A 57,671-nucleotide genomic window follows, 5' to 3' on the forward strand; every position below is an offset into this window, starting at 1 on the left:
AAAGCGAGATAGAATTCGGCTTCGTTCGAGCCACTGCCGGAAAAGATTCTGTATCCCATGATGTCCCCGGAGTCCGCACGATCGACTCATGCAGGATTGATCCTGGTGCCCGGAGCCGCCTGTTGAAGCACGCAGTGGACCAGCGGCCGCCTGTCATCTTCCTGATGGGCCCGACGGCGTCAGGCAAGACAGCGCTCGCGTGTGCACTGGCCGATCGCCACGCCATCGATCTGGTCAGTGTCGATTCCGCCCTGGTCTATCGCGGCATGGATATCGGAACGGCCAAACCCGACGCCGCTACCCTGGAGCGTTTTCCACATCGGCTTCTGGATATTCGAGATCCTGTCCAGCCCTATTCGGCAGCAGAGTTTCGCTCGGACGCCCTCGCCGAGATCGAAGCAATCCTCGCTGCCGGCAGAACTCCCTTGCTGGTTGGCGGAACCGGACTCTACTTCCGTGCGCTCGAACGCGGTCTGTCGCCATTGCCGCAAGCGAGCGGCCCGCTGCGCTCGGCGCTTTCGAACGAGGCCGAACGCATGGGCAAGGCGCACATGCACCAGCGTCTGGCCTTGCTGGACCCGGTCAGCGCGGCCCGATTGAACGTCAATGACACCCAGCGTATCCAGAGGGCGCTGGAAGTCATCGAACTCAGCGGCCAGCCGATGTCCGGCTTGCAGGGTGCGCCACGTCCGCGTCTGCCCTACCGGATCCTCAAGCTGGCCCTGTTCCCGGTGGATCGGGCACCCCTGCATCAGCGTATCGAGGACCGTTTCGACCAGATGCTGGCCCAGGGGCTGATCGCCGAACTGGAGCGATTGCGCGACTTGCCGGGGTGGTCGGAGGACCTGCCTGCCATGCGCGCGGTGGGCTACCGGCAGGGTTGGGCCTACCTGTCCGGTCAGGCGAGCATGCAGGACTTTCGCCTGTCGGCGATCCATGCGACCCGCCAGCTGGCCAAGCGCCAGATCACCTGGCTGCGCTCGGAACTGGATTGCAGGATGCTCGATTCCGAGGCTTCGGACGTTGCGGACTGCGCGGATGCGGCGGTTTGCAGCTTCCTCGAGCCCCGAGAGCCCTTTTAGCCCGACATATTATTCGGACGATCATTGGTTTAAGATCCCTCCCATGTACCGGGGCGTTTCGTTGCCAATCGGCGATATCGGCTGGCCGGCTTGGCTTGCCACGCGCATTTTTCCCGGTTCGGGGTGCCGCACAGGAGAATAATAATGTCCAAAGGACAATCGCTGCAGGATCCGTTCCTCAACGCGCTAAGGCGTGAACGCGTTCCGGTCTCGATCTATCTGGTCAACGGTATCAAGTTGCAGGGTACGGTCGAGTCTTTCGACCAGTTTGTCGTGCTCCTGCGCAACACGGTCAGCCAGATGGTCTACAAGCACGCCATTTCAACGGTGGTGCCGAGTCGCAATGTCCGCATCAGCGGACCCGATGACGCCATCGTGGGCGACGTCCAGGAAACAGAATAATCGAACTGTTTGATCGATCCAGAAAAGGCGAACGAGCCCTGCTCCTGCAAGCGCAGGCGCCAGGCCAGCATGACCCCGCCTTGCTCGAGGAGTTTGCCGAACTGGCAAGGTCAGCCGGTGCGACCGTGGTCGGAACGCTGAATGCGCGTCTGGAGCGCCCGAATCCGCGCTACTACGTAGGCACCGGCAAGGCGGAGGAGCTCAGGCAGCACAAGGCTGCCCTCGATGCCGACCTGATCCTGGTCAACCACGCCCTGAGCCCGGTCCAGGAACGAAACCTTGAAAAGCTGACCGAATGTCGCGTGGTCGACCGTACCGGTCTGATCCTCGATATCTTTGCCCAGCGCGCGCGCTCGCATGACGGCAAGTTGCAGGTCGAACTGGCCCAGCTCAAGCACCTGTCGACGCGCCTGGTGCGTGGCTGGACGCATCTGGAACGCCAGCGTGGCGGTGCAATCGGCCTGCGCGGACCTGGCGAGACCCAGCTCGAAATCGACCGTCGCCTGCTCAGCGTCCGCGTCAAGCAGCTGCAGAAGCGTCTGGACAAGGTGGAAGTGCAGCGCACCCAGGCGCGGCGGTCACGCGAACGCAGCGCCTTGCCGGTTGTGGCCCTGGTCGGCTACACGAATGCCGGAAAATCGACTCTCTTCAATGCGATGACCGGTGCCGCCGTATACGCGGCGGATCAGTTGTTCGCGACCCTGGATCCGACTTTGCGACGAATCGATGGTCTCGAATGCGGGCCCGTGGTGCTGGCCGATACGGTCGGATTCATCCGCGACCTGCCGCATGACCTCGTCGCCGCCTTCCGCTCCACCCTGGCAGAAGCCCGCGAAGCGGACCTGCTGCTCCACGTGATCGACGCTTCCGATCCTGAACGGGATGCCCGGGTCGCGGATGTGGAGAGCGTCCTGGCCGAAATCGGCGCTGCCGATCTGCCCCAGCTACTCGTATTCAACAAGATCGACCTGCTCGATTCCGATGTCGAGCGGGTCGAGCGCTACGAGCGTGACGGTCCGTCCAGGGTGTGGGTGTCGGCTCGTGACGGTACCGGCATTGAATCGCTGCTCCATGCGGTGGGTCACGCGCTGGCCAGCGAACGCGTTCGCCAGACCCTGCTGGTCCCGGCCGCATCCGGGCGCCTGCGCGCACGTTTGCACGAGCTGGGCATGGTGGCTTCCGAGCAGGCCATCGACGAAGGCTGGAAAATCGAGCTGGATGCGCCGCGCTCAAGGGTTGAACCCCTGTTCGGCATGCCGGATGGCCTCGGCGAGTGGTTGAAAGCGGCCCTGGTTGCCCCGACTACTGGGCCTACCTACAATCATTCGGGCAACCGATAAACTTGGAGCGCCTCCGCGGCACTATCGCTGCGGGAAACTGTTCAGAGGCAGGCGCCCTGCAACAACTCTCCGCCATCCACGCTTCCAGCAGGGAAACCGTGGTCATCCGGCGCGAGATAATCCAGACAGGAACGGCTAATGGCTTGGAATGAACCCGGTGGCGGCAAGCAGCGCGATCCGTGGAAGGACAACAGCGGTGGTGGCAAGAACGATCTTGATGACGCCGTAAACCGCATGAAGGAGACCTTTGGCCGCCTTTTCGGAAGCGGGGGCGGTGGCGGCAATGACTCGGGATCGGGTGGCGGCAATCGAGGCAACCTGCTGGTCGCGGTCCTCGGGCTGGCGATTGCATGGACGCTGTTCGATTCGTTCGAGCGGATCAAGGCCAACGAGGCCGGTGTCGTGCTGCGCTTTGGTGAGTATTCGCGGACGATGCCGCCGGGCTTCAACCTCAAGTGGCCGCGACCGATCGAGACCGTGGCCAAGGTTGATGCCACCCAGATCCGTGCCGTATCCGACACCGTGCGCATGCTGACCCGCGACGAAAATATCGTCCAGGTCGAGTTCAATGTGCAATACCAGGTCGCGGACCCGACCCTGTATCTGTATTCAACTCGCGACCCGGACGAAACCCTCAAGCAGGCCGCCGAGAGCGCAGTGCGCGAAGTGATTGGCACCAGCAAGCTCGACGCGATCATGCCGGACCAGCGCGTGGAGCTGGTCGAGGGCGACAAGCCGGTAGTCAATCCGAGTGCCGAACTGGCCAGCCAGTCGAAGAAGGTTGTTCAGCAGACTCTGGACCGCTACAACGCCGGCTTGCGAGTGACCGAGCTCAATTTCCAGAACGTGCGTCCGCCGCAAGAGGTCAAGGATGCCTTTGACGATGCGATCAGCGCGCGCGAGGACAGACAACGTGCCAGCAATATCGCCGACGCCTACGCCAAGCGGGTCGTGCCGGAGGCACGCGGCGAGGCGGCTCGAATCCTGGCTGAAGCAATGGGCTACAAGGCCGAGCGCATTGCCAAGTCGGAGGGCGACGCGCAGCGATTCAATCTCATTGCAAACGAATATCGGGCTGCTCCGGATGTGACGCGCAAGCGCCTGTACATTGAAACGGTGCAGCAGGTGGTCAGCAGCACGCCCAAGGTGGTCGATTTCACGGATGGCAAGAATCTGCTGCAGATTCCGGTTCCCGGCGCGACCGCGGCTACGCCGATGCCCGCCACGACAGCGGCGGCCGCAACCGTCTCTGAACCAGAAAAGGGAGGCAACTGACATGCGCTCGCTGTCCGCTATCGTGATTGCTGCAGTCTTCTTGCTGGCGATCAATTGTGTCTTCATTGTCAACGAAGGCCAGACGGCCATCCTCCTGCAATTCGGCCGCATAGCCGAATCCGGCCTCAAGCCCGGCTTGCACTTCAAGCTTCCGTATCCGATGCAGGAAGCGCTGCGTTTCGATGCAAGGCTGCAGACGCTGGATGCCGCTGCCGAACGCTATCTGACCTCGGAGAAGAAAGACGTCAATGTCGACTTCGTGGTCAAGTGGAAGATTTCCGATTCCTCCAAGTTCTATACGTCCGTGGCCGGGGAACAGGAGCGCGCGCAGTTGCGCCTGGCGCCCATCGTCAAGGATGGCATGCGCACTGCAATCAATTCGCGCACCTTGCAGGAAGTGGTTTCGAGCGCACGCTCCGATCTGACCGACTCACTGGTCGAGACCGCGAACATCGCCGCTACCAATCTCGGTATCGAGATCATTGATGTCCGCATCAAGCGTGTCGACCTGCCCGAGGCCAGTTCGGTGTTGCGTTCGGTGTATGAGCGCATGCGTTCGGAGCGCAAGCAGGTCGCCGATGCCCTGCGCGCCGAGGGCAACGAGGCCGCCGAGCGCATTCGTGCCGATGCCGATCGCCAGGTTCAGGTGATCAAGGCAGAAGCGTATCGCGAAGCGCAGACCGGTCGCGGCGAGGGTGACGCCCAGGCAGCAAGAATCTATGCCGACTCCTATGGAAAGGATGCCGAGTTCTACGCGTTCTACCGGAGTCTCGAGGCCTATCGCGAATCGTTTCAGGCGCCAAACGGAGTGCTCGTGCTCGATCCGAAATCGGAGTTCCTGAAGTACCTGCAGAACAGCAAGTAGGCAGGGCATGCCAGCCGAGCTGACTGCGGCGCTGTGCCTGGTGCTGGTCATCGAAGGCCTGATCCTGTTTGCCGCACCAGGCGCATGGAAGCGCATGGCCCTGCGCCTGCAGGAGATCGACGAGCGAACGTTGCGCATCGTTGGGGCCGCAATGATCGTGTGCGGATTGGTCGCATTGAGGCTGGTGCATTGAAGGCCGGGATGGGGACTCGGGATTGGGCATTCGGGACTAGGCAACAGGGATTCGCAGGAGCAGGCTTCAGCAGTCCCGAGAGGGGAGTCCCTTTGGTCGCGATGCTTTTTTCGCCACCCTGAATGAGAAATTCGCCCCATAGCGGGGGCGTTCAACGAACAAAAGAGAACATCATGGGCAATTCTGTAGTAATTCTGGGTGCGCAGTGGGGCGATGAAGGCAAGGGCAAGATCGTCGATCTGCTCACCGAGCGGGTCGGCATCGTTGCGCGTTTCCAGGGCGGCCACAACGCCGGTCATACGCTGGTCATCAACGGCAAGAAGACGGTCCTGCACCTGATTCCATCCGGCATCCTGCGCGAAGGCGTGCAGTGCCTGATCGGCAACGGCGTCGTGCTGTCGCCGGCCGCATTGCGCCAGGAAATCGCGGAGCTTGAGGCCGAGGGCGTGGAGGTTCGGTCACGCCTGAAGATCAGTCCGGCCACGCCGTTGATCATGCCCTACCACATCGCCGTGGATCAGGCTCGCGAGAAGGCCTCCGGTGCCAAGGCAATCGGCACGACCGGCCGCGGTATCGGCCCGGCCTACGAAGACAAGGTGGCCCGCCGCAGCATCCGTGTCGCCGACCTCATGTATCCGTCCGAGTTGCCGGAAAAGGTCCGTACGGCAGTGGACTATCACAATTTCATCCTGACCCAGTGGCTGAAGGCCGACGGCGTCGACTATCAGACCGTGCTCGATGAGGCGCTGGAATACAGCGAATATCTGCGCCCGATGATCGATGACGTATCAACGATCCTGCACGACGCGCGCCGGCGCGGCGACCATATTCTTTACGAAGGCGCACAGGGCGCACTGCTGGATATCGATCACGGCACCTATCCTTACGTGACCTCATCGAATACGACCGTTGGTGGCGCCCTGGCAGGTACCGGTGTCGGCGCCAGCGATATCGATTATGTGCTCGGCATCTGCAAGGCCTACGCGACACGTGTCGGTGGTGGACCGTTCCCGACGGAACTGGACGACGAGATGGGCGAGGCGCTGCGCAAGCGTGGAAACGAATTCGGGGCGAGCACCGGGCGGCCGCGCCGCTGCGGCTGGATCGATCTTGTCGCCTTGAAGCGCGCGACCCAGATCAATGCGATCAATGGCCTGGCCATCACCAAGCTCGATGTGCTCGACGGGTTGCCAACCATCAAGGTTTGCGTTGCCTATGAGTACCGCGGCAAGCGTCGCGATCTGGCGCCACTGGATGCGGACGGCTGGGACGAGTGCAAGCCGGTCTATCTTGAATTCCCCGGGTGGGAAGAGCCGACCTCAGGCGTTCGCGAGTGGAACCAGTTGCCGGCGGCCGCGCGAGCCTACCTGCGCGCCGTGGAGGAGCTCTCCGGCTGCCACCTGGCCCTGGTGGCGACCGGAGCCGATCGCGACGATACCATCGTGCTGCGCGATCCGTTCGCCTGATTGGCCGGGATTCGGGATTCGGGATTGGAGATTCGTAGCGGCTGGTGCTGCTCGAATGGGCCGCTCTCTCCCGAACTCTGGCGAAAAAAAACCGCCTTGCGGCGGTTTTTTTCGATTTGGTGCCCAGAAGAGGACTCGAACCTCCACGGGTCGCCCCGCTAGCACCTGAAGCTAGTGCGTCTACCAATTCCGCCACCTGGGCTTGTGCCTCGGTGCGCTGTCGCCACCGGGGGCGCGAAAGATACGTTGGCCGTTGCACACTGTCAATGATTGAGCGCGCACAATGTGGCCCTACCCATCTTTGCCGGGTGAGTTTTCCCCGGCATCAACGGCCTGTCAGGCAGGCCGACAACCCTACCGGGAGTAAATATCGGTGAGAAAAAAAACAAAAGGACCGAGCAAATCCGGGACAGGCAAGCCGCCTTCCCGAAAATCGGCGCCAGCGAAGGGGGGGGCGAAGAAGAGTGCCCGCCCGAAACTGCCACCCTGGATGCCGGAAACCGCTTCGGCGCCGGCCACGGGCAGCAAGCGTACAAAGACAGTGCCCTCGCCAATGCGTGGCAAAAGTCGACCGGGTCGAACCGAAGATCCGTTCGCCCGCCGCGAAGCACAACGCTACGAGAATCCGATTCCGAGCCGTGAGGCCATCCTGGCCCTGCTCAGCGAGCAGGCCGCAATGATGAAGACCGAGGCCGTGGCAGCCGCGCTTGGACTGCGCAGCGAGCAGGATGTCGACGCCCTGACCAAGCGGCTGGCCGCCATGGTGCGCGATGGCCAACTGCTGCAGAACCGTCGCGGTGGTTATGGCGTGGCCGAAAAGCTCGACCTGATTCCAGGTGTCGTACTGGCCAATGCCGAGGGTTATGGATTCCTGCGTCCGGACGAGGGCGGTGAGGACTTGTACCTCTCGCCTGCGCAAATGCGAACCGTGCTGCACGGCGATCGCGTGCTCGGCAGCGTGGTCGGCGTCGACCGGCGCGGGCGTCGCCAGGGTGCCATCGTGGAAGTGCTGGAACGCCGGGCCTCGCGCCTGGTCGGTCGCGTCATCGTGGAGGATGGCCTGGTACTGGTATCTCCTGATGATCGCAGGGTGCATCAGGACATTCTGATTCGACCCGGCAACGAGCTGGGTGCGCGTGCCGGCCAGATCGTGATTGCCGAAATCAGCGATCCGCCAACCCAGCATCGCGGACCGATGGGCCGCATCCTTGCCGTACTCGGCGAACGCCTGACCCCGTCGATCATCGTGGAGATGGCGATCGCCAGCCACAATCTTCCGCACGAGTGGCCGGACACGGTCACGCGTCAGGCCGCCGAAGTCGATCCGCAAGTTCTGGACTCCGAGATCAAGGGCCGCGTCGATCTGCGTTCGATGCCACTGGTCACGATCGATGGCGAAGATGCGCGTGACTTCGACGATGCCGTCTACGCGGAATCGAATGCGCAAGGCTCCAGGCTGGTCGTGGCCATTGCCGACGTTTCCCACTACGTGAGTGTCGGCAGCGCCCTCGACGAGGAAGCCTATCTGCGCTCGACTTCCGTGTATTTCCCGGGCTTCGTCGTGCCCATGCTTCCGGAGACGCTTTCCAACGGCATCTGCTCGCTGAATCCGAAGGTCGACCGGCTGTGCATGGTCTGCGACATGCAGGTGGATCGCAACGGTGAGGTCGTCAGTTCGAAGTTCTATGATGCGGTCATGCGTTCGCATGCGCGACTGACCTATACCAAGGTCTGGGAGGCGGTTGGCGAGAAGCTGGACGACGTGCGCGCCGAGCTTTCCGACCTGATGCCCCGCCTGGAATGCCTGCACCAGCTCTACAAGCTGCTGGCCAAGGCGCGCCAGAAGCGAGGTTCGATCGATTTCGAAAGCACCGAAGTGAAGTTCCGCCTGGCCGCTTCCGGTGAAGTGATCCAGTTGGGTTCGGAGCCGCGCAACGATGCGCACAAGCTGATCGAGGAATGCATGATCGCCGCGAATGTGCAGGCGGCACGGTTCCTGCTGAAGAAGCGAATTCCCGCGCCCTACCGCGTGCATGAGCCGCCACCGGCATCGAAGTTCGAGGATTTGCTCGAGTTCCTGCGCGAGTTCAAGCTCAAATTGCCGCCTGCCGGTGAAGTGAAGCCGTCGGACTTTGCCGCGCTGCTGAAGAAGATCCGGGATCGACCGGATGTCAGCCTGATCGAGTCGGTCATCCTGCGTTCCCAGAGCATGGCCGTATATCAGCCCGAGAACACCGGGCACTTCGGTCTTGCGCTCGATGCGTACGCGCATTTCACTTCGCCGATTCGTCGCTATCCAGACTTGCTCGTGCATCGGGCCATCCGTTATGCCATCAACGGCGGCAAGCCTGCCGAGTACGAGTACTCGCCGACCCAGATGGGCTCCATGTCCGTGCATTGCTCGCACAACGAGCGTCGCGCACAGGAAGCCGAGCGGGATGTGGACGAGCGCTACAAGTGCGCATGGATGGAGAAGCACGTCGGCAGTGAATTCGACGGTGTCGTCTCGGGCGTGACTTCATTCGGATTGTTCGTCGAGTTGACCGAGTCGAAGATCAACGGCCTGGTCCACATCACTCAGTTGCCCAACGACTATTATCACTTCGATCCGAAACGGCATCTGCTCAAGGGCGAACGTCGCGGCCTCAGTTTCCGGCTTGGCGACCAGGTACGGATCCAGGTGTTGCGCGCCAGCCTCGAGGACCGCAAGATCGATTTCCGTCTGGTGGCAGACGAAACCCGGGGGGCGAGCTCGCGATGAGCAAGCATGCGTTCGGCGTATCTCTCGTCGAAGGTCGTCACAATGACCTGGCCCAGTGGGTCGGCGAATGGGAAGGCACCATCCGGGTCTGGTTCGAGCCGGGTTCGGTCGGTGACGAAGCGCCCATCAGCGGTTCGATTCGCAGCACGCTGGGCGGACGCTGTCTGGTCCACGAGTATGAAACGCAGTTCATGGGCGAACGCGAGCAGGGCCTCGCCCTGTACACCTGGCATATTGACCGCCAGTGCCACGAATGCGCATGGATCGACAGCGCGCATACCGGTACGCAGATCATGTACTCGGAAGGTGTCCGCGATCAGGACCGTTTTTCGGTGCTTGGCAGCTACGGAGGCTACGATGGTGATCCGGCCTGGGGTTGGCGTACCGAAATCGATCTGGTCGATGCCGATCACCTGCGCATCAACGCCTTCAACATCTCACCCGAAGGCGAGGAATCCAGGGCCATCGAAATCGCCTATGTGCGAAAGTCATGATCGCCGGCTATTCCGTCACAATGCGTCTACCCTGCTGGGCAATCCACACTTCACGGCATCTGGTACTCCATGAGCACTGAACTACTGATCGGCATCCATTCCATCGAGGCAGCGTTGAATTACGATGCCGGCAACGTTGTCGAGTTCTATGTGGAAACCGGTCAGCAGAACCCGCGTGTGCGAGAGCTGGCCGAACGTGCGCGCGACCTCGGCATCAAGCCGCATGCGCGGGATCGCGCAGATCTCGATCGCATGACCGGTGGCGGCCGTCACCAGGGCGTAGCCGCGCTGTACCGTACGCCACCCCCGCGCAGCGAGAGCGAATTGCCCGCACTGGTCGAGTCGGCCGGGCAGGATGCCCTGTTTCTGGTGCTTGACGGTATTACCGATCCGCACAATCTCGGCGCCTGCCTGCGCAGCGCCGAGGCGGCTGGAGTCACTGCGGTGATCGTGCCGAAGGACAAGGCCGTCGGCATCACGCCCACGGTGCGGCGTGCATCCGCCGGTGCGGCCGATCGCGTTCCGTTCTTTGCCGCCACCAATCTCGCGCGAAGCCTCAAGCAGCTCAAGGACGCCGGTGTGTGGCTGACCGGTCTGGCTGGTGACGCTCCGCAATCCTTGTATGCGAGCGATTTCAAGGGGCCGGTCGCGATCGTTGTCGGCAGCGAAGGCGAGGGCATGCGTCGCCTTACGCGTGAAGCCTGCGATTTCCTTGCCAGCATCCCGATGCGCGGCAGCGTGGAAAGCCTCAACGTCTCGGTGGCGACTGGTGTCGTCCTGTTCGAGGTGTTGCGCCAGCGATCAGCCTGAAATCCTCATGACAGAGCGCATGCCCGGTCTGGACTTGCTGCGACTGTTCGCGGGCCTGGCCCTGATCGTCTGTCACGCCGGTTTCTGGCTTTCGCCGTTGCGGATCCCCGATACGTTCTGGCTCATGCTCGGCCACCTCGGCGTCGAATTGTTCCTGGTCAGTACCGGTTTCCTCCTCGCCCGGCGTGGATTCGCGGCCATCCATGCGGAGTCGGTCTGGCGCAACTGGTTGCGTGCGCTGTTCCGGCTATGGCCGCTTTACGCGGTGCTGCTGGTGGTCAATCTGGCCCTGATTCCTGCCGGTGATCGCCTGCCTGACTGGATCAGATACCTGGGCTTTGCCCAGAACCTTGCCTGGCCGCATCCGGAATTTTTCGGCGAAGCCTGGATCGTGGCTGCCGCAGCGATGATCATGCTGATCGTCCCCGTCATCGCCACAGCCTTGCACGGGCGGAAACTCATGCCGGGTCTGCTGGTCATTGCGGCGCTCTTGCTGGCTGCGCACGGACTGCGTGTCCTGCTTGTCTGGCAAGGTGATCCGGTGTTCGATCTGGGCGTGCGCAAGATCCTGATTTCAAGGCTGGACCTGCCGTTTTATGGACTGCTGGTTGCGTGGCTGTGGATTGGCCGTTATGCCTTGCTCATGCGCTGGCGCGGGTCGCTCGCGATCGCCGGCCTAGCCCTGCTGGGCCTGAGCGTATGGATGCATCTGACCATTCCGCTGAATGCTTCCATGTCGGCGCGCGTCTACCTGTTGCCGGTGTGCGATCTCGGCTGGGCGCTGATGCTGCCGTGGGCATGCTCGGCACGACTGCACGCCTCGATTGCCGTGATTGCGCAAGGCCTGGCGGCGAGTGCGTTCGCTGGCCTGCTCACGCACATGACCGCGTTGCGCGTGGGTGCCGCCTACGGCATGCCGCTCAGCCCGGCTTCAACGGCGGACGGCATTCTGATGTTGTCATCCTATGTGCTGCTCGCCGTCGGCCTGGCCCTGCTGGTTTGCCGACTCATCGATCGCCCGTGGCTCGCCTTGCGTGACCGCTGCCTTCCGCTTGCGGCGAAGCATCCCGGCCCAGTCGCGGAACGGTGAGAATACTGCCGCACCGGGGCTGTTGAGGTTCTCCCGGGAGTGCAGACCGGTGGCCGGGTATTCGTCGCGGCCGGGTTTGCTGTAGGTGCCAAATACGACGTCATAGATGGGAAAGAACGCCGCGAAATTCCTGTCCGTGTGCTGAGGCTCGATGGAGTGGTGCAGCCGATGCCATTGCGGGCCGGCAATCACGGGTGTCAGCGGGCCCAGCGGCAGGCGCAGGTTGAGGTGGACGAAATACCCGAACAGGATCATGCCTGTGGCTATCCAGGCGACCGTGACCGGCTTCTGGTCGAACAGCAAGCCGATCGGCAGAAGGATCAGCCAGATCCGCAGCGGTTCCTCCAGCCAGTGGTGGCGCAAGGTCGTCGTCACGTTTACTGACTCGTCCGAATGGTGCAGTTTGTGCAGCGGCCAGGCCGCCGACAGCGTGTGCTGGGCGCGGTGAAACCAGTAGTAGAAAAAATCATAGACAAGGAAGAACACCAGCGCCTGAAGGATTTGCCAGCCGACGCCATCGGGGAAGTGGATGGGAATGTGCAGGCCGTGCTTCTGCACGATCGGCTGCATCAGTGCCATCAGCGGAGCCAGCAGGAGCAGGTTGAGGATGATCACGAAGAAGATATAGCCGATATTGAATGCGATATTGCCGAATGGCTGGGCGCGTTGCGCAGGGCGCAATCTCTCGACAAGCAGGCCGACAAGCAGGATCACGATCACCAGCTTGGCGTCTCCAAGGAATCGGGCGGACAATTCACTCAACGATTGCATCTGTCAGTTGTATCCAGGGATATGGACGGATCCGGGCTGATACATGGTGGCGGGCCAGCTGTCTTGAAAGGGGCGCAGGTTCAGTCCTGCCGATGGCGCTCTTTGCCGTGCGGGAGCCACTCCCCGAAACGGACACATGGTCGAAGAACTCGGCGCCCATTGTATCGCGACGAACCGTGCAAGCCGATGATGCAGGCAAATCCGCGCCGTGTTTCCAGCCACCCGGCAATCTGTACGCGGCGCTCGACACCCTCAGCGACGTGACGTCGATTTCGCGACCCGCTTGGCAGAATGCATGGGTGCGAGGCTTGTCTGAACGAGCCGAAACGGACAGACTTGCTATTGTGTAGCACAGGGGATAGTGGAATGTTTCGAATCGTCATCATTGATGACCATGAGCTCGTGCGCACGGGATTTCGCATGATCCTGGAGCAGCAGCCGGATATCGATGTGGTCGGTGAGGCTCCGGATGGCGAGCAGGGCCTGGCACTGCTGAGACAGTTGAAACCCGACCTGGCCCTAGTCGACGTTCACATGCCTGGCGTCAGCGGGATCGAAGTCACGGAACGGGTGCGCAAGCTCAAACTGAAGACCCGCGTCGTCATCGTGACCATGGTCAGCGAGTCTCCGGTTCCACGCCGCCTGCTCGAAGCAGGGGCCAGCGGCTACATCACCAAGTCCTGCACGGCGGACGAACTGCTCAAGGCCGTGCGGCAGGTCGCCGGCGGCCGGCGCTACCTCGCTCCGGGCGTCGCCGAAGCCATGGCGCTGGATGCCATCGATGGCTCGGAGCAATCACCCTTCGAGAGTCTCTCCGCCCGCGAACTTGAAGTGGCCCTGTTGCTCGCGCGAGGCCAGCCGATGCAGTTGATCGCGGAAAAGCTCAGTCTCAGCGCCAAGACCGTTGCGACCTACAAATACCGGTTGTTCGAGAAACTCGCGATCGACAATTCGGTCACCCTCGCACACATGGCCGGGTTGCACGGATTGATGGACGCGAGCGGCACGCGCTGATCACGGGCAGCGCTGCTCTTCTACCCTGATCGCCTTGTCGCACGCGCCGCGAGCGTTCGGGGCGGATGCAAACCGGCGTGAGCATTCGCAATACCCTGCGCACCTCCAGGTGCGCAGGGTCATTACGGCAAGTATTTCAGGACTCGCTGGTGGGTTCCGGCTTGCCTGCCCGAGACGTATCCCGGTCGGGCCTGGCCGGTGCCGTCTCCGGTTTCTCTGCAAAGGTCTTCGCCACCTCAGCCGCCACCTGCGGTTGCATGGCAAGTATGGGAGAAGGTGCCGTAACGGGCAGCTCGGATCGCGTTCCGGCATTGCGTGCAGGTACCGTGAACAAGTCCTGGGCCGGCTCTGCCCGGGAAGTGCTCGAAGCCTGGGCTGGCGCCGAAGTCCGGGCCGGAGCCGAGGTCTGGGCCGGAGCCGAGGTCTGGGCCGGAGCCGAGGTCTGGGCCGGAGCCGAAGTCTGCGCCGGAGCCGACGTCTGAGCCGGAGCCGACGTCTGAGCCGGAGCCGACGTCTGAGCCGGAGCCGACGTCTGAGCCGGAGCCGACGTCTGAGCCGGAGCCGACGTCTGAGCCGGAGCCGACGTCTGAGCCGGAGCCGAGGTCTGTGCCGGAGCCGAAGTCTGAGCCGGAGTCGAAGTCTGAGCCGGAGTCGAAGTCTGAGCCGGAGTCGAAGTCTGAGCCGGAGTCGAAGTCTGAGCCGGAGTCGAAGTCTGAGCCGGAGTCGAAGTCTGAGCCGGAGCCGAGGTCTGGGCCGGAGTCGACGTCTGAGCCGGAGTCGAAGTCTGAGCCGGAGCCGACGTGTGGGACGGAGTACGGTCGGCCTGGTGATCTGCAGTCGTTCCGGTGGCGGTCGTCACGTTCGCCTGTGCCGGCTTGTCTCCTGCACGGGATTCAGCGGACTCTGCCGAGGCGGCAGCGCCTGTCCGTGCGCCAGCCGGTCTGCGACCGGAGCGAGGCCGCTTGTGATCAGCGTCTTCATCATCGAATTCATCGTGTACGACGGCCGCTGCCTCGAGTCCTGTCGCTGAGGTGCTCTCGGCATCGTTTTCTCCCTTGCGGCGACGGCGACCACCACGGCGTCCGCGGCGACGCTTGCTGCTGGACGAGGATGTCTCGGTTGTCGTCTGGGCGTTTTCGGTCGCGCCACCTTCAGTCGCGACGACGCCTGCTTGCAGTTTCTTCTCCTCAACCGCCTGTTCGCCTTCGACTGCGGCAGCGTTTTCGGCCCTGGCAGACTGCCTGCCGCGTCCACGGCCCTGCGCCTGCGCGCCGCCCTGCTGCTTGCGGTCTTCACGTTGTGGTCGTGGCGCCTGGTCCTGGCGCTGGGGCTTTTGACCCTGGGTCTTGCGTCCGTCGCGGGATTCGCCGCGGCCTCCCTCGCGGCGACCCGATTCGCTACGCGCACCGCGCCCTTGCGGCGTGCGCTGCGCGCCAGATCGGCCGTCACGCTGCTCGCGTCGACCCTGGTTCGTGGCCTTGCGTGCCTCGGTCTGCGTGGTTTCGCTTTCGGTGGAGCTCGAAAACAGACTCTTGAGCCAGGCGAAAAAACCGCCTGTTGGAGCAGCCGACGCCGATGGAGCTTGCGACGACTTATGGGTTGCCGCGAGCTCGGTTCTTTCAGGAGCGGGGCTGGCCGGTACGACACGACTGACGGCAGGCTGTTCCGGCTCTTCAGCGGCCGTGGCCATCTGCGGCAGGGCAGTGGGCTCGACCGGCGTGATGCGCTGATAGCTGGGTTTCACATCATCGCTCATGTCCGCCGAACGGATTCGCTCGATGTGCAGATGCGGTGTCTCCAGCTTGTCGTCGGCGACCACGATGACCTGTACTTCCTGGCGCGTCTCGATCTCGCTGAGCTGACGGCGCTTTTCATTGACGAGGAAGTTGGCGACATCCGGTGGCGCCTGAACCAGCACCTGTCCGGTGTTTTCCTTCATGGCATGTTCTTCGACCAGCCGCAGTGCCGACAGCGACAGCGACTCGACACCACGGATGCGGCCGTGGCCATCGCAGCGCGGGCACACGATCTGGGTGGCTTCGCCCAACGAAGGACGCAGGCGCTGGCGTGACAGCTCCAGCAGACCGAAGCGCGAGATGCGCCCGATCTGCACGCGGGCGCGATCGACGCGCATGGCGTCTTTCAGCTTTTCTTCGACTTCGCGCTGGTGGCGCGGGCTGTCCATGTCGATGAAATCGATCACAATCAGACCGCCGGCATCGCGTATGCGCAACTGGCGAGCAATCTCGACGGCTGCTTCGAGGTTGGTGTTGAACGCCGTGTCCTCGATGTCGCTGCCCTTGGTCGCCTTCGACGAGTTGATGTCGATGGCAGTCAGTGCTTCGGTCTGATCGATCACGATCGAGCCGCCCGCGGGCAGTCGCACAGTGCGCTCGAACGCATTTTCGATCTGTGTTTCGATCTGGAAACGGGAGAACAGGGGCACCGTGTCCTGGTAAAGCTTGAGCTTGCGCAGGTTGTTCGGCATGACCTGCTGCACGAACTCGCGGGCGTCGTTGTACAGCTCCTCGTGATCGATCAGGATTTCGCCGATGTCATTGCGCAGATAGTCGCGCAGGGCACGAATGATGAGCTTGGATTCCTGGTAGATCAGGAACGGTGCGGGACGCGACGTGGCCGCTTCGGCGATCGCCTTCCACAGCTGCATCAGGTAGTCGAGGTCCCACTGCAGCTCTTCTGCGTCGCGACCCATGCCGGCGGTGCGGATGATCAGGCCCATTTCATCGGGCAGCTGAAGCTCATCCATCGCATCCTTCAGGTTCTGCCTGTCCTCGCCTTCGATTCGGCGCGACACGCCACCGGCCTTGGGATTGTTCGGCATCAGGACGAGGTAGCGGCCAGCCAGACTGATGAAGGTGGTCAGGGCAGCGCCCTTGTTGCCGCGCTCTTCCTTGTCGACCTGGACCACGACAGTCTGGCCTTCCTTGATCAGTTCGCGAATGCCGGCCTTGTTGGCGTCGACTCCGGAAGCAAAATACTGCTTCGAGATTTCCTTCATCGGCAGGAAGCCATGGCGTTCGCCGCCGTACTCGACGAAACAGGCTTCCAGGGAGGGCTCGACCCGGGTAATGCGGCCGAGATAGATGTTCGATTTCTTCTGTTCCCGGGAGGGAATCTCGACATCGAGATCAAACAGGGTCTGGCCATCGACGATAGCCACACGCAACTCCTCACGCTGAGTTGCGTTGATCAACATACGCTTCATTGTCTTGTTTCCTTGCAAGCGCTCGAACCGCTGCCGCGCGTTGCGCGCTGTCCGGAGACTTCGCGCCGCGCGATCCGCTTGGACCGGAGTACCGGCCGCGGGAGCGCTTGTTTGTTAAATTGCCGACGCTTTCCGGGCGCCAGCGCTCATTTGGTGCATGCGACTCCGGAAACCCTTTGCCTCCTCGAAGGCGGCAAGCAATCTCTGATTCGAACCGTTACGATGTCCGGGCTTTCGAGACCTGCGTGCCCCTCAAACTTGAGTTCAGGCAGCAGGGCTCGGACAGGCATAACGACTGAATGCGCCTATGTAATGTCTCGAGATTCCCGGAATCGGGGCCCCGATGACGGCGCGATACGCGGGCGGAGTGTATCAGTCAGATCCGGATTTTTTCAATGAAGACACACACTTCGGTCAATATTGCAGACACCGTCTCGGCTGGCGTGCAACTCGTCAAAGTTGACGATGATCGCGATGGGCAGCGTATTGACAACTACCTTTCCGGCCGCCTGAAGGGGGTTCCGCGCAGCCTGATCTATCGGATCCTGCGTACCGGGCAGGTCCGCATCAATGGTCGCCGGGCCAAGCCGGACACGCGCCTGAATGCCGGCGACGAGGTGCGAATACCTCCCGTTCGCGTGGCCGAGCGCGGCGATCAGGGTCGGCCGGCGGATGGCCAGTTGATCAGGATTGAAGAGGCCATCATTCACGAGGATCGCGATTTCCTCATTCTCGACAAGCCCAGCGGCGTGGCCAGTCACGGCGGCAGCGGTATCAGCTTTGGTGCGATCGAGCTGCTGCGCGCAGCCCGACCCAGAGACACTCTGGAGCTTGTGCACCGGCTCGACCGGGATACCAGTGGCGTGCTCGTGTTCTCGCGCCGGCGATCGGCGCTGACGGCCCTGCAGACGGTCATCCGCGAGGGACGGGCGACCAAACACTACCTGGCCTTGCTGCAGGGCCACCTGCCCAAGCCACGAATGACCGTCAACGAACCCTTGCGCAAGTCGGTACTGCAGGGAGGTGAACGCATGGTCCGCGTCGATCCGGCTGGCAAGCCCTCGGTATCGCACCTGATCCAGTTGCAGCGATTCGCAGAGGCGACTCTTTGCGAAATCGCCATCGAGACCGGCCGTACCCATCAGATCCGGGTGCACACCTCGCACATCGGTCACGCCGTGGCGGGTGATGAGAAATACGGTGAAAAAGGCTTCAACCAGCGCATGCGCGAATTCCGCCTGAAGCGGCTGTTCCTGCACGCGGCACGATTCGAATTCGAGATCGGCGAGCGCAGCTTCGCCTTCAGCGCCCCGTTGCCTGCGGACTTGAGCCGCGTCGTTGATGCGTTGCAACCGGCTGGCGCCGACGCGGGAGCGCTTGCTCGGTAGTCGAAGCGGCCCCGATCGCTGACTCTTTTCCGTAACCAAAAGTCAGGCTGCAGGCCTGTCGGAACGGGCGGGGCGTCAGTTCATGAAAAAGCGGGCGCTGACCTCGCCGGAGTGCAGCCAGTCGGCAGGCATCGAAGTAACCAGCAGCAGCGCGCAGATCGCATGGGCCAGGATGTTAGCCAGCAACGCACGATGACGTTGCCAGTTCCAGACCCAGATCAGTCCGCCCACAAGACTCAGTTGCATGAGCATGGCGTTGGGTGTGGTCAGCAGGGCGAATATCAGTGCAGCCCCAAGAGCGGCCCACAAGGCCGAACCGAAAATGCGTTCGATCCGTTCGGCGACGATCACGCAAATGATGAATTGCAGAACGGCGGCCCAGACCAGGTAATGCAGGACCTGCGAGACGTGCGGAGCCGTGTCGGGCAGATGTCCGCCGTTGGTGCCCAGGACCACGGCACATGCCAGTCCGATCGAGAACAGTGCTACCCACCAGCCGCGCTTGAGGGTACGTGCGCCGGGTCGTGCCGGTGCACTTCCGATCAGCAGGCTCAGTGCAAAGGCAAGGGTTGCGATTCCGGCGCCGAGGACGGGCTGACTGATGTCGTTGCCGATGGCGCCGCCCGTGATCAGGGCAACCGGCACTGCGCTTACGCCAAGCAATTCGACAATGGCACGCATGCGTGGCCCTGTCGGGGGCCTCAAGCGGATCCAGACAAGCACCATCGCGTACAGGCCAAGCAGCCAGAATGGCCAGCGCTTCGCCTCGGCATCTGCAGTTCGAGGTTTCCACTGGCGCGCAAGATCCGCAACCGCGGGAAAATGTCCGTTCGCGACGATGATCGCATCGGCGATGCGCTGCTCGATCAGGTCGCGTGCGACCAGGGTCTGTTCAACACGAGCACTTGTAGATAACTGCATTATAGGCAGGGCCCGGCTGGTCGTGTCCGAGCTGGCACGATCCAGCGCACGCTCGAATGCGGGTCGGTCCTGCAAGGTCGGCAGCAAGGGCAGCTGCAGCTGATCGAGTGCCTCTGCCGACAGGGACAGGTTTGTTCTCGCCTCGGCACTGATCAACGCAAGCGTGGATGCCGGTTCCAGATGCAGCCGCAGGCGCAGCATCTCTGCGCGATCGGGGGGCGACGAGGGCGTGCCTGCGCAGGTCCATTCGAGCCTGCGCAGGTTGACCGACACCGTTGAAGTGCCGGCGAGCAGATCGATCGGGCCTGTACTGCAGGCTTCCGAATCGAGCGAGCTTCGAACGACTACGGCCAGACTTCCGGCATCGTCACTGCGGAGCTCAAGTTTCAGATTGGCGTACCGCCTCAGATCGATCGCGCCCGGTACGACCAGGCCGATCTCGATGTCCTCGCCCTGGGAGCGTACCCGGAATCCGCTTGCGTCGAAGGAATAGTCGCTTGTTCCGAAAGCCCTGCGGGCGACGATGTCCGTCTCGATACGAGCCGACCACTTGTGTGGGGTTTCCGAATGCACAAGCGCACCGAGGACGTCGCCCGCAGCGTGGTCGAGATGGCCGATCAGCTGGATTCGCGCCAGCTTCTCCAACGCGAAAACCGCGAGCACGGTGCAGACGGCGAAGGCCAGCCAGCTTGTATAGGTTCGCCACGCCGGAACGGGCGCCCAGCCGCGATCAGTGGTGCTCAAGCAGGGCTTCCACGCGGGCTGCGCAGATGAAATCGTTCAGCGACAACCCGCCCACGTCATGCGTCGAATAGTGCAGGGAGCAACTCGGGTAGCTGACCTTGAAATCCGGATGATGGTCTTCGACGTGGGCAACCCAGGCCACCGCATTGACGAACGCCATGGTTCGGTGGAAGTCGTCGAATCGAAACTCCTTTTCGATGCCGCTGCCGTCGCTGGTGGTGGTCCATCCAGGCAGGGCGGCAAGGAATTCATGCACCTTGCCGGCGTCGAGTGCGTGTTCCTTGCCTTTGCGCGGACTGCAATGCGACGTCGCCAGTTGATCCGGTTTCATGTGCAACTCCGTTGGACACTTGGGGTGCGCCAGTATAGGTGCGGCTGCGCTACTGGCAATAAAGGACTAGAATGGTGCTGTTTAGCAAGGAAGGGTGACGCCATGATTGAAGTGAATGAATCGGCTGCGGAGTATTTCCGCACGCTGATCCAGGCCCAGAACCTGCCGGGTCTCGGAATCCGCTTGCGTGCGGTCGATCCGGGTACACCCAGGGGCGACTGCCAGCTCGAATTTTGCGAAACGGCTGATCTGCTCGGCAACGAGTGGGAAATCGAGTGCGAGGGGTTCATTCTCTATGTCGTCGCCGAGAGTGCGCCCTGGCTTGATGGCGCAGTCATCGACTTCGAGCGCGATGCCACCGGAGGACAGCTGTCGATCAAGGCGCCAGGTCTGCGCGGCGCACCGCCGGCAGGCGATGCAAGTCTCGTCGAGCGCGTTCGCTACCTGATCGAGAGCGAGATCAATCCCCAGCTTGCCTCGCATGGCGGGCGCGTCAGTCTGCGCGAAGTGACCGCTGATGGCATCGTCGTGCTGCAGTTCGGCGGAGGATGCCATGGTTGCGGAATGGTCGACGTGACTCTCCGCAACGGCATCGAGAAGACCCTGTGTGAAAAGATCCCCGAAGTGACCGGTGTGCACGACGCGACCGATCACGACAAGGGCGAAAAACCCTACTACGAGCGAAAGGCCGGGTAAGCGGAAGGGCGAGTCAACTCGACGTTTCGACGAAAAAAATCCCGGCGTTTGCCGGGATTGGGTGCGGTTCGGAATATGGCGGGCCAGACCTATTCGGGTTTCATTCGCCCGTCGAGGTCATCGAGCTGACCGGGCATGGCCGAGTAGTAGGCGGCAAGGTCCTTGATATCCTGGTCAGAAAGCTTTTCGACGAAAGCCGCCATGATCGGATTGACGCGGTTGCCATCGCGGTACTCGGTCAGGGCGCGAGCCAGATAGTCGGCATACTGGCCTGCAAGCTTGGGATAGATCGGCTGCGTGGCGTTGCCATCCGCGCCATGACAGGCCTGGCATGGCTGGGCCAGCTTCTTGCCGGCTTCCAGATTGGCCGAAGCCGCGAACGACGATGCGGCCGGGATGGCCAGAGCAAGCAGGGCGATTTGCACAACCGTCTTGATATCGGGAATCAGGTTCATCAGTCGGCTCACTCTGCACTCTTGATACTGGAAAGGAAGGATGCGATGTCGCGAATGTCGGCGTCGCTCAGGCTTTCTCCCTGCGCCTGCATGGTCGGATGCTTGCGCCCACCGTTCTTGTACTCGGTGAGGGCCGCGACGAGGTAGTCGTAGTTCTGCCCACCGATGCGCGGCACGTGATAGTTCGGATAGGCGTTCTTCCAGCCCGTGACACCGTGGCATCCGGAGCAGGTGTAGGTCTTCAGACGCCCTTCGGCGATATCGCCCTGGGTGTCGTCCGCAAGAACGTGGGTGGCTGAAAACAGGGCAAGGGCGAACAGCAGCGCTCGGGTCATCTCGAAGTTTCCGGATCCGGCTGAATCATTGGGGGACGAATGCAAGCGTCGCAGTATAGCGAGTTGATGCGCGAAGGTCAGCGGTTGTGTCTGTGGCGCAGCGGCGCAGCCACGCTCAGGGACTTGCAGCGCCCGGGAAACCGGCAACCGGTTCCGATGATGTGACTATCGGCTCAGGACACCCGAGCGCTGCCGACATACTCTGGCCAGGGCCGGCGCACTGCCCCCGCATTCGTGGGTCGAACTTTCGCGGGGCCTGCTTCGGCCTGAATCCATGCTGTTCGTAAACCGATCCGGTGTTCGACGTATCCATTCATGTGCCGGCGATCTTGCTGGTCGCTGCGGGGATGACACTGCCTTGCAGTCCTATAGTGTTATGGTCTACTATAACACTACGTCAACTGAGGCTGCACCATGCGTTCAACTTTTTGCTCATTTCGTGCGCGATTCGCCCTGCGACTTGCGATCGTGGCCTTTGCCTTCGGGATTCTTGCAGCCTGCAAGGGCGGTGATGGCGCGGCCGACGAGGAAAAACAGGTCGACACCTCCGTTCCGGTCGAGGCAGTTGCCGCTTCCCGGCGATCGATCAGTGCGAGCTATTCCGGGACCGCAACGCTGGAGCCGGAAAGCGAGGCCGAAGTGGCGGCCAAGATCAGCGGCGTCCTGCTCAAGCTGCTGGTGGAGGAGGGCGATCAGGTCCAGAAAGGTCAGGTGCTGGCCAGGCTCGATGATGAAAATCCGAGACTGAATCTGGCCAAGGCGAAGGCAACCCTCAAGAAACTGGAAAACGACTATCAGCGTTCAAGCGAAATGTTCGAGCGCAAGCTGCTCAGCGTCGAGCAGAACGACAAGATTCGCTATGACCTGGAAACGCAGCGCGCCACTTACGATCTGGCCCAGCTCGAGCTGTCCTACACCAATATCGTCGCACCGATCAGCGGCGTGATTTCTCGCCGGATGGTCAAGGTCGGCAACTATATCCAGGTCAACCAGGCTCTGTTCAAGATCGAGAATTTCGAGCCGCTGCTCGCCGTATTGAGCGTGCCGGAGCGCGAGCTCAATACCCTGCGCACCGGACAGGTCGTTCGCATGCGCGTCGATTCCATTGCCGGCAAGACTTTTGAAGGCGCCATCCAGCGCATCAGCCCCGTGGTTGATCCGGCAACCGGCACCTTTCGCGTGACGTGCGAGTTCCACGACGAAACAGGCCAGCTCAAGTCCGGCATGTTCGGCCGGCTCGAGATCACTTTTGCCCAGCACGATGACGTACTGACGATTCCGAGGACGGCGCTGATCGAGGAAGACGGCGAAACAGCCGTGTTCGTCGTGGTTTCAGGAGCCGAGGCGGCTGCTGCCGAAAAGAAGGATGGTGAGTCCGCGGGGACCGCCGAGGCGTCTGCCGGGAAGTCGAACGACGACAAGAAGTCCGGCGCCGACAAGTCCGATCCGGAAACGAAGGAGGCACCGATTCCCGAATGGGTGGCCAAGCGTCGACTCATCAAGATTGGCTATGGCGACAACGAGTACGTCGAAGTCCTCGGCGGTCTTGACGAGGGCGCGCGGGTCATCACGGTCGGACGATCGGCGGTACGCGATGGCACCGCAATCCAGGTGCTGGAGGGCGTGCAGTGAATATCGTCGAATTCGCCACGCGCCGACGCGTCACGATCGGCATGACCACGCTGACCCTGGTCCTGTTCGGGCTGATCGCCCTGTCCGGGCTCAAGGTCAACCTGTTGCCCGATCTGTCCTATCCAACCCTGACCGTGCGCACCGAATACGAGGGTGCGGCACCGATCGAGATCGAGAACCTGATCAGCCAGCCCGTCGAGGAAGCGCTCGGTGTGGTCAAGAACGTGCGCAAGATCCACTCCGTCTCGCGCACCGGGCAGTCCGACGTGATCCTCGAGTTCGCCTGGGGTACGGACATGGAGCAGGCCAGCCTCGAGACCCGCGACAAGCTCGACATTCTGAGTTTGCCGCTTGAGGCGAAGAATCCTGTCCTGCTGCGGTTCAACCCGTCCACGGATCCCATCATCCGGCTTGGCCTGAGCGGCTCGGCTTCGGAAGGGGGGTTCAACGAAGCCGAACTCAAGCAGCTGCGTCGCTTCGCCGATGATGAACTCAAGAAACGCCTTGAACCCGTAGCCGGCGTGGCGGCCGTGAAGGTGGGCGGCGGTCTCGAGGACGAAATCAGTGTCGCCCTCGATCAGCAGAAGTTGGCCCAGCTGAACCTCAATGTCAGCGATATCGTCGAGCGGCTGCGCAGTGAAAACGTAAACGTCTCCGCTGGCCGGATCGAAGAGGGAAGTCAGCGCTACCTGGTGCGCACGATCAACCAGTTTTCGAATCTCGACCAGATGCGCGACATGCTGGTCAAGGTCGACAACGGGGTACCGATCCGGCTCAAGGACATCGCCGTCGTCAGCCAGGCCTACAAGGAACGTGAAGGCATTGTCCGCATTGATGCACACGAGGCCATTGAGCTTGCCATCTACAAGGAAGGCGACGGCAATACCGTGGCCGTCGCCCAGGCCGTGCACAAGGCCCTGGAGCGTCTGGAAAAGACCCTGCCACCCGGAGCCAAGCTGACCACCATCGACGACCAGTCGATCTTCATCCAGCACTCGCTGGATGAGGTGCGCAACGACGCCTTGCTCGGCGGCACGCTTGCGGTGCTGATGATCTTCTTCTTCCTCGGTCATGCCCGCAGCACCTTCATCATTTCGCTGTCGCTGCCGATTTCCCTGATCGCCACGTTCTTCTTCATGGGCCAGGCCGATCTCAGCCTCAACGTGATGTCGCTGGGCGGATTGGCCCTGGCCACCGGCATGGTTGTCGATGATTCGATCGTCGTGCTCGAAAACATTGCGCGACTGCGCGACCAGGGCATGCCGGTGCTCGATGCCACGGTCAAGGGCGCCAGCGAAGTCAGCATGGCTGTCACGGCATCGACCCTGACCACGGTCGCCGTATTCTTCCCGCTGGTTTTCGTGGAAGGTGTCGCCGGCCAGTTGTTCCGCGACCAGTCCCTGACGATCACCTTCGCCATGCTCATCTCGCTGGTCGTGGCGATGACCCTGATCCCGATGATGGCCTCCCTGCAGGGACGCAGCCCGCTGGCCTACCCCGATGAGCCCGAACGTGGCGCCAAGCCCCTGCCGCGCAACAAGGTGCTGCGCTTCTTCAAACGCGGCTTGAATGGAATCGGCGAAGGCCTTTTCCAGATTCTTCCGCGCGCCATCGTGGCCCTGGTCCGCCTGTTGGCGATCGCCTTCGATCGGACGATTGGCGCGGTCCTGCGCTGGATCGGGCGGCGTGTCGTGGGCACCTACGACCGATCGGCCCGCATCTATCACCGCATGCTGCCTGGTGCGATGAATCGCCCGTGGCTGGTTCTTGCGGCGGCAGCACTGGCCTTTGCCGGCAGCCTTGCGCTGATCCCCGGACTTGGCATGGATCTGATCCCGAGTCTTGCCCAGGGTCGTTTCGAAACGACGATCAAGTTGCCTCCCGGCACACCGCTGGCTGAAACCGATGCGCTGGTCGCACAGATCGAACGCCAGCATGCGCGAGATCCGAACATCGCCACGATCTACGGTGTGGCCGGTACCGGAACGCGGCTCGATGCGACACCGACAGAATCCGGCGAAAACATTGCCCGGCTCATGGTGACGCTCAAGCCCGGTTCCGGCGACAAGGAAGAGGCCGCGGCGATGGAATCGCTGCGCACCAGCCTGGGCGCGCGCCCCGATATCGAGGTGAAGTTCGCCCGGCCGTCCCTGTTCAGTTTTTCCACGCCGCTGGAAGTCGAGATCCGCGGCTATGACCTCGACGCGTTGACATCGGCAGGCAAGAAGCTGGGCGGCCTGCTCGAGAAATCCGATCGCTTCACCGATATCAAGTCCACGGTCGAGGATGGCTATCCGGAAGTGCAGATCCGTTTCGACCAGGATCGTGCCGCCGCGCTCGGCCTGACCACGCGTCAGGTCTCCGATGCGGTGGTTGGCAAGGTCCGCGGCGAAGTGGCAACCCGCTACAGCTTTCGCGATCGCAAGATCGATGTTCTTGCCCGCGTTCGCGAAACCGACCGCGCCAGTGTCGAGGACATTCGCAACCTGATCGTCAATCCCGGTACCGAGCGGCCGATCCGGTTGTCGGCAGTGGCCGAAATCACCGCGACCGAGGGGCCCAGCGAAATCCATCGCGTCGACCAGGAACGCGTGGCCATCATTTCGGCCGGATTGCGACACGGCGATCTTGGCAGCGCGGTCAAGGAAGTCAGGAACCTGCTCGCGACAACGCCCTTGGCGGCGGGCGTATCGGTGCACATCGGCGGCCAGGGCGAGGAAATGGATGCGTCCACGCGCTCCATGCTGTTTGCCTTCGGCCTCGCGATTTTTCTGGTCTACCTGGTGATGGCCTCGCAATTCGAATCGCTGGTCCACCCGTTCGTGATCATGTTCTCGATTCCACTGGCCCTGGTCGGTGCCGTACTGGCCCTGAAACTGACAGGCACGCCGATATCGGTCGTCGTATTCATAGGATTGATCATGCTTGCCGGCATCGTGGTCAAGAACGCGATCGTCCTGATCGACCGGGTCAACCAGTTGCGTGAAGAAGGCCACGCCAAGCGCGAAGCGATCATCCTCGCCGCCGAATCGCGCCTGCGCCCGATCGCCATGACCACCCTGGCCACCCTGCTCGGATTCCTGCCACTGGCGATTGGTCTTGGTGAGGGATCCGAAGTGCGCTCGCCGATGGCCATCACGGTGATCGGCGGCCTGGCCGTATCGACATTGCTGACCCTGATCGTGATTCCGATCGTGTATGAATTGATCGATCGCAAACCGGACTCCTATTACGTCGAGCGCGGCGAACGCAAGGCCAGGGGTATCGAAGCGGAGTCACCGCCGGATCCGGCCGATTCGGGTCTGGCCGAGGCGCACTCGTGAGCACGGCGCAGCGCCCGCGTGTGTCCGTGAGCTGCGCGCGGCATGCCTCGCGAAGCTCACGGCATTTCGTGTTGGCTTGCGCCCACTCGCGAATTTCCGCGCACTCCGCAGGAGCGGCTTCAGCCGCGATGCTGTCGGCTGGATTCCCGAAAGCCCGATCGCTGTTGCGAGGAAGAACGGCGACTGCGCGCTGCGAATGCGGAGCTTTCCCACGCCTGCGGCACGCGGATTGTCCTGTCGATGGCGCGAATGACATGTCCGGAGGCCGACCATGACCCTTGCCGAACTGAGCCTCAAACGGCCGGTGACGGCCATCATGTTCTTCGTCTCGATGACCGTGATCGGCTTGCTCGCCGCGTTTCGCCTGCCGCTCGAATACATGCCGGATATCGAGGCGCCCTTCCTTTTCATCAGCTTGCCGTATCCCGGTTCAACGCCAGCCGAAATCGAACGCACCTTGACCCGGCCGGTCGAGGAAGCGCTCTCGACGCTTACTGGCATACAGTCGATGAATTCCAGATCGCGCGCCGATGGCGCCGAACTCTTTCTCGAATTCAAGTGGGGCCAGAGTGTCGCCAGCAAGGCGGTCGAGGCGCGCGACAAGATCGATGCGATCCGGTCCGAGCTTCCGGAAGATCTGCAGCGCTTTTTCGTTTTCAAGTTCTCGACATCGGATCAGCCAGTCCTGCAGCTGCGTATCTCCAGCGATGGCGATCTTTCGAATTCGTACGAGTTGCTCGACCGAAAGCTGAAGCGACCGCTGGAACGCATACCCGGGGTGGCCAAGGTCGACATTCAGGGCGTGGCCCCGCCGGAAGTCCAGATCGAACTGTCGTCGGACCGGCTCACCGCGCACAACATCAGCCTCAACGATCTGGCTGTGCTTCTGCGCAATGCCAATTTCTCGACCTCTGCAGGACTGATCCACGACGATGGCATGCGCTATCGCGTTCAGCCGCAGGGCGAATGGCGCTCGCTTGATGAAGTCCGTGATCTGGTCATCAACGAAAGCGGTTTGAGACTCGGCGATATTGCCGACATCCAGTTGCGTCCGGCTCGGCTGGACTACCAGAGACGACTGGACCAGAGGCCGGCCGTGGCACTGGACATCAGTCGCGAGCGCAGCGCGAATCTTGTCGAAGTCGGACGTGCGGTGCTCGAGGAAGTCGCTCGTGCCTCGACCGAGCCGGAGATGAAAGGGCTGAAGCTCTACTTCCTGCAGAACCAGGCCAAGGGCGTCACCGATTCTCTTCGCGAACTGGGCAAGGCCGGCCTCGAGGGCACGCTTCTTTCCGTGCTTGTCCTGTTCTTCTTCCTGCGAGACTGGCGCGCAACCGCCATGGTCTCTCTGGCCATTCCGATCTGCTTCGTGATCACCCTGGGTTGCATGTATTTCTTCGGCATCAGCCTCAACATCCTGTCGATGATGGGCCTGCTGCTGGCCGTAGGCATGCTCGTCGACAACGCCGTGGTCGCCGTCGAGAGCATCTACCAGTATCGCGAACGCTACCCGGACAAGCCGTGGTACAGCGCGGTTGAAGGCACGCGCGTGGTTGGCGCAGCGATCACGGCCGGCACCCTGACCAGCATCATCGTGTTCCTGCCCAACGTGTTCGGGGAGCGTACGCCGATCGCCATCTACCTGACCCAGGTGGCCGTGTCGATGGCCATCGCGCACACCGCCTCCTGGCTGGTTGCGGTCAGCCTGATTCCGATGCTTGCGGCGAAGCTGCCCCCTCCCAGGTTCATCGGCAAGGAGAACATGGTCACGCGCATGCAGCATCGCTATGGTCGAATCGTCGCCTGGTCGCTTCACCATCGAGGCCTGACCATGCTGGGTGTGCTCGCGCTGCTGTTGCTCAGCTTCGTGCCGATGTCGCAGATGAAGACCGACATGTTCCCGGCCGGCGATACGCGCGAATTGCAGTTGCGCTACGACCTCAACGGCAACTATCGGCTGCCCCAGCTCGAACGGTCGATCAGCCAGGTCGAGCAATACCTGACAGACAACAAGAAGAAGTTCGAGATTCGAGCGATCTACAGCTATTTCGATGAGCGCAACAATGCGCAGACGAACATCCTTCTCACCGACGATGACGATGCCATTCGCAGCGCCACCGAAATCATGGACGAGATCCGCGAAGGACTGCCCAAGCTTGCGATCGGTTCGGTCAGCTTCGACCAGAACGGCGGCGGCGATGATGACGGCATCAAGCTGTCCCTGGTCGGCGATTCCACCGAAACCTTGCGTGAGCAGTCGGATGCCGTCATCAACGTGTTGAGCAGGGTGCCGGGATTGCACGACGTGCGACTGGTCGAGAGTTCGCAGGAGCGCGAAGTGGCCGTGCGCATCGATCGCGAGCGCGCGCGCAATTACGGCTTCAGCGCCGCCGACGTGGCCCAGTATGTCGCCATCGCGCTACGTGGCGCCCAGCTCAAGGACTTCCGTCGCGGCGATACCCAGATTCCGACCTGGCTGCGATTCCAGAACGCCGACGCACAAAGCGTCAGCAATCTGTCCGACTACAAGCTGCGCGCACCGGATGGAAGCCAGGTGCCGTTGCTGGCCATGGTCGATATCCAGACCCAGGGTGCCGCCTCGTCGATCCGTCGCGAGAACCGGCAGACCTCGCTGCAGATACAGACCAATGTCGATAGTGAAACTACTGCCGACGAGGCACGCGAGCTGATCAGGACGGCCATGGAAACGGTAAGCCTGCCGGCAGGCTACGGCTGGACCTTCGGCACATCGTTCCGGCGCGCGGATGAGACCGGCCAGCGCATGATGTTCAATATCATCATTGCCCTGGTACTCGTCTACGTTGTCATGTGTGCGATGTTCGAATCGCTGATCTATCCGGCCGCAATCATGACCACGTTCATATTCTCGGTGTTTGGCGTGTTCTGGATGTTCTGGCTGACCGGAACGATCTTCTCGTTCATGGCCATGATAGGAATACTGATATTGATGGGCGTGGTCGTGAACAACGGCATCGTCATGCTCATGCACATCAACCAGTTGCGCTACGAGGGGAAACTCCGAACGGAGGCCCTGGTTCAGGGCAGCAACGATCGCCTGCGCCCGGTGCTGATGACGATGGGAACGGCGATTCTGGCGATGGTGCCGCTGTGTATCGGCAGCGTGCAGGTCGGCGGCGATGGTCCTCCATACTTCCCGATGGCCCGCGCGATCGTCGGCGGCCTGATGTTCTCGACCATCGTCACCCTGCTGGCCTTGCCGGTTATCTATTCGCTGCTCGACGATGCGCGGCTGTGGGTGCGCAAGGTGGGTCGTGACGGGGGTTCGGGTCGGATTCTGAGGGGGCGGCCGGTGGCCTCCTGACTTCTGTTCGGTAGGCGACCTTCGGGTCGCCAAGGCCTTCAAGGCTGCGTTGCTGCTTGACACTTGCGCCGCGAAGCGGCGCAGGTTTCACGAATTGGCGGAGCAGTTCAAGGAAAGAAATCTGGGTGGCACGCCGAAGAGGAGTGAACGCTTTGTATTTGAATTCAAGCTGAAGCGCGAAGTGCTCAGTTGTGAATCCAGATCAATCAGCCGAGTCATCCTCATCCGCATAAATCGCCACGTGAATCTCGCCATCCATCCCGATCCACCCGCGAAACATCCCATCCGTATTGAACGGCGCGGCGATCGTTCCGTCCGCGCCGAGCACGATTGCGCCGCCATCGCCACCGAGTGATGGAATATCCTTGTTGATAACGAATTCGGCGGCTTCGGCGAGGGGCTGCTTGAGCATCTCTGCGCGCATGCAGATCGAGTGCGCGGCCACGGTGCGGATGTAGAACTCTCCCCAGCCGGTGGCCGAGACGGCGCACCGGGAGTCGGCGTAGGTGCCTGCGCCGATGACCGGGGAGTCCCCGATGCGGTCGTAGCGCTTGTTGGTCATGCCTCCGGTTGACGTGCCGGCGGCGAGACTGCCGCTCTTGTCGAGGGCGAGTGCGCCGACCGTGCCGAAGTGCTTGTAGGCGTCGCTCCCGGTCGAGGCCTGCGGATTCTCCGGGGCAGCGAGTGCCTTCTGCAATTGCTGCCATCGACGTTCGGTGCGGAAGTAGGACGGGTCAACCAGGGCGATGCCGGATTCCCTTGCGAATTCCTCGGCGCCGGTTCCAGCCAGCATGACGAAGGATGATTTTTCCATCACCGCACGTGCGAGCAGGATCGGGTTGCGTACCGTTTCCACGCCGGCTATGGCGCCGGCCTTGCGTGTCTTTCCGTCCATGATCGAGGCATCGAGCTTGTTCCTGCCATCATGGGCGAACACCGCTCCCTTTCCCGCATTGAAGTTGGGATCGTTTTCGAGCACGACGATGGCCGCAGTGACGGCGTCCAGTGCGGGTTGGCCAGCTTCCAGTCTGGCATAGCCCGCTTCAAGCGCCTTGCGCAGCGCCTTGCGGACGTCAGCTTCGATCTCGGCTGTCATGCTGGTCCGAATGACGCCGGCACCGCCATGGATGACAAGCGCCGGCTTGCCTTCTGCGTGCGCAGTGCCCGTCAACGCGAGGAGCATTGCGGCGGATGCGATCAGGTGAAGTCGATTGCGCATGGAGCTATTCCTTCCAGTGATTGACAGCGTGCTCCTGGTTGGCCCCGTTATTGCTCTGACCCGCGGTTGGCCAGGCCCTGCGCTGCGTCGATCAGGCGCAGCAGGTTTCCGCCGAGTACACCCTTGACCTGTTCCGGCGTGTAGCCCTCCTGCAGCAGGCGCTCGGTGATCTTCGGCAAGGCCGTGATGTCTTCCATGCCGAGCACGCCACCACCGCCGTCCCAGTCAGCGCCCAGGCCGACATGCTCGGGGCCCGCCACGTTCAGGATGTGCAACATGTGCTTCATGTAGTCCTCGAACGTGGCCTGGGGCAGCGGATTCTTTTCCTCGAACTCGCGTATTTGCCGCTTGATTTCCACGCGCTGTTCCGGGGACAGCGTGTCGCCGGCATCGAACTGTTCGATGATCTTGCCGATTGCTGCCCTGCGTTCCGGATCGTTCGGCATTTCATGCACGAATGGCGCCACCGAATTGACCTGGATCACGCCTCCCTTGGCCGCGACCTTGCGAATGCGCGCATCGTCGAGGTTGCGCGGATGCGGGGTGATGGCGAAGGACGAGGTGTGCGACAGCACGACCGGAGCGGTGGACAATTCGAGGACCTGGTCGACGGTGTCATTGCTGGCGTGCGAAAGGTCGATGAGGATGCCCATGCGGTTGGCTGCTTCGACCAGGGCACGGCCCTTCGGGCTGAGCCCCTTCCATTCGGCGCCCGTGGGATTGGTGGAGGAATCGGCAAAATCATTGTTTGACGAATGCACGATTCCGAGCATGCGCAAGCCAAGATCATGGTAGACACTGAGCAGGCTTGGATCGCTGGCCAGCGGGGATGCATTTTCCATGCTGATGTAGACGATGCGCTTGCCGGCATTCCGGATGCGTTCGGCATCGGCGGCTGTCAGAGCGATCTCGAAGTGATCGATATTGGCGGCGACCATCTCGCGGATCTCTACCAGGCGCTTGAGTCCCGCGTTGCGCGCGGCCAGATTTGCCTCGGAAGTGCGCGGGCCCTGGGCCGTGTAGATCACCCAGAAGCCGCCATCGAGCCCGCCTTCGACCATGCGCGGATAGTCAACCTGGTTGAAATCGTTGGCGACGCTGTGACGGTCGAGGATCTTCCAGCCCGGTCGGGCGAAGAGTGCAGGCGTGTCGAGGTGCGTGTCGAGCACGATCGCCTCGCGATGCAGTGCACTGGCCTGCTCGGAAACCTGCGCCGGTTCCGCGGCCATGGCCGGCACAGTCAAAAGCAGGGCAATCAGGAACAGCGGGGCGGTCTTGCTCATGGTCGATCGTCTCTCAGACAAGGGCATTCCCGATGAGAGCACATGTCTCGCCGGGCGACAACGCGGTCGACACGCAGTCTGGCGAGCCTGCTCTACTGGACGATGGTCCGATGACAGATCTTGCGCCAATTGCTACGGTGCCGGGATGAACCCAGACATTGCTCGTTTCGCACTGGCGCCTGTCATCCTTGCACTTGTTGCATGCGGTCACTCGCCCACTGTTCCGGAGAACCCGACCATGCCCGACGGCCTCGTCAGCGAAATGCGGACAAGCGTGCACCAGGGCAGCGATGACCTGCTCAGCGCAGGCCTGGGACTCGACGGCTTGCGCGGCAGTGCGCCGGCCTTCGCGGATGCCTCCAGCCCCACGGCCCTGGAGTTGCGTCGACGGGCCATCTACACAAGCTGGCGTGGTATCGCGGATCTCGGTCCGCTGGGCGGCTATGGCGAAGTTTATGGAGCGGTTCCGCTGGTGCCGGGAACCGAGTTCAGTGCTTTTGCGCAGCTGGAGGGCGCCAGTCAGCCGCACCGGGTCCTGCTTCAGTTGCCGGACAACTTCGATCGGGACAAGCGCTGCCTGGTTGTTACCGCATCATCGGGCTCGCGCGGAATCTACGGGGCCATCGCATTCGCCGGTGCCTGGGGGCTGCCGCGCGGTTGCGCCGTGGCCTATACCGACAAGGGTGCAGGCAGCGGATATTTCGACGCCGCCACTGGCACTGGCGTTCGACTCGACGGCACGCGCGCGATGCGTGGCGACGAACCGCTTGAATTTGCGCCGACACCGGATGAATCCGTATCCGAGTTGAATCAGGTCCTGGTCAAGCACGCGCATTCCGGCGACAACCCGGAAGCCGACTGGGGCCGCCACGTGATCCAGGCAGCACGATTCGCGTTGCAGGCGCTGGATCAGGCCTTGCCGGACCAGGCCCCCTTCACTGCGGAAAACACCCGCATCATCGCCGCGGGCGTCTCCAACGGCGGTGGTGCGGTATTGCGCGCGGCCGAAATCGATGCGGGCCTGTTTGATGGCGTGGTCGCCGTCGAGCCGAACATCTGGGCCGGCGACGGCGGCAGGGCCTTGTATGACTACGCCAGCGAAGCAGCACTGTTTGCTCCCTGCGCACTGCTGGACAAGCGCTTCGACAACGTTTCCTTCGCACGGATCAATGCCGCCCATCCGCCGGCCTGGGTCGCCCGGTGCCGGACATTGCAGGAAAACGGCCTGCTCTCCGGTGCGGATACGGCCACGCTCGCAGCCGAGTCGTTGCAGCGACTTGAGGCCAGTGGCTGGACCCATGCCATGCTCGTCGGCGCTGCCACGACGACGGCACTTGATCTCTGGCGTGCCGTAGCCGTGACCTATGCTGCGGCCTATGCGCAAACCGGTGCCGGTGACATGCCTTGCGGCTTCGGTATCGCGGCCATGGATGCCGGCAACCTGCCGCATCCGGCGACGGCGGTCGAGGCCGCCGCCTGGTGGTCGGATGCCTCGGGCATCGCGCCCGGTGCCGGCGTTGGCATTGTCGACACGCTGGATGTCGCGGGCGCGGATCGAAGCTGGCCGGGAAGCCGTTGCCTGGCCGAGCTGTGGAGCGCTCCGGATGCGCTTGGAAACCGCTTGCACGCCTCGGTGCAGAAGACGCGCGCCTCATTGCCCCGGAACACGCTTCCGATCTTTGTCGTGCACGGCGAGGATGATGGCCTCATCCCTGTCGCCTTCAGCTCGGCTCCCTATGCGAGCTGGCTGCAGGCAAATGGCCTCCAGCCGGTATTCTGGCGCGTGGCCAACGCCCAGCACTTTGATGCGTTCCTCGCGTTTCCGGGCTTCGGCGATTCACACGTTCCCCTGCTGCCGTACGCCTATGCGGCGATGGACCGCATGTGGGCGCACGTCTTTGCCGACGCGGCCCTGCCTGCAAGCGCGCGGATTGAAACCACGCCGCGCGGAACCGGCGTCCTGACCCGAAGCCAGTTGGGCGGATTGCCGGGAAACTAGCGCGCAACCAGGCTTCAAACAGCGCGGCCAGGTCATTGCGGTGGCCACGAGCTGGCATGAAGGTGAAGGCCATAGTCGCCGCTGTCATGCGCTCACCGCTATCATGGGGACTCGATACCGCCTTGTAGCCGGAGACCCGCCATGACCAATCCGCTCGATGTCGCCCAGTGGGCAAAAAACTGGGAGGCGCTTGCGCGCCAGGCAGGGGAGGGACTGGCCGGCAAGTCCGCCCAGTTCCCATGGCAGGGCGCAACGCAATCCGGTCCGGCCTGGGCGGAACTTCTCGGCAAGTCCGCTCCGTTTGCCGACGCAAACCGGCAAAGCGAGGCGATCGAGCACATGCTCGCCGGCGCTCAGGGTTACCTCGGCATGCTGCAAAGCCTGGCCATGGCGGCGAGCGGGCAGGGTACGGCTCCGGATTCCGGATTTTCCGACGCATTGCGCCAGGGTGTCTTTCCCGGCGCCTTTTCCGCTTCGAGCATGAACAACCCGCTGGCGGCGGCAATGCGCGGCTTTGGCGGTCAGGGTGCGCAGGGCCTGGAACAGATGATGGAGCGCTTCGCCGCGACCACCGGCCCCCTGTTCGATTCGGCCAAGGGTGTGCTCAACGCGCCGGCCTTCGGCCATCTACGCGAGAAACAGGAGACCCTGCAGAATGCCGCACGGCTGATGATCGACTATCAGGAGCAGAGTGCACGCTATGACCGTCTCATGCTCAAGGTCAGCGAAAAGAGTTTCGCCCGCTTCCAGCTCAAGCTGGCCGAGCGCGAAGAACCCGGGCGGCAGGTTGATTCTGTCCGCGGCCTCTACGATCTCTGGATCGATGCTGCCGAAGAAGCCTACGCGGAGGTTGCCCTGTCCGAGGAATTCCGGGAGGTTTATGCGGGCGTGGTCGACGCGCAGATGCGCTTGCGCAAGCACGTTCAGGGGGAGATCGAAAAGCTCTGCGCCGAATTTGGCATGCCCACACGCAGTGAGGTCGACAGCATCGGACAACGCCTTCAGGCATTGCGCCGCGAATTTCGCGAGGAGCGCGAAGCGGGCACGGACAACGAGGAGCTGGCTGCAGAACTCGATTCGCTGCGACGCGAACTTGCCGGACTGAAATCCGGGCAGGGCAAGCAGGCAGGCAAGGCCAAGTCAGGGAAATCAACCAGGGCAGCCGTGGTGGCCAAGTCGGGGAAGGCGAGAAAGCCCGCCAGGGCTGACAAGGCAAGCACGCCTGTCAGGGAAAAGAAACCGGCCAAGGCGACCAAGGCCAGCAAGCCGGCGAAGTCCGGCAAGTCCGGCAAGTCCGGCAAGTCCAAGAAACTGGCCAAGGCTGTGGTGCCGGTACAGGATCAGAAAGCGAGCGTCGCGGCTGAGTCGCCCAAGCGCAAGAGCAGTGCGGCGAAATCCAAGCGCAAGGCCGTGACCAAGGAAACCAGGGCGCGTCGCACGAAGCGACGCAAGTCGACGCCGGCCAAGGGCTCGGTCGTTGCAGCGAAGGCGCCAGACAGCAAGAGCGGCCAGCCGGCCAGCTTTGCCGCCAGCATTGCCCGATTCGCGCGCAAGTCTAAAAACTCCTCGGCCGGAACCACACGCTCGCGTGGTGTCGCCAGGGCCGCCAAACGCGGAGGTAGCAAGTAATGGGCCCGCTCAAACTCGAACCCGCAAAAGTCTACGAAGAAGTTCAGAAGTTCCAGAAGAAGCTGGCGGCCGGCATGCAAGTGCTGCCCAAGCTGGACGACGTCGACTTTGGGGTAACCGAAAAGGAAGAGATCTATCGCGAAGACAAGCTTGTCGTCTATCGTTTCCGCGGCGACAGGGAGCCCAGCGCAAAAACTCCCACTCTGATTGTCTATGCCCTGGTCAATCGCCCGTACATGGTCGATCTGCAGGAAGACAAGTCACTGGTGCGCAACCTGCTGGCCCAGGGTGAGGATGTCTACCTGATCGACTGGGGTTACCCGGATCGCGCCGATCGCTGGCTGACCCTTGACGACTACATCAATGGCTATATTCGACGCAGCGTGGACGCCGTGGCGAAAAATGCCGGCGTGAAGAAGATCAATCTGCTCGGAATCTGCCAGGGCGGCGCGTTCTCGCTGTGCTTTACCGCGATGCATCCGGGCAAGGTCAAGAACCTGATCACGATGGTGACGCCGGTCGATTTCCACACGCCCGACAACATGCTGTCGAACTGGACCCGCGACATGGATGCCGACCTCTTCGTCGATACCATCGGAAACGTTCCGGCAGATCTGATGAACTGGTGCTACCTCATGCTCAAGCCGATGCGTCTGCTGCAGCAGAAGTACGTCGGCATGGTGGATATCCTCGACAACAAGGCCGAGCTCGAGAATTTCCTGCGCATGGAGAAGTGGATCTTCGATTCACCCGATCAGGCCGGCGAGGCCTTTCGCCAGTTCATGACCGATTTCTACCAGGGCAACAAGCTGGTCAATGGTGGCCTGAAGATAGGCAAGCGCGAGGTGAATCTGAGGAACATCACCATGCCCGTGCTCAACATCTTTGCCGAGCAGGACCATCTTGTCCCACCTGATTCATCGCGGGCCCTGAAGGACGTGGTCGGAACACGCGACTACACCCAGATTGCCTTCAAGGGCGGGCATATCGGCATCTACGTGTCGGGACGTGCCCAGCGCGAGGTGCCGCCGGCCATCCATGACTGGCTGCGCGCACGCAGTTGAGTTTTCAAAATGGTTGGCCCTGGCGGCGGCCAGGGCGCTGTCGCCAGTCGCGAACCGCATCGAGCGGAGTACCGATCGCCGCGCTGGTTTCGGCATCACGGGTCAACCTGAGAATTTGTTAACCGCCGGGTCGCGATGATCCGGCCATGGGCGGAATTGCGCCCCATTTGCAGAGGAATCGGCGACCGATGAATGAGGTCCTGTTCAACATACACATGATCGGGGTGACGCCCTGGAAGCTGGTGGGTTATCTGGGCGTGCTGCTGTTTACCAGTCGCTGGTTCGTGCAGATGTATGCAACCAAGAAACTGCGCCGCGTGCACATGCCGCGTTCTTTCTGGTGGTTGTCGATAGCCGGAAGTCTGATGCTGGTCAGCTATTTCACATTTGGCAAGAACGACTCGGTGGGCATTCTTTCAAACGCCTTTCCCGCCTTTGTCTCCATCTACAACCTCGTGGTGGATCTTCGCCATCGGCGGGAGTGGGCTGAAAGCTGAACAGGTGCGCGAAACGCGTCTTCGTGCCAGAATCGCCCCGGTCAGGCAGCCGCCTGACCCAATCATTCGGGGAGAGAAAGCATGGAAAACCGCAGTAGTGCACCGGTCATGTCACTCGGCGACTGGATCATCACCTTCATTGTGCTGATGATTCCCTTGGTCAATATCATCATGGTGTTTGTCTGGGGATTCTCCAAGACGACCAATCCGAACAAGGCGAATTTTTGCAAGGCCTATCTGATTCTGATGCTCATCTCGATTGTCCTGTTCCTGCTGCTGGGCGGCATTGGCATGATGTCGGCATTCAGCGGAGCTGGCTCCGCCGGCATGTGATTTCCTGCGCGCCAGTCGCACTTGGCTGGCGCGCCTTTCCACTGCTCGATCCTGGCTGCCACGCAGCCAGAGCCTACTCCGGATCGTAGTCCAGATTCGGCGCCAGCCAACGCTCGGCAACCTGCAGGGTCCAGCCCTTGCGACGGGCATAGTCCGCGACCTGCTCGCGACTGACTCGGCCAACCACGAAGTACTGACTCTGCGGATGCGAGAAGTACCATCCCGAAACGGCTGCGGTCGGCATCATCGCGAAGTTTTCGGTGATTGAAATTCCCGCGTTTTCAGTCGCATCCAGCAATTCGAAAAGGGTGGCCTTTTCGGTATGGTCGGGGCAGGCCGGATAACCTGGCGCAGGCCGGATTCCGACATAGCTCTCGGCAATCAGGTCCTCGTTTTCGAGCGCCTCGTCGCTTGCGTAGCCCCAGACTTCGCGGCGCACGCGCTGGTGCAGGCATTCCGCGAAGGCCTCGGCCAGGCGATCAGCCAGCGCCTTCAGCAGTATCGCCGAATAGTCGTCGTTGTCCCTCTCGAATCGGGCAACGTGCTCGTCAATGCCGATGCCGGCGGTGACTGCAAAGGCACCGATCCAGTCCTCGACCCCGGTTTCCTTCGGTGCAATGAAATCGGCCAGGCAGAAGTCCGGGCGCTCGATCGGCTTGTCCACTTGCTGGCGCAGGAAATGCAGCACGGCCAGGCTCGATCCGTCCGCATTGCGCAGTTCGACGTCGTCGCCAATGGAGCGGGCTGGCCAGAATCCGATCACCCCGCGCGCCGACAGCCAATGCTCGTCGATGATGCGCCCGAGCATGGCCTGGGCATCGCGAAACAGCTCGCTGGCCTCTGCGCCGACGATGTCGTCTTCGAGGATGGCCGGGTAGCGCCCGCTCAGTTCCCAGGCATTGAAGAACGGCGACCAGTCGATGAATTCGACCAGATCCGCAAGCGGGAAGTCGTCGAATACCGTGATCCCCGGCTGATTGGGCCGCGGCGGTCGATGGTTCGACCAGTCCCCGTCGAATCGTTGCGCGCGGGCCTTGTCGATGGAAACCAGCCGCCTGGCATCGCCGCGGCCCCTGTGGCGCTCGCGGATATCGGCGTACTCCGCGCGGATCTTGTCCATGAACGCGTCGACGAGCTCCCTGGTGATCAACGATTGCGCCACGCCCACCGCGCGGGAGGCATCCTTGACCCAGACCGTGGGCGATTTGTAGTGCGGTTCGATCTTGAGCGCCGTATGCGCTCGCGATGTGGTCGCGCCACCGATCAGCAACGGTAGATGGAAATCCTGACGCTGCATCTCGCGCGCGACATGCGACATCTCTTCCAGCGACGGCGTGATCAGACCGGAAAGTCCGATCATGTCGGCGTTCTCGGCGCGCGCCGTATCGAGAATCTTCTGTGTCGGCACCATCACGCCAAGGTCCACGACTTCGAAGTTGTTGCAGCGAAGGACGACGCCAACGATGTTCTTGCCAATGTCGTGAACGTCACCCTTGACCGTTGCCATGACGATCTTGCCGGCCGATTTTCCGGTGTCGCCGGTGCGCAGTTTCTCTTCCTCGATGTAGGGCAGCAGCCAGGCCACGGCCTTCTTCATCACACGCGCCGACTTGACCACTTGCGGCAGGAACATCTTGCCGGCGCCGAACAGGTCGCCAACGATGTTCATGCCGTCCATCAGCGGACCCTCGATCACGTCAAGCGGTCGCGACGATTGCCGACGCGCTTCTTCGGCATCGACCTCGGCATAAGCATCAATTCCATGCACGAGCGCGTGTGCCAACCGCTGCGCAACGGGCAGGGTGCGCCATTCATCCTTGCCTTCCCGACTCCCGACTCCCGGCTCCGCACTCCCGCTTTTATGACTGCCGGCAATCTCGAGCAGGCGCTCGGTCGCGTCCGGGCGTCGATTGAGAACCACATCCTCGACGCGTTCGCGAAGGTCGGCATCGAGATCGTCGACGATCGCCAGCGCACCGGCATTGACGATGCCCATGTCCATGCCGGCACGGATTGCGTGATAGAGAAAGACCGCATGGATTGCCGCGCGTACGGGTTCGTTGCCGCGGAAGGAAAACGAGACATTCGAGACGCCGCCGGAAACATGGCAGTGCGGCAGGGTCTGGCGGATGATCCGGGTGGCTTCGATGAAATCGACCGCGTAATTGTTGTGCTCTTCGATGCCCGTGCCGATGGCGAAGATGTTCGGGTCGAAGATGATGTCTTCGGGGGGGAAATCGAGTTCGCCGGTCAGCAGCCGGTAGGCGCGCGTGCAGATGGCCACCTTGCGCTCGCAGGTATCGGCCTGGCCTTCCTCGTCGAAGGCCATGACCACGGCGGCGGCGCCGTAGCGCATCACGGCGCGGGCGTGTTCGAGAAACTGCTGCTCGCCTTCCTTGAGCGAAATCGAATTGACGATGCTCTTGCCTTGCAGGCATTTGAGGCCGGCTTCGATCACGCTCCATTTGGACGAATCGACCATGACCGGAATGCGCGCGATGTCCGGCTCGGAGGCGATCAGGTTCAGAAAGCGGACCATCGCCGCTTCCGAGTCGATCAGTCCCTCGTCCATGTTCACGTCGAGTATCTGCGCGCCATTCTCGACTTGCTGTCGAGCCACCTCGACCGCCTCCTCGAAGCGGCCCTCCTTGATCAGCTTGCGGAATTTCGCGCTGCCGGTGACATTGGTGCGTTCGCCGACATTGATGAAGTTGAGCTCGGGCGTGATGACCAGCGGTTCAAGACCGGCCAGCACGGTGTATCGGGAATGGCCGGTCATGCCGCTTTTTCCCGCTCGAACACGGGCAGCGCACGTGGGGGAATTCCGTGCATGGCTTCGGCAATGGCATGGATATGCGCCGGGGTCGTTCCACAGCAACCGCCGACCAGGTTGAGCAATCCGGAGCTGGCGAACTCGCGCAGGGTCGTCGCCATTTCTTCGGGCGTTTCGTCGTACTCGCCAAAGGCATTGGGCAGGCCTGCGTTCGGATGCGCGCTGACATAACTGCGGCATACCCGGGCCAGGGTTTCGACATGTTCGCGCAGGTCTTTGGCGCCCAGCGCGCAGTTCAGCCCGAATGACAGCGGTCGGCTATGCGCCAGCGAGGCATGGAACGCTTCTGCGGTCTGCCCGGACAGGGTGCGTCCTGAACGATCGGTAATCGTGCCCGAGATCATCAGCGGCAATCGGCCGCCGCGCTGCCGGAAAACTTCCCCGGCGGCGTACAGCGCGGCCTTCGCATTGAGCGTATCGAAGATGGTCTCGACCATGATCGCGTCGGCGCCGCCGTCGATCAGACCTTCAACCGCCTCGCGATAGGTACCGCGCAGTTCGTCGAAGCTGGTATTGCGGAATCCCGGGTCGTTGACATCCGGGCTGATCGAAGCCGTGCGGCTGGTCGGGCCGAGCACGCCGATGACGAAGCGGGGCTTTTGCGGTGTCTTTGCGGTAAAGGCGTCGCAACAGGCGCGCGCGATACGCGCCCCTTCGCGATTGAGTTCGTAGACGATGTGCTGCAGGTGATAGTCCGCCTGGCTGATCGCCGTGGCATTGAAGGTGTTGGTTTCGACCAGGTCGGCACCGGCCTCCAGGTAGGCGTTGTGGACGTCGGCGATGATGTCTGGCCGGGTCAGCGAGAGCAGGTCGTTGTTGCCCTTGAGGTCATGCCCGCAGGCAGTGCCGTGTACGTGCGTGGCGTCGTGGCCATCGACGAAACGGCCGCCGCGGTAGTCCGCCTCATCCAGGTGACGGGCCTGGATCATCGTACCCATTGCGCCATCGATTATCAGGATGCGTTCCTGCAAGGCCTGTTCTAGTGCCTCCACGCGATCCGGATGCAGCCAGGCCAGTGTTTCGCTCATGGTTTGCGTGCCAGCAGGGTGATCACTTCGAAATGCGGGGCCTTGACCTCGCGCGTGATGCGTTCGCAGGAAAGCACTTCGAGTCCGGCGTCTGTCGCGAATGTGCGCAGTTCGGCCGGCTTGAAGCCGAGGTTGCGGTGATCGAATGGCTCGACCGCCGTGCGGTGCGCATGTTTGCCGAGGGTTGCGGCAAGCAGGCGGCCTCCCTTTGCCAGCAAGCGGGCCGCTTCGGCAACCACCGTGGCGGGTTGTTCGCTGTAGGTGAGCGCATGCATGAGCAGGATCAGGTCGAAGCGCTTGCGCCCGAAATCCAGCGCGTGCATGTCGCCCGTGACCACATCGACGTTGGCGAACGACTTGAGTCGCTCGCGCGCGGCAGTAACGACGCGCGCGCTGGCATCCACGCAAACGATCGATCGCGCGCGCGGCGCGAGCAACTCGGCGAGAACGCCGTCGCCGGAGGCGATATCGAGCACGTCGCCCGGGTCGACCAGTTGGGTCATGGCCCGAGCCAGCGTTTCCCAGGTTCGCCCGGGCGAGTAGTGCCGCTCCATGTCGCCAGCGACCGTGTCGGCCCAACCCTCGGCGCGCGCACGTTTGGCCAGGATGCCGGGCAGGCGCCGCTCGTCGTCGCTCAGCAATGCATCATCGACGGCCTCCTTGAGCGCCTGCAGCAGGGCCTTTTCGCGTGTCTCGAGCTCGCCGTTGTAGCGGTAGTAGGACGACACGCCGGCACGTCGGTCGCGCACCAGGCCGGCTTCCTTGAGCTTGGCCAGATGGGTGGAAACGCGCGGCTGGGCCAGGCGCAGCACGGCCGAGAGCTCGGCGACGGTCAGTTCCTCGCGTTCCAGCAAGGCCAGCAGGCGCACGCGGGTCGGGTCGGAGAGCAGTCGCAGCAGGGCGGAGGTCGCAGTCAGATCCACGTATTATCCTTTCATCTTGATCAAAAGATGGAAGTGCAGACTAGCGAGTGTGGCCGATGCCGTCAACGCGGCAGAGGCCGGCTTGCAGAGCTTGTTGGAGAGTGCTTCCGGGTGTTTCGAAACTGACCTGTCGATGCGTTCCATGCAGGTCGCCCGCGGGCAATTGCTGTCCTGGCAGGCACCAGAGGTCGGTACGCGATAAAATGCCCGGCCGTTTTCCGCCCCAAGGACACTTCATGGATTTCCGCCTCAGCGACGACCAGCTCTCGATCCAGGCCATTGCCCGCGAGTTTGCGCAAAAGCGCATTGCCCCCGTGGCCGCCGAACTGGATGCCTCGGGAACCTTTCCGCTGGAGAACATCCGTGAAATGGGCCAGCTCGGCTTGATGGGCATCGAGGTGCCCGAGGAATACGGCGGTGCCGGAATGGATCCGGTGGCTTACGCCGTGGCCATGATCGAAATCGGCGCGGCGGATACCGCAACCTCGACCATCATGTCGGTTAACAACTCGCTGTATTGCAACGGCATCCTCCAGCACGGCACCGAGGAGCAGAAGCAGAAGTACGTGCGTGCGATTGCCTCGGGCGAAGCGATCGGGGCCTATGCGCTGACCGAGCCGCAATCGGGTTCGGATGCATCGGCCATGCACACGCAGGCCACCCGGAACAAGGACGGCGACTGGGTCATCAATGGAAAGAAGAGCTGGATCACCTCCGGACCGGTGGCCAAGTACATCATCCTGTTCGCGATCACCACGCCAGGCATCGGCGCCAAGGGGATTTCAGCCTTCATCATCGATACCGGACGCCCGGGCTTCCATGCCGGGAAGACCGAGCCGAAGCTCGGCATTCGCGCGTCGGCCACCTGCGAGATCGAATTTCACGACTATGTCTGCCCGGCCGAGGACATGCTGGGCCCGCAGGGCAAGGGCTTTGGCATCGCCATGGGCGTGCTCGATGCCGGCCGCATCGGCATCGCCTCCCAAGCGGTCGGCCTTTGTCGCGCCGCCTATGAAGCGAGCGTTGCCTACGTTCAGGAGCGCAAGGCCTTTGGTCAGGCGATCGGATCGTTCCAGATGATCCAGTCCAAGATCGCGGACATGAAGTGTCGACTTGATGCGGCCACCCTGCTGACCCTGCGTGCCGCCTTCGCCAAGGGCGAGGCCGACAAGAATGGTGGACGCTTCAGTACCGAGGCTGCGGTGGCCAAGCTCTACGCATCGGAAGCGGCCATGTGGATCACCCACCAGGCCGTGCAGATTCACGGCGGCATGGGTTACTCGAAGGAGATGCCGCTGGAACGCTATTTCCGCGATGCCAAGATCACCGAGATCTACGAGGGAACCAGCGAAATCCAGCGCCTCGTCATTGCCCGCAACGAAACGGGATTGCGCTGATTGGCAGCCGGTTCGCTGTCACGCTTCCTGGAAGGCAGAGCGCATCCTGTGACGAATCAGCGGGCTCTGCCGGCGCCGAGGGTCGACACGCTGGCCAGTGAAGGCGTCGCCTTTTGCTCGCTGCGCGGGTGCAACACTTCGGCAAGCACGCAGCGGTCGCGACCGCTGCTCTTGGCCAGATAGAGCGCGTTGTCGGCATTGCGCATCAATTCCTCGGCCTTCTTGCCATGTTCGCCGAAAGTCGCCACGCCGATTGACACGGTGACCTGGCCAAGCGCGAGGTTGCGGTGCCTCACATCGAGGTTCCTCACCGCCGCGCAGATCTCCTCGGCCCGCTGCCGGGCCTGATCGGCACCGGCTTCCGGCATCAGGACGGTGAACTCCTCGCCGCCGTAACGGCAGCTGATGTCTTCGCTGCGCACGACCTGGCCGAGCAGGGTGCCGAATTGGGAGAGCAGCGCATCCCCGGCATCATGTCCATGCGTGTCGTTGAACGCCTTGAAGTGGTCGATATCGAGCATCAACACGCTGAGCGGCGCACCACGACGCTCGGCACGCTGGACTTCGCGCTCCAGCGACGCTTCGAGGTAGCGCCGGTTGAACAGGCCGGTCAGCGGATCGCGCAGGGACTGCGTGCGCAAGGTTTCCTGCAGCTTGAGGTTGGACAGGGCCATCGAGATCTGCTCGCTCGCGGCACTCGCGTTGCGCCGATCGACATCGCTGATCCTGTGCGGCGTGTTCAGGGTCACGACGCCGAGCATCTCCCCGTGCGCCATCATCGGGATACACAGGTGCCCATGCTCCGGATGCGCGACAACTGCATGTTCGAGGTGCTTGCAGGTGAACGCCGGCAGTGTCCCGGCCAGCGGATACGCATGGCCGCGACGGAGCGCCCAGCAGTCATCGGGCGCAAAACGGGATTCGTCTTCGCTCGCCAGTCCGCCCCACTGGCTGACCGGTTCGACCAGGTTCTGCGAGGCATTGATCAGGTTGATCGATCCCGAGGTCTGGGGCAGCAGCAGCGGTAGCGAAATGCTGAGGCCGCGGGCAGCCTCGTCCACGCTTCGGCACCCCTGCAGCATTTCGCCGAGCTCGGAAAGCTGTCGGAGCGTCTGGCTCAGGTGTTGCGCGTCCAGCAGACTCTTGCGCAGGTCGGCGTTGGCTGAACTCGCCTCGTCCATGCTGGCCAGGCGCTGGCGCTGTTCGCGGCGAACCAGGAGCATGGCAAGTCCAAGAATGAGGACGCAGAAAAGGATGGCGCCGATTGTCAGCGTGCGCGCAAGACCCGCCTGGCCGGCTGTATTCGCCTGGCGTTGCAACAGCAACTCCTGCTCCAGCTGCAACATGCGCTGGCCAAGGCCATCGATCTCCTGATCGTCGCTGCGCGATCGCAGCATCTGCGGTGTGGCGCGGGCGGCGCTTAGCCCGCCTTCCTCGTAGGTTTCAAGCACGACTCGCATCGCTTCGACACGGGCCTCCATCAGCTGCGCCATTCGCGAAATGTTCTCGTTCTGCTCGGCGTCGTCGGCGACCAGCTTCTGCAGATGGCGGATGTGCTCGGCAACCCTCGGTGCGCTGACCGCGTAGTCGGCCAGACGCTCCACGCTGCCGGAGATCAGGTAGGCGCGCTGGCTGGCCTCGGCAGTGTGCAGGCTGGCCAGGGTCTGGGTGATTTCCTGACGCACGTCCATCGAGTGGACGACCCAGTGGTTTGCAGCAACGAAGTCACCCACCACGCGATACACCTGGACCGCGACAGCGCAGAGGATGAGGGCCATCAGCAGAAATAGCGCGTTGACGCGCAAGCCAAGGCCGTGTCTCAGGGTTGCAGGGACAGAAACGTCAAGGCTTGCCGTGTTCGAATCTGACATCAGGATAATTCCAGGGGTCGCGCAACAAAGGCACAGCAACAGGCGTGCCAAGATCGCAAGATGTTCGACCCGGGTCGGCAATCGGAGAAGCGTGGTGGGCTGCGGTTCAGTTTGGCTGGATCAGGTGGCGACGCCCGTGCCCCTTTTGGCGTCGATCGAGGTCGGTCTGGCACACATTCGTCAGGCCGTCGCGCAGTCTTTCGGGTGGATTCCCACTGGGGTGGAGCGTATCCTCCGCGCCCACTGCACCTATCCAGACAACCTGCAATGAACGCACCCCGTGCCGCCAGCGATTCCCAGCGTCTTGAGCCGATTCTCAGCCAGATTTCGACCGAGGCGGGAGCCGCCCGCCAGCGCGAGGCCCAGGCCTTCGCAGCGCACTTTTTTCGCCATGTTCCGGCCGACGACATCAAGGGTCGGGATGCCGGCATGTGGGCACGCGTGGCTCAGTTCATGCTGGAGTACCTACGCCAGCGCTCGCCGAAAACGGCCAAGATTCGCGTCTTCAATCCGCATGCCGACGCCGAGGGGTTCGACAGCAGCCATACCATGATCGCGATCTGTACGGATGACATGCCGTTCCTGGTCGACTCCGTCTCGATGGCCATCAATCAGGCCGGCCTGGCGACCCATGCGGTCATCCATCCGATCTTCAACGTCGAGCGCGATCCGGGTGGGCATGTGCTGGCCTTTGGGGACGACCACAGCGCCTCGGGCTCGGCCGAGTCGATCATGCTTTTCGAGATCGATCGGGTTGGCAACGCGGAGGAAATCGAGGAGCTGCGCAAGGCGATTACCGCAGCCGTGGAAGATGTGCGCGCATCGGTGACGGACTGGCCATTGATGAAGGCCAAGATGCTCGAGATCGCCGAGAAGATGCCGACCCTCAACCTGCCGTTCGACAAGGACTCCCTCGCGGAAGCCCAGGAGTTCCTGAAGTGGATCGCAGATGACCATTTCACCTTTGTCGGCTATCGCGAGTACCGCGTGGTCGAAGAGGATGGCGAGGAAGTTCTCAAACCGATCGAGAACACCGGCCTGGGCATCATGCGTGGGTCCGAAAAGGGCTTTGCCGCGCGTTCGCTGAAATCTCTGGCGGCCAGGGATCTGGAGAAGTCAGGCGCAGTCGGCGCCCTGATCCTGACCAAGACGAACTCGAGATCCCGCGTGCATCGACCGGGACACATGGATTACCTGTCCGTGCTGGGTTTTGACGGCGAGGGCAAGCCCGTTCTGGAGCAGCGCTTCCTCGGCCTGCTGACTTCCTCGGCCTACATGACCCCGCCCAAGCAGGTTCCGCTGCTGCGCGCCAACTACGAAACCATCCTCAAGCGATCCGGACTCAAGCGCGATTCGCATTCGGGCAAGGCGCTGCGGCATATCCTCGACACGCTGCCGCGCGATGAGGTTTTCCAGTGCACGGTGGACGAGCTCTATGAAATCGCCATGGCCGTGCTCGACCTGCGCGAGCGTGCGCGCACCCGTCTTTTCGTGCGTCGCGATCGCTACGGACGCTTTTTCTCCGTGCTCGCCTATGTTCCCCGCGACCGCTTCAACACCGACGTGCGCGAGCGCATCGAGTCGATGCTGAAGAATTATTTCCATGCCGAGCGGATCGACTCGACCGTATTGCTGGACGAGTCGCCGCTGGCCCGCGTGCACATGATCGTGAGACCCGATCCGGGCGAGCGGCCGGCATGGAACGTGGCCGAGCTCGAAGCGGCGATTGCCGAGATCGTGCGCAACTGGCAGGACGATCTACGCGAGATCCTCATCGAACGTCATGGCGAGGAACGCGGCAGCAAGCTGGCGAGCCGCTACGGCAAGGCATTGCCGGCGGGCTATATCGAGAAGGTCACGCCGCACAATGCGGCAGCGGATGTCGAGCTGGCCGCGGCCCTGGCCGATGCCGACGACATCCAGCTCAACCTGTACCCCTCGCAGAAGCAGGAGGGTGTACTGCATTTCAAGGTGTTCCGCCTCGGTGCGGATATCACCCTGTCCGAAGTCATTCCGCTGCTCGAGAATCTCGGCCTCAGCGTGCTCACGGAAAACCTCTACGAGATCAAGGGTGGCGGCAACTCGATCACCATCCAGGACATCCTCGTACGCCCGGGCAAGCTGGCCTTTGATCTGGAGAATCTGCGCGAATCGTTCCAGGAGGCATTCGAAAGGATCTGGCGCGGCAACGCGGAAAACGACGGCTTCAACAAGTTGATTCTCGGCGCGCAACTGAATTGGCGTCAGGTCAGCGTCCTGCGCGGTTACTGCAAGTACCTGTTGCAGACCGGCGTACCCTTTTCGCAGAGCTACATGGAACAGACCCTGGCCAGCTATCCGGACATGGCCGGTCTGCTGGTCGAGCTGTTCGAGGCGAAATTCGATCCGGCACGCCTGGAGGGCGGCGTTGAAGCCATCGAGGAAGCCCGCAGCCGCCTGCGCACGGAAATGGAAACGCTGGTGCCCGAGCAGGCCAGGGCCGACAACCCGGGCCTGATCGACGAGCTGGTCTCGAGTCGCAACCTGGATCGTGACACCCAGGTCCGGGTCATCGCCTGGAGCATCCATACCTTGCTCGGTCGCGTCGCCAGCCTCGACGAGGACCGCATCCTGCGCGGCTTCAGCGCGGTAATCCGGGCCACCTTGCGAACCAACTTCTACCAGCGCGTGGATGGCAAGCCGCACGAATACACGAGTTTCAAGTTCGATCCTTCACAGCTGACCGAACTGCCGAAGCCGCGTCCGTACCGCGAAATCTTCGTCTATTCGCCGCGCGTTGAAGGTGTCCACCTGCGCTTCGGACCGGTCGCCCGCGGTGGCTTGCGCTGGTCGGACCGGCGCGAGGATTTCCGCACCGAAGTGCTGGGTCTGGTCAAGGCGCAGATGGTCAAGAACACGGTGATCGTGCCGGTCGGATCGAAGGGCGGCTTCTTCGTCAAGCGGCCGCCCGCTAGTGGCGAACGCGACGCGATCCTGGCCGAAGGCGTGGCCTGCTACCGCATGTTCATCAACGGCCTGCTCGACATCACCGACAACCTGGTCGACGGCGAGCTGGTTCATCCGCATGATGTTGTTCGCCACGACGATCCCGATCCCTACCTCGTGGTGGCTGCCGACAAGGGTACGGCGACGTTTTCCGATATCGCCAACGCGGTCAGCGCCAAGCACGATTTCTGGCTTGGCGACGCCTTTGCCTCCGGCGGCTCGGTCGGTTACGACCACAAGGGCATGGGCATCACTGCCAAGGGCGCCTGGGAGTCGGTCAAGCGGCATTTCCGCGCGCTCGGTCGCGACAGCCAGGCCGAGGATTTCACTTGTGTCGGTGTCGGCGACATGTCCGGAGACGTATTCGGCAACGGCATGCTGTTGTCGAAGCATATTCGACTGGTCGCGGCATTCGACCATCGCCACATCTTCATCGACCCGAATCCCGACGCGGCCAGCAGCTATGTCGAGCGTGAACGCATGTTCAAGATTCCGCGCTCGTCCTGGGCCGACTACGACATCAGCCTGATCTCGGCCGGCGGCGGCATCTATCCGCGCTCGGCCAAGGTCATCAAGTTGTCCGCGGAAGCAGCTGCTGCGCTCGGAATCGAGGGTGCCGAGCAGGAAATGTCGCCGAACGAGTTGCTGGTCGGCATCCTCAAGGCACCGGTCGACCTGCTCTGGAACGGCGGAATCGGCACCTATGTGAAATCGACCGGCGAAAGCCATGCCGATGCCGGCGATCGCGCCAACAACGCGATTCGCATCAATGGCGAGGACCTGCGCTGCAAGGTGATCGGTGAAGGCGGCAATCTGGGCATGACCCAGCGCGGTCGCATCGAGGCGGCGCTCAATGGCGTGCTCCTGAATACCGACTTCATCGACAACTCGGCCGGGGTCGATACTTCCGATCACGAGGTCAATATCAAGATTCTGCTCAACGACGCGGTCCAGCGCGGCGAGATGACGCTTGAGCAACGCAATGAATTGCTGCGCGAGATGACCGATGAGGTCGAGCGCCTGGTGCTGTTCGACAACTACCGCCAGAACGATGCGATCAGCATCATGGAGCGCATGTCGGTTGCCCGGCTCGGCTCCAAGCAGCATTTGATCCGTACCCTGGAATCGCAGGGCCTGCTCGATCGCCAGATCGAATTCCTGCCCAGCGACAACGAGTTCGCCGAGCGCAAGGCACGCGGCGTCGGCCTGACCCGGCCCGAGCTGGCCATTCTTCTGTCCTACGCGAAAATCGTGATCTTCCAGCAGTTGCTGGATTCCGACGTGCCGGAAGATCCCTATTTGTCCAGGGAACTGCGTCGCTACTTCCCGGAACCCCTGCGCGAGCGATTCGCCGAACACATGGAACGGCATCGCCTGAAGCGCGAGATCATCGCCACGGCCGTCACGAACTCGATGGTCAATCGAATGGGTGCCACCTTCATGCTGCGCATGCAGGAAGACACCGGGCAATCGCCGGCCGCCGTTGCCAAGGCCTTCAACATCGCCCGCGAAGTGCTTGAAGCTCGCGGTCTGTGGGCTTCCATCGAGGAACTGGACGGCAAGGTCAACGGCAATGCGCAGATCGATGCCAATCTGGCGATCTGGAAACTGCTGCGCAAGATGACGCGCTGGCTGTTGAACCATCCCGGCGAAGTGCAGGATATCGCCGCAGCGGTCGATCGCTACTGGCCGGCCATGAACGAACTCAAGGCACGAATCGACGGCGTGGTGGGCGCGGCCGACCGGGCCATGTTCGAAGCCAGCCGCGAACGCTGGGTCGAGCAGGGCTTCCCGGCCGATCTGGCCAACCAGCTGGCCCATTTGCCCGCGTTGAGCTCGGCCATGGATATCGCCCTGGTTGCCCAGCAAAGTCGGCACAGCGTGGCGGAAGTGGCGACGGTCTACTTTGCCGTTGGCGAGGCGCTCAACCTGAAATGGCTGATGGACAAGGTCGAGGATCTGCCTGTCGAGACCCGTTGGCATGCGCATGCGCGCGGTTCGCTGCGCGACGAACTCAACGCCCAGCAGCGCTCGCTGGTTTCGCAGATGCTGGCGAACGACGATGCCGGCGAGGGGGCTCATCGGGTTGCGGCCTGGATCAATCGCGACGATCCGGTCCTGAAGATGACCCTGGCCACCCTGGCCGACATGCGCAGCCAGGTCGTCATCGACTACCCGATCGTGTCGGTGGCGGTGCGTCGACTGGCGCAGTTGGTGTAGGAAGGCCAGGGCGCGATTGAATGCTTCCGTAGGCCCTCTCAGCGGTGATGCCTTTCGCCATGGCGCGGCAAAGACATCGCGGCTGACGCCCCTCCTACAAAATCGTGGGGCATGCGGGATCGTATGAGGCCCGTCAGGGGCGATGCTGTTCGACACGATGTGACCAAAGGCATCGCGGCTGAAGCCTGCTCCTACGAGAAATCGGAGGACATTGTCAGCGACCGTGGTCTGCTAGAGTCGACCCTGCCGCGCCGAGTGGCGCGAACGACATGGGAGAGTGACCGTGACGCAGCGCATTGCCCTGGTGGCCAGTCATGGAGACGAGGCGCAGTCGCAACTGGCCCTGCTCAAGCAGCGCTACGGCGATACCGCGCCCGAGGACGCCGATGTCATCGTGGCTCTCGGTGGCGACGGCTTCATGCTGCGCACGCTGCATCGCAATCTTGCCCTGGGCAAGCCGGTGTATGGCATGAAGCTCGGCACGATCGGCTTCCTGCTCAATCCGTTTCACCCCGATGATCTGCATGAGCGCCTTGCCCGGGCCCAGCCCACGATCATGCATCCGCTCAGCATGAGCGCGCATTCGGAATCCGGCACCACGGTCGAGGCACTCGCCTTCAACGAGGTCTCGTTGCTGCGCCAGACCAAGCAGGCCGCCCACATCCGGGTCACGCTGAATGGTGTGGTCCGTATCGAAGAGCTGATGTGCGATGGCCTGCTGGTCGCCACGCCGGCCGGCTCTACCGCCTACAACCTGTCGGCGCACGGACCGATCCTGCCGATCGGCTCCAAACTGCTGGCCATGACACCGATCAGTCCATTTCGCCCGCGACGCTGGCGCGGCGCGGTTTTGCCATCGACCACCGAGATCAAGCTGGAAGTGCTCGATCCCTACAAGCGCCCGGTCAGTGCGACCGCAGACTCCAGCGAAGTGCGCGACGTGGTCGAAGTCCTGATCCGCGAGTCGGTCGACCAGACCATGACCCTGCTGTTCGATCCCGAGCACAACCTCGAGGAGCGAATCCTCCGGGAACAGTTCACGGTATAGGCATGGCGCACGGAATCCCTTAGAGTCGGGGGTTGGATCCGGCAGTTCGCCGAATTCATTCCAGTCCGAGGGAACGGGCCTACTCTTGGGGGTTGATTGATGACTGCTTCGATGCTTCGTTACGCACCACTGGCACTGGCCTGCGCGGCTGCCATGTCTCCCGTTGCTGCTGCAGAGGTTGAAGCGGGCCTGCGCGCCGAAGCTGGGCAGGCAGGATCGGTCGATACCCTTATCGTGCTCGGGGCGAAGGCGCCGAAGAGCCTGTTGCGCACCGACGGCGACTATCTCGAGCGTCGTCGCAACCTGGTCGATACGCTGAGGGCCACGGCTGAAGTCAGTCAGGCCGATCTGCGCAAGTGGCTGGATGCGCAAGGCGTCGCCTATCGATCGTACTGGATCGTCAACTCGATTCAGGCCACGGTGACGGCCGACCAGCTCGATCAACTGGGTGCGCGCTCCGATATCGCCGCGATTCGCGCGAATCGCTATTTGCCGTTGCAATTGCCTGCGGACTCCTCATCGGGCGAAGCACCCGCGGCAGGCAGTCAGTCGAATGCGCCGTTGGCCACCGAATGGGGCGTCGACAAGGTGCGTGCACCGGAAGTCTGGGCCATGGGCATCCGCGGCCAGAACGTCGTGGTCGCTGGGCAGGATACGGGCTATCGCTGGGACCATCCCGCGCTGAAAGCAAAATACCGCGGCTGGAACGGCGCAACGACCAACCATTCCTACAATTGGCATGACGCCATTCACGTGGCGGGTAGCAGCTGCGGGGCAGATTCATCCGCACCCTGTGACGACCACGGTCACGGCACGCACACGATGGGTACGATGGTCGGCGATGACGGAGCAGGCAATCAGGTGGGCGTTGCCCCTGATGCGCGCTGGGTGGGTTGCCGAAACATGAACTCTGGTGACGGTACGCCCGCTACCTACATCGAGTGCACGCAATGGTTCATCGCGCCTACCGATACAGCGGGACAGAATCCCGACAGCGACATGGCTCCCGACATCGTCAACAACTCCTGGGGTTGCCCGACTTCCGAAGGCTGCACGACAGGCCAGGAAATCAGCGAAGCGATCGGGAATATCGTGGACGCCGGTATCTTCTTCGTTGCCGCCGCGGGCAACAGTGGTTCCGCATGCAGCACGATTACCGATCCGCCGGCCATCTATGACGCCACCTTCACGGTGGGCGGCACCAACAGCGCCGACAACATGTATGCCGGTTCCGGTCGTGGACCCGTGGCCGGCAGCGTGAACGGCAAGCCTGACGTGATTGCACCCGGTCAAACCGTTCGCTCCAGTGTTCCCAACTACTCCAACACGGCAAACGGCTACTACAGCTCGTTCACCGGAACGAGCATGGCATCGCCGCACGTGGCCGGCGTTGCCGCCTTGCTGATGTCGATGAATTCCTCCCTGAAAGGCGACCCGCAGGCAGTGGCCGACCTGCTGCGCAGCACCGCCGTGCCGTTGACCAGCACGACCCAGGTCTGCGGCGGCATCCCGGCAACGACCTTTCCGAATCCGGTCCAGGGCTACGGGCAAGTCGATGCCTTTGCCGCGTTCATGGTGGCCGAGAAGATCTTTGCGGATGGTGCTGACGACTGAGTCGCGGGTCCGGGAGTGGGGAGCTGGAAGTTGGAAGTTGGAAGTCACCGAAACTGATGGTGAGGTAAGAACTCACCACGTCCTCACATCATCCCGGCCTGCGCCGGGATGACGAGCTGGTAGTCCTGTCGCCAAAGCTTCTATCGGCACTTTCCGTAGCAACTGCTACCCATCCCGGCAAAATGTGCTCGCAGAAGCACAAGGACCCATCGCATTGCGCAGCATCGCACCCGCGATAGACAAGGTGGATCGCGAGGTCTTCGCGCGTCAGCCATTGGCGGACTGGGCGTGCGAACTGCCGGATCGCATCTGGCCTGACGACTGGCCTTCGCTTGAACAGCTCGATGCCTTGCGTCTGGGTGCGACGCAGGCCGACGGACACGGGCGACCGGTCTTTGTCGCGCAGACACCGGCACTGCTGGCGGATGGACAGCATTACGAGGAGCGCATCCGGCTCGGTCGACTGGCGACGCGCGAGCGCAACTGGCATGACTTGTTGAATGCCCTGGTCTGGCTGCGCTACCCACGCATCAAGAAGGCCCTGAACACGGCCCAGTGCGCCGACATCGCGGTCGTCGGCCCGAGCCAGCGAACGCGCGCGCAGTATGCGATGACGCATTTCGACGAGGGCGGGGCGATCGTGCTCTGCAGCGATCGGGATCTGATGGCAATGTGGGATCGCCACGACTGGCATGGCCTGTTCTGGCGTGAGCGCGCGGCCTGGGGCACGCGCATTACTGTACTGGTGTTCGGCCATGCGGTGCTCGAGCTGGCCTTGCAGCCCGAACGCCTGCTGGTGGCCAAATCGCTGGCCTTGATGACGGATGCCGCCAGCATGGCTTCGATCCGCGTCGATCCCGAATCGATGCGCAGCAGGCTGGATGAGCACGTCGCCGGATTGATCGCCGATGGTCGGGCCATGGCCGACCCTCAGGATTTGCGGCCACTGCCCCTGTCCGGCATTCCCGGCTGGCATGCGCAAGCCGTCGACGAGACTTTCTTCGCCAGCGCGCCATGCTTCAGGCCCTTGCGCGAAGGGCGCCGCTATCCGCCGGCAGAAGAATTCTAGGCTTGCGGATTTAACGGATTCGGGAACTTTTTGCCCCCTTCTGGGGTACATTGCGCATCGCTCGCAATCCTAGGCGTCGATCAACCCGGTTTCCATCCCCGGCGGGTCCTGATGTCCTGGATTTTGATTCGGCGATCCAATGGAACGCCCCACAGCCTGTCGGGGCCACTGAATTCGGAAACACAGGGTGATTCGACAATGATTGAAACCCAAGCACTGGGAAAACGTTATGGCGACCTGGTCGCTGTCGATGGCATCACGTTCAAGGTCGAGCCGGGGCAGGTCCTCGGCTTCCTCGGCCCGAATGGCGCCGGCAAGTCGACCACGATGAAGATGATCGCGGGCTTTCTTGCGCCGACTTCGGGCAGCGCGAAAGTCTGCGGATTCGACGTCGAGCAGCAGTCGCTGGAAGCCCGCCGCGTCATCGGCTATCTGCCGGAAGGTGCGCCAAGCTACGGTGAAATGAGCGTGCGCCAGTTCCTCGCCTTCATCGCCGACGTGCGCGGCCTCGGTGGCAGCACGCGTGACAAGCGACTCGATGACGCGATCGGTCGGCTCAGCCTCGAAGCCGTGCTCGAACAGCCGATCGAAACGCTCTCGAAGGGCTTCAAGCGGCGCGTCGGCCTGGCCCAGGCCATCCTGCACGATCCCAGGGTACTGATCCTCGACGAGCCCACCGACGGACTCGATCCCAACCAGAAGCACGAAGTCCGCAACCTGATCAATGCGATGGCGCGCGACAAGACCATCATCGTTTCCACGCACGTGCTCGAGGAAGTCCATGCCGTCTGCAGTCGCGCGATCATCATCGCGCGCGGTCGCGTGCTGGCTGACGCCACGCCGGCAGAGCTCGAAGCGCGTTCGCGCTACCACCAGGCCGTCTCCCTGACCGCAACCGACGCCAACGCCGCGCGGGAGGTTCTGGCGCGGATCGCCGATGTGGCCTCGATCGAAGTCGACAAGCAGGACGGGCGCATCACCGCCTTCCCGAAACCCGGCCGCAGCATCTATGCCGCCGTGAACGAGGCGCTCAAGGAGGGCGATATCGTCGTTCGTGAACTCGCTCTCGAGGGTGGACGACTTGATGAAGTGTTCCGCAGCATCACCCAGGGCGCGGATACAGGGGAGGCAAGGGCATGAGTGCAATCACCACCGTATTCCGGCGCGAACTCGGCAGCTACTTCGCAACGCCGGTGGCCTACGTGTTCATCGTGATCTTCCTCGTCCTGTCCAGTGCATTCACGTTTTACCTCGGCAGTTTCTACGAGCGCGGCCAGGCCGACCTGATGCCGTTCTTCAGCTTCCTGCCCTGGCTCTATCTGTTCCTCGTGCCGGCCGTTTCGATGCGTCTGTGGTCCGAGGAGCGCAAGAGCGGCACGATCGAACTGTTGCTGACCTTGCCGATCACGATGTGGCAGGCCGTGCTGGGCAAATTCCTCGCCGCATGGACCTTTATCGGCATCGCCCTGCTGCTGACCTTTCCGCTCTGGATCACGGTCAACTATCTCGGCGATGCCGACGATGGCGTGATATTGACAAGCTATCTTGGGGCCATGCTCATGGCCGGTTCCTTCCTTGCAATCGGATCGTGCATTTCGGCCGCTACGCGCAATCAGGTCGTCGCCTTCATCCTGACCGTGGTCACCTGCTTCGTGCTGATCATGGCGGGCTTCCCGCTGGTGCTCGAGGCGTTCCGCTCATGGGCGCCGCAAGGCCTGGTCGATGCCATCGCCGGCCTGAGCTTCCTGACCCATTTCGCATCGATCAGCAAGGGCGTCATCGACCTGCGCGATCTGCTCTATTTCTTCCTGATGATCGGATTCTGGCTCTACGCAAGCGCCATCGTGATCGATCTCAAGAAAGCCGACTGAGGAATTCCAGGAATGACATCCCATCGCAAGACTCTTTCCGGCGGCGCACTGATCGTCCTGATCGTGTTGTTCGTCGCCGTCATGCTGCTGGTCAACGTGCTGTTCCGCGGCGCGCGCGTGGACCTCACGGAAAACAATCTCTACACGCTCTCGCCAGGCACCAAGGAAATTCTTTCCACGCTCGACGAGCCGATCAACCTGTACCTGTTCTACTCGGACAAGGGCACGCAGGACCTGCCGCAGCTGCGCACCTATGCTGTGCGTGTGCGTGAAATGCTCGAGGAAATGGCCGCACGTTCGAACGGACGCATCACGCTGGAAGTGATCGACCCGCTGCCGTTCTCCGAAGACGAGGATCGTGCGGTCGGCTACGGCCTGACCGCTGTTCCGGTCAACGGTGGCGGTGGAGAAACGATCTTCCTCGGTTTGGCAGGCACCAATTCCACCGACGGCCAGGCGGCCGTGGCCTTCTTCGACCCGGGCAAGGAATCGTTTCTCGAATACGATGTGGCCAAGCTGATCCACGATCTGGCCACACCGAAGAAGCCCGTCATCGGCCTGATTTCCGGTCTCGAAATGGGGCCCGGATTCGATCCCGCCACGCAACAGATGCGCGAACCCTGGGCGATCCAGCAGCAATTGTCGCAATCCTTCGAGCTGCGCCAGTTGCAGGGCCAGGGCCTGACCTCGATCGATCCGGAGATCAGCGTGCTGATGCTCGTGCACCCGAAGGATCTTTCCGAGGACGCACGCTACGCGATCGACCAGTTCGTCCTGCGTGGCGGCCACCTGATGGTATTCGTGGATCCGGATGCCGAACTCGATACCTCC

The 57,671-nt window shown here is 62.4% G+C and carries 41 protein-coding genes, 1 tRNA gene and 1 pseudogene (1 of these 43 cut by a window edge); 30 read left to right on the plus strand and 13 right to left on the minus strand.

What is annotated here, in order from left to right:
* Positions 1-164: 164 nt before the first annotated feature.
* The 7 genes from miaA to R3F00_RS07205 all read left to right on the plus strand — a co-directional run bounded on the left by miaA (position 165) and on the right by R3F00_RS07205 (position 6,623).
* Positions 165-1,082, plus strand: a complete 918-nt coding sequence (miaA, locus tag R3F00_RS07175) for a tRNA (adenosine(37)-N6)-dimethylallyltransferase MiaA (RefSeq protein ID WP_371281178.1) — start codon at positions 165-167, stop codon at positions 1,080-1,082.
* Positions 1,083-1,226: 144 nt separating this feature from the next.
* Positions 1,227-1,484, plus strand: a complete 258-nt coding sequence (gene hfq / locus R3F00_RS07180; protein ID WP_371281080.1) for an RNA chaperone Hfq — start codon at positions 1,227-1,229, stop codon at positions 1,482-1,484.
* Positions 1,485-1,489: 5 nt separating this feature from the next.
* On the plus strand, positions 1,490-2,824 hold the full coding sequence (gene hflX, locus R3F00_RS07185; RefSeq protein WP_371281179.1) for a ribosome rescue GTPase HflX: 1,335 nt from the start codon (positions 1,490-1,492) through the stop codon (positions 2,822-2,824).
* Positions 2,825-2,962: 138 nt separating this feature from the next.
* Positions 2,963-4,099, plus strand: a complete 1,137-nt coding sequence (gene hflK / locus R3F00_RS07190; RefSeq protein ID WP_371281081.1) for an FtsH protease activity modulator HflK — start codon at positions 2,963-2,965, stop codon at positions 4,097-4,099.
* Position 4,100: 1 nt separating this feature from the next.
* Positions 4,101-4,964, plus strand: coding sequence for a protease modulator HflC (gene hflC / locus R3F00_RS07195; protein WP_371281082.1), 864 nt, complete (start codon positions 4,101-4,103; stop codon positions 4,962-4,964).
* A gap of 7 nt (positions 4,965-4,971) precedes the next feature.
* Positions 4,972-5,157: a DUF2065 domain-containing protein gene (locus R3F00_RS07200; protein WP_371281083.1), complete on the plus strand. Its 186-nt coding sequence runs from the start codon at positions 4,972-4,974 to the stop codon at positions 5,155-5,157.
* Between the two features lie 173 nt (positions 5,158-5,330).
* Positions 5,331-6,623 (plus strand): adenylosuccinate synthase, encoded by a 1,293-nt coding sequence (locus R3F00_RS07205; RefSeq protein WP_371281084.1) that lies wholly within the window; start codon positions 5,331-5,333, stop codon positions 6,621-6,623.
* A 117-nt stretch (positions 6,624-6,740) separates the two neighbouring features.
* On the opposite strand, the gene R3F00_RS07210 is transcribed toward R3F00_RS07205, so the two are convergent.
* Positions 6,741-6,825, minus strand: a tRNA-Leu gene (locus R3F00_RS07210).
* 351 nt (positions 6,826-7,176) lie between these two features.
* Here R3F00_RS07210 and rnr point away from each other — a divergent pair.
* The 4 genes from rnr to R3F00_RS07230 all read left to right on the plus strand — a co-directional run bounded on the left by rnr (position 7,177) and on the right by R3F00_RS07230 (position 11,778).
* On the plus strand, positions 7,177-9,384 hold the full coding sequence (gene rnr / locus R3F00_RS07215) for a ribonuclease R (RefSeq protein WP_371281085.1): 2,208 nt from the start codon (positions 7,177-7,179) through the stop codon (positions 9,382-9,384).
* Positions 9,381-9,878, plus strand: coding sequence for a DUF1579 domain-containing protein (locus R3F00_RS07220; RefSeq protein ID WP_371281086.1), 498 nt, complete (start codon positions 9,381-9,383; stop codon positions 9,876-9,878). The genes rnr and R3F00_RS07220 overlap by 4 nt, the downstream gene beginning before the upstream one ends.
* A 69-nt stretch (positions 9,879-9,947) precedes the next feature.
* Complete coding sequence (gene rlmB / locus R3F00_RS07225) at positions 9,948-10,688, plus strand: 23S rRNA (guanosine(2251)-2'-O)-methyltransferase RlmB (protein WP_371281088.1); 741 nt, start codon at positions 9,948-9,950, stop codon at positions 10,686-10,688.
* A gap of 7 nt (positions 10,689-10,695) precedes the next feature.
* A complete protein-coding gene (locus R3F00_RS07230; RefSeq protein ID WP_371281089.1) occupies positions 10,696-11,778 on the plus strand; it encodes an acyltransferase family protein in 1,083 nt (360 codons plus the stop codon).
* Positions 11,779-11,874: 96 nt separating this feature from the next.
* On the opposite strand, the pseudogene R3F00_RS07235 reads toward R3F00_RS07230, so the two are convergent.
* Positions 11,875-12,549: pseudogene (locus tag R3F00_RS07235) on the minus strand (sterol desaturase family protein); the annotation flags it as partial.
* A gap of 366 nt (positions 12,550-12,915) precedes the next feature.
* On the opposite strand from R3F00_RS07235, the gene R3F00_RS07240 reads away from it, so the two are divergent.
* Complete coding sequence (locus R3F00_RS07240) at positions 12,916-13,563, plus strand: response regulator (protein ID WP_371281090.1); 648 nt, start codon at positions 12,916-12,918, stop codon at positions 13,561-13,563.
* 136 nt (positions 13,564-13,699) lie between these two features.
* Here the strand turns inward: R3F00_RS07240 and R3F00_RS07245 are convergent, their stop codons facing one another.
* A complete protein-coding gene (locus R3F00_RS07245; RefSeq protein ID WP_371281091.1) occupies positions 13,700-16,789 on the minus strand; it encodes an Rne/Rng family ribonuclease in 3,090 nt (1,029 codons plus the stop codon).
* 395 nt (positions 16,790-17,184) lie between these two features.
* Here R3F00_RS07245 and R3F00_RS07250 point away from each other — a divergent pair, with 395 nt between their 5' ends.
* Positions 17,185-18,177 carry an RluA family pseudouridine synthase gene (locus R3F00_RS07250; RefSeq protein ID WP_371281092.1) on the plus strand — a complete coding sequence of 331 codons (993 nt, stop codon included), beginning with the start codon at positions 17,185-17,187 and terminating at the stop codon, positions 18,175-18,177.
* A gap of 75 nt (positions 18,178-18,252) precedes the next feature.
* Here the strand turns inward: R3F00_RS07250 and R3F00_RS07255 are convergent, their stop codons facing one another.
* Together R3F00_RS07255 and R3F00_RS07260 are read right to left on the minus strand one after the other, a co-directional pair.
* On the minus strand, positions 18,253-19,842 hold the full coding sequence (locus tag R3F00_RS07255) for a hypothetical protein (RefSeq protein WP_371281093.1): 1,590 nt from the start codon (positions 19,840-19,842) through the stop codon (positions 18,253-18,255).
* Positions 19,829-20,173 (minus strand): 4a-hydroxytetrahydrobiopterin dehydratase, encoded by a 345-nt coding sequence (locus R3F00_RS07260; RefSeq protein WP_371281094.1) that lies wholly within the window; start codon positions 20,171-20,173, stop codon positions 19,829-19,831. The genes R3F00_RS07255 and R3F00_RS07260 overlap by 14 nt, the downstream gene beginning before the upstream one ends.
* 102 nt (positions 20,174-20,275) lie before the next feature.
* Here R3F00_RS07260 and R3F00_RS07265 point away from each other — a divergent pair, with 102 nt between their 5' ends.
* A complete protein-coding gene (locus R3F00_RS07265) occupies positions 20,276-20,869 on the plus strand; it encodes an NfuA family Fe-S biogenesis protein (RefSeq protein ID WP_371281095.1) in 594 nt (197 codons plus the stop codon).
* An 89-nt stretch (positions 20,870-20,958) separates the two neighbouring features.
* Here the strand turns inward: R3F00_RS07265 and R3F00_RS07270 are convergent, their stop codons facing one another.
* Positions 20,959-21,336, minus strand: a complete 378-nt coding sequence (locus R3F00_RS07270) for a cytochrome c (protein ID WP_371281096.1) — start codon at positions 21,334-21,336, stop codon at positions 20,959-20,961.
* Positions 21,333-21,659, minus strand: coding sequence for a cytochrome c (locus R3F00_RS07275; RefSeq protein WP_371281097.1), 327 nt, complete (start codon positions 21,657-21,659; stop codon positions 21,333-21,335). Before R3F00_RS07275 ends, R3F00_RS07270 begins: the two co-directional genes overlap by 4 nt.
* A 414-nt stretch (positions 21,660-22,073) precedes the next feature.
* On the opposite strand from R3F00_RS07275, the gene R3F00_RS07280 reads away from it, so the two are divergent.
* The 3 genes from R3F00_RS07280 (at position 22,074) to R3F00_RS07290 (ending at position 29,957) form a co-directional block, all read left to right on the plus strand.
* Entirely contained in the window at positions 22,074-23,291 is a 1,218-nt protein-coding gene (locus R3F00_RS07280; protein WP_371281099.1) for an efflux RND transporter periplasmic adaptor subunit, read from the plus strand.
* Positions 23,288-26,614 carry an efflux RND transporter permease subunit gene (locus tag R3F00_RS07285; protein WP_371281100.1) on the plus strand — a complete coding sequence of 1,109 codons (3,327 nt, stop codon included), beginning with the start codon at positions 23,288-23,290 and terminating at the stop codon, positions 26,612-26,614. The genes R3F00_RS07280 and R3F00_RS07285 overlap by 4 nt, the downstream gene beginning before the upstream one ends.
* 271 nt (positions 26,615-26,885) lie before the next feature.
* The gene (locus R3F00_RS07290) at positions 26,886-29,957 is read left to right on the plus strand and encodes an efflux RND transporter permease subunit (RefSeq protein ID WP_371281101.1); all 3,072 of its coding nucleotides are present in this window, start codon (positions 26,886-26,888) and stop codon (positions 29,955-29,957) included.
* A gap of 202 nt (positions 29,958-30,159) precedes the next feature.
* Here R3F00_RS07290 and R3F00_RS07295 read toward each other — a convergent pair whose 3' ends face one another.
* Together R3F00_RS07295 and R3F00_RS07300 are read right to left on the minus strand one after the other, a co-directional pair.
* Complete coding sequence (locus R3F00_RS07295) at positions 30,160-31,176, minus strand: isoaspartyl peptidase/L-asparaginase family protein (RefSeq protein WP_371281102.1); 1,017 nt, start codon at positions 31,174-31,176, stop codon at positions 30,160-30,162.
* A gap of 47 nt (positions 31,177-31,223) precedes the next feature.
* On the minus strand, positions 31,224-32,459 hold the full coding sequence (locus R3F00_RS07300; protein WP_371281103.1) for a dipeptidase: 1,236 nt from the start codon (positions 32,457-32,459) through the stop codon (positions 31,224-31,226).
* A 145-nt stretch (positions 32,460-32,604) separates the two neighbouring features.
* Between R3F00_RS07300 and R3F00_RS07305 the strand changes: the two genes are divergently transcribed.
* The 5 genes from R3F00_RS07305 (at position 32,605) to R3F00_RS07325 (ending at position 37,981) form a co-directional block, all read left to right on the plus strand.
* Complete coding sequence (locus R3F00_RS07305) at positions 32,605-34,458, plus strand: 3-hydroxybutyrate oligomer hydrolase family protein (protein WP_371281104.1); 1,854 nt, start codon at positions 32,605-32,607, stop codon at positions 34,456-34,458.
* Between the two features lie 141 nt (positions 34,459-34,599).
* The gene (phaE, locus tag R3F00_RS07310) at positions 34,600-36,087 is read left to right on the plus strand and encodes a class III poly(R)-hydroxyalkanoic acid synthase subunit PhaE (RefSeq protein WP_371281105.1); all 1,488 of its coding nucleotides are present in this window, start codon (positions 34,600-34,602) and stop codon (positions 36,085-36,087) included.
* Positions 36,087-37,151 carry a class III poly(R)-hydroxyalkanoic acid synthase subunit PhaC gene (locus tag R3F00_RS07315; RefSeq protein WP_371281106.1) on the plus strand — a complete coding sequence of 355 codons (1,065 nt, stop codon included), beginning with the start codon at positions 36,087-36,089 and terminating at the stop codon, positions 37,149-37,151. The genes phaE and R3F00_RS07315 overlap by 1 nt, the downstream gene beginning before the upstream one ends.
* A 188-nt stretch (positions 37,152-37,339) precedes the next feature.
* Positions 37,340-37,648 carry a lipid-A-disaccharide synthase N-terminal domain-containing protein gene (locus tag R3F00_RS07320; protein WP_371281108.1) on the plus strand — a complete coding sequence of 103 codons (309 nt, stop codon included), beginning with the start codon at positions 37,340-37,342 and terminating at the stop codon, positions 37,646-37,648.
* An 81-nt stretch (positions 37,649-37,729) separates the two neighbouring features.
* A complete protein-coding gene (locus R3F00_RS07325) occupies positions 37,730-37,981 on the plus strand; it encodes a hypothetical protein (protein ID WP_371281109.1) in 252 nt (83 codons plus the stop codon).
* A 73-nt stretch (positions 37,982-38,054) separates the two neighbouring features.
* Here R3F00_RS07325 and metH read toward each other — a convergent pair whose 3' ends face one another.
* The 3 genes from metH to R3F00_RS07340 are packed head-to-tail and all read right to left on the minus strand — an operon-like array spanning position 38,055 to position 42,765.
* The gene (gene metH, locus R3F00_RS07330; RefSeq protein ID WP_371281111.1) at positions 38,055-40,859 is read right to left on the minus strand and encodes a methionine synthase; all 2,805 of its coding nucleotides are present in this window, start codon (positions 40,857-40,859) and stop codon (positions 38,055-38,057) included.
* On the minus strand, positions 40,757-41,842 hold the full coding sequence (locus R3F00_RS07335) for a homocysteine S-methyltransferase family protein (protein ID WP_371281112.1): 1,086 nt from the start codon (positions 41,840-41,842) through the stop codon (positions 40,757-40,759). Before R3F00_RS07335 ends, metH begins: the two co-directional genes overlap by 103 nt.
* Positions 41,839-42,765: an ArsR/SmtB family transcription factor gene (locus R3F00_RS07340; RefSeq protein ID WP_371281113.1), complete on the minus strand. Its 927-nt coding sequence runs from the start codon at positions 42,763-42,765 to the stop codon at positions 41,839-41,841. The genes R3F00_RS07335 and R3F00_RS07340 overlap by 4 nt, the downstream gene beginning before the upstream one ends.
* Positions 42,766-43,001: 236 nt before the next feature.
* Between R3F00_RS07340 and R3F00_RS07345 the strand changes: the two genes are divergently transcribed.
* Positions 43,002-44,162 (plus strand): acyl-CoA dehydrogenase family protein, encoded by a 1,161-nt coding sequence (locus R3F00_RS07345; RefSeq protein ID WP_371281115.1) that lies wholly within the window; start codon positions 43,002-43,004, stop codon positions 44,160-44,162.
* A 56-nt stretch (positions 44,163-44,218) separates the two neighbouring features.
* On the opposite strand, the gene R3F00_RS07350 is transcribed toward R3F00_RS07345, so the two are convergent.
* Positions 44,219-46,033: a diguanylate cyclase gene (locus R3F00_RS07350; RefSeq protein WP_371281116.1), complete on the minus strand. Its 1,815-nt coding sequence runs from the start codon at positions 46,031-46,033 to the stop codon at positions 44,219-44,221.
* Between the two features lie 267 nt (positions 46,034-46,300).
* Between R3F00_RS07350 and R3F00_RS07355 the strand changes: the two genes are divergently transcribed.
* The 7 genes from R3F00_RS07355 to R3F00_RS07385 form a co-directional block, all read left to right on the plus strand.
* Positions 46,301-51,238, plus strand: a complete 4,938-nt coding sequence (locus R3F00_RS07355) for an NAD-glutamate dehydrogenase (protein ID WP_371281117.1) — start codon at positions 46,301-46,303, stop codon at positions 51,236-51,238.
* 277 nt (positions 51,239-51,515) lie between these two features.
* The gene (locus R3F00_RS07360; protein WP_371281118.1) at positions 51,516-52,286 is read left to right on the plus strand and encodes an NAD kinase; all 771 of its coding nucleotides are present in this window, start codon (positions 51,516-51,518) and stop codon (positions 52,284-52,286) included.
* Between the two features lie 111 nt (positions 52,287-52,397).
* A complete protein-coding gene (locus tag R3F00_RS07365) occupies positions 52,398-53,900 on the plus strand; it encodes a S8 family serine peptidase (protein ID WP_371281119.1) in 1,503 nt (500 codons plus the stop codon).
* Positions 53,901-54,114: 214 nt separating this feature from the next.
* Positions 54,115-54,969 carry a DUF3025 domain-containing protein gene (locus R3F00_RS07370; RefSeq protein WP_371281120.1) on the plus strand — a complete coding sequence of 285 codons (855 nt, stop codon included), beginning with the start codon at positions 54,115-54,117 and terminating at the stop codon, positions 54,967-54,969.
* A 198-nt stretch (positions 54,970-55,167) separates the two neighbouring features.
* A complete protein-coding gene (locus tag R3F00_RS07375; protein ID WP_371281121.1) occupies positions 55,168-56,109 on the plus strand; it encodes an ABC transporter ATP-binding protein in 942 nt (313 codons plus the stop codon).
* Positions 56,106-56,840, plus strand: a complete 735-nt coding sequence (locus tag R3F00_RS07380; RefSeq protein WP_371281122.1) for an ABC transporter permease subunit — start codon at positions 56,106-56,108, stop codon at positions 56,838-56,840. The genes R3F00_RS07375 and R3F00_RS07380 overlap by 4 nt, the downstream gene beginning before the upstream one ends.
* A gap of 12 nt (positions 56,841-56,852) precedes the next feature.
* On the plus strand, positions 56,853-57,671 hold the beginning of the coding sequence (locus R3F00_RS07385; protein ID WP_371281123.1) for a Gldg family protein. 1,047 nt of this gene lie beyond the right edge of the window; the window shows 819 of its 1,866 coding nt (coding positions 1-819); the start codon lies at positions 56,853-56,855; the stop codon falls past the right edge of the window.

Origin of the sequence: Dokdonella sp., assembly GCF_041395345.1 — a bacterium.
Classification (GTDB): Bacteria; Pseudomonadota; Gammaproteobacteria; order Xanthomonadales; family Rhodanobacteraceae; genus Dokdonella.

Excerpts from the sequence above, each read along its gene's own strand:
- miaA (WP_371281178.1), top strand. The coding sequence starts at position 165 with ATGGGCCCGACGGCGTCAGGCAAGACAGCGCTCGCGTGTGCACTGGCC.
- hfq (WP_371281080.1), top strand. The coding sequence starts at position 1,227 with ATGTCCAAAGGACAATCGCTGCAGGATCCGTTCCTCAACGCGCTAAGG.
- hflK (WP_371281081.1), top strand. The coding sequence starts at position 2,963 with ATGGCTTGGAATGAACCCGGTGGCGGCAAGCAGCGCGATCCGTGGAAG.
- hflC (WP_371281082.1), top strand. The coding sequence starts at position 4,101 with ATGCGCTCGCTGTCCGCTATCGTGATTGCTGCAGTCTTCTTGCTGGCG.
- R3F00_RS07200 (WP_371281083.1), top strand. The coding sequence starts at position 4,972 with ATGCCAGCCGAGCTGACTGCGGCGCTGTGCCTGGTGCTGGTCATCGAA.
- R3F00_RS07205 (WP_371281084.1), top strand. The coding sequence starts at position 5,331 with ATGGGCAATTCTGTAGTAATTCTGGGTGCGCAGTGGGGCGATGAAGGC.
- rnr (WP_371281085.1), top strand. The coding sequence starts at position 7,177 with ATGCGTGGCAAAAGTCGACCGGGTCGAACCGAAGATCCGTTCGCCCGC.
- R3F00_RS07220 (WP_371281086.1), top strand. The coding sequence starts at position 9,381 with ATGAGCAAGCATGCGTTCGGCGTATCTCTCGTCGAAGGTCGTCACAAT.
- rlmB (WP_371281088.1), top strand. The coding sequence starts at position 9,948 with ATGAGCACTGAACTACTGATCGGCATCCATTCCATCGAGGCAGCGTTG.
- R3F00_RS07230 (WP_371281089.1), top strand. The coding sequence starts at position 10,696 with ATGACAGAGCGCATGCCCGGTCTGGACTTGCTGCGACTGTTCGCGGGC.
- R3F00_RS07240 (WP_371281090.1), top strand. The coding sequence starts at position 12,916 with ATGTTTCGAATCGTCATCATTGATGACCATGAGCTCGTGCGCACGGGA.
- R3F00_RS07245 (WP_371281091.1), bottom strand. The coding sequence starts at position 16,789 with ATGAAGCGTATGTTGATCAACGCAACTCAGCGTGAGGAGTTGCGTGTG.
- R3F00_RS07250 (WP_371281092.1), top strand. The coding sequence starts at position 17,185 with ATGAAGACACACACTTCGGTCAATATTGCAGACACCGTCTCGGCTGGC.
- R3F00_RS07260 (WP_371281094.1), bottom strand. The coding sequence starts at position 20,173 with ATGAAACCGGATCAACTGGCGACGTCGCATTGCAGTCCGCGCAAAGGC.
- R3F00_RS07265 (WP_371281095.1), top strand. The coding sequence starts at position 20,276 with ATGATTGAAGTGAATGAATCGGCTGCGGAGTATTTCCGCACGCTGATC.
- R3F00_RS07275 (WP_371281097.1), bottom strand. The coding sequence starts at position 21,659 with ATGACCCGAGCGCTGCTGTTCGCCCTTGCCCTGTTTTCAGCCACCCAC.
- R3F00_RS07280 (WP_371281099.1), top strand. The coding sequence starts at position 22,074 with ATGCGTTCAACTTTTTGCTCATTTCGTGCGCGATTCGCCCTGCGACTT.
- R3F00_RS07290 (WP_371281101.1), top strand. The coding sequence starts at position 26,886 with ATGACCCTTGCCGAACTGAGCCTCAAACGGCCGGTGACGGCCATCATG.
- R3F00_RS07295 (WP_371281102.1), bottom strand. The coding sequence starts at position 31,176 with ATGCGCAATCGACTTCACCTGATCGCATCCGCCGCAATGCTCCTCGCG.
- R3F00_RS07300 (WP_371281103.1), bottom strand. The coding sequence starts at position 32,459 with ATGAGCAAGACCGCCCCGCTGTTCCTGATTGCCCTGCTTTTGACTGTG.
- R3F00_RS07305 (WP_371281104.1), top strand. The coding sequence starts at position 32,605 with ATGAACCCAGACATTGCTCGTTTCGCACTGGCGCCTGTCATCCTTGCA.
- phaE (WP_371281105.1), top strand. The coding sequence starts at position 34,600 with ATGACCAATCCGCTCGATGTCGCCCAGTGGGCAAAAAACTGGGAGGCG.
- R3F00_RS07315 (WP_371281106.1), top strand. The coding sequence starts at position 36,087 with ATGGGCCCGCTCAAACTCGAACCCGCAAAAGTCTACGAAGAAGTTCAG.
- R3F00_RS07320 (WP_371281108.1), top strand. The coding sequence starts at position 37,340 with ATGAATGAGGTCCTGTTCAACATACACATGATCGGGGTGACGCCCTGG.
- R3F00_RS07325 (WP_371281109.1), top strand. The coding sequence starts at position 37,730 with ATGGAAAACCGCAGTAGTGCACCGGTCATGTCACTCGGCGACTGGATC.
- R3F00_RS07335 (WP_371281112.1), bottom strand. The coding sequence starts at position 41,842 with ATGAGCGAAACACTGGCCTGGCTGCATCCGGATCGCGTGGAGGCACTA.
- R3F00_RS07345 (WP_371281115.1), top strand. The coding sequence starts at position 43,002 with ATGGATTTCCGCCTCAGCGACGACCAGCTCTCGATCCAGGCCATTGCC.
- R3F00_RS07350 (WP_371281116.1), bottom strand. The coding sequence starts at position 46,033 with ATGTCAGATTCGAACACGGCAAGCCTTGACGTTTCTGTCCCTGCAACC.
- R3F00_RS07355 (WP_371281117.1), top strand. The coding sequence starts at position 46,301 with ATGAACGCACCCCGTGCCGCCAGCGATTCCCAGCGTCTTGAGCCGATT.
- R3F00_RS07365 (WP_371281119.1), top strand. The coding sequence starts at position 52,398 with ATGCTTCGTTACGCACCACTGGCACTGGCCTGCGCGGCTGCCATGTCT.
- R3F00_RS07375 (WP_371281121.1), top strand. The coding sequence starts at position 55,168 with ATGATTGAAACCCAAGCACTGGGAAAACGTTATGGCGACCTGGTCGCT.
- R3F00_RS07380 (WP_371281122.1), top strand. The coding sequence starts at position 56,106 with ATGAGTGCAATCACCACCGTATTCCGGCGCGAACTCGGCAGCTACTTC.